Origin of the sequence: Porphyrobacter sp. GA68 (assembly GCF_022605525.1) — a bacterium.
In the GTDB taxonomy this organism is placed as follows: Bacteria; Pseudomonadota; Alphaproteobacteria; order Sphingomonadales; family Sphingomonadaceae; genus Qipengyuania_B.
Genome location: NZ_JAKQYJ010000001.1, coordinates 843,729 through 897,453, shown reverse-complemented (window position 1 = coordinate 897,453; position 53,725 = coordinate 843,729). Strand labels below are relative to the sequence as shown.

65 protein-coding genes (2 of these 65 only partly in view) are annotated in these 53,725 nt (G+C 66.3%); 44 read left to right on the top strand and 21 right to left on the bottom strand.

Annotation, left to right across the window (positions count from 1 at the left end):
• The 4 genes from LHJ54_RS04445 to hisS form a co-directional block, all read right to left on the bottom strand.
• Window positions 1-485, bottom strand: partial view of a DUF4167 domain-containing protein gene (locus LHJ54_RS04445; RefSeq protein WP_228242724.1) — the 5' portion only. The gene continues 220 nt to the left of window position 1, outside the view; 485 of the gene's 705 nt are visible here — the first part of the coding sequence; the start codon lies at window positions 483-485; its stop codon lies off the left edge, out of view.
• A 281-nt stretch (window positions 486-766) separates the two neighbouring features.
• Entirely contained in the window at window positions 767-1,639 is an 873-nt protein-coding gene (prmC, locus tag LHJ54_RS04440; RefSeq protein WP_228242723.1) for a peptide chain release factor N(5)-glutamine methyltransferase, read from the bottom strand.
• Window positions 1,632-2,699, bottom strand: coding sequence for a peptide chain release factor 1 (prfA, locus tag LHJ54_RS04435; protein WP_228242722.1), 1,068 nt, complete (start codon window positions 2,697-2,699; stop codon window positions 1,632-1,634). The genes prmC and prfA overlap by 8 nt, the downstream gene beginning before the upstream one ends.
• 86 nt (window positions 2,700-2,785) lie before the next feature.
• Window positions 2,786-4,060: a histidine--tRNA ligase gene (gene hisS, locus LHJ54_RS04430; RefSeq protein WP_228242721.1), complete on the bottom strand. Its 1,275-nt coding sequence runs from the start codon at window positions 4,058-4,060 to the stop codon at window positions 2,786-2,788.
• A 107-nt stretch (window positions 4,061-4,167) separates the two neighbouring features.
• On the opposite strand from hisS, the gene ppa reads away from it, so the two are divergent.
• Entirely contained in the window at window positions 4,168-4,734 is a 567-nt protein-coding gene (gene ppa, locus LHJ54_RS04425) for an inorganic diphosphatase (RefSeq protein WP_228242720.1), read from the top strand.
• Window positions 4,735-4,799: 65 nt separating this feature from the next.
• Here ppa and LHJ54_RS04420 read toward each other — a convergent pair whose 3' ends face one another.
• Window positions 4,800-5,186 carry a hypothetical protein gene (locus LHJ54_RS04420; RefSeq protein WP_228242719.1) on the bottom strand — a complete coding sequence of 129 codons (387 nt, stop codon included), beginning with the start codon at window positions 5,184-5,186 and terminating at the stop codon, window positions 4,800-4,802.
• 131 nt (window positions 5,187-5,317) lie between these two features.
• Between LHJ54_RS04420 and lptB the strand changes: the two genes are divergently transcribed.
• The 3 genes from lptB to ctrA all read left to right on the top strand — a co-directional run bounded on the left by lptB (window position 5,318) and on the right by ctrA (window position 8,427).
• The gene (lptB, locus tag LHJ54_RS04415) at window positions 5,318-6,106 is read left to right on the top strand and encodes an LPS export ABC transporter ATP-binding protein (RefSeq protein ID WP_228242718.1); all 789 of its coding nucleotides are present in this window, start codon (window positions 5,318-5,320) and stop codon (window positions 6,104-6,106) included.
• Between the two features lie 26 nt (window positions 6,107-6,132).
• Entirely contained in the window at window positions 6,133-7,596 is a 1,464-nt protein-coding gene (gene rpoN / locus LHJ54_RS04410; protein ID WP_228242717.1) for an RNA polymerase factor sigma-54, read from the top strand.
• Between the two features lie 135 nt (window positions 7,597-7,731).
• Window positions 7,732-8,427, top strand: coding sequence for a response regulator transcription factor CtrA (gene ctrA / locus LHJ54_RS04405; RefSeq protein ID WP_228242716.1), 696 nt, complete (start codon window positions 7,732-7,734; stop codon window positions 8,425-8,427).
• Between the two features lie 6 nt (window positions 8,428-8,433).
• Here the strand turns inward: ctrA and LHJ54_RS04400 are convergent, their stop codons facing one another.
• Window positions 8,434-8,790, bottom strand: a complete 357-nt coding sequence (locus LHJ54_RS04400) for a hypothetical protein (RefSeq protein WP_228242715.1) — start codon at window positions 8,788-8,790, stop codon at window positions 8,434-8,436.
• Window positions 8,791-8,904: 114 nt separating this feature from the next.
• Here LHJ54_RS04400 and LHJ54_RS04395 point away from each other — a divergent pair, with 114 nt between their 5' ends.
• The 8 genes from LHJ54_RS04395 (at window position 8,905) to kynU (ending at window position 15,882) form a co-directional block, all read left to right on the top strand.
• A complete protein-coding gene (locus LHJ54_RS04395; protein ID WP_228242714.1) occupies window positions 8,905-9,603 on the top strand; it encodes a tRNA (guanosine(46)-N(7))-methyltransferase TrmB in 699 nt (232 codons plus the stop codon).
• 14 nt (window positions 9,604-9,617) lie between these two features.
• Window positions 9,618-10,295, top strand: coding sequence for an SDR family NAD(P)-dependent oxidoreductase (locus tag LHJ54_RS04390; RefSeq protein WP_228242713.1), 678 nt, complete (start codon window positions 9,618-9,620; stop codon window positions 10,293-10,295).
• A 76-nt stretch (window positions 10,296-10,371) separates the two neighbouring features.
• Window positions 10,372-11,136: a sulfite exporter TauE/SafE family protein gene (locus LHJ54_RS04385; protein WP_228242712.1), complete on the top strand. Its 765-nt coding sequence runs from the start codon at window positions 10,372-10,374 to the stop codon at window positions 11,134-11,136.
• Between the two features lie 57 nt (window positions 11,137-11,193).
• Window positions 11,194-12,666: an ABC transporter substrate-binding protein gene (locus LHJ54_RS04380; RefSeq protein WP_228242711.1), complete on the top strand. Its 1,473-nt coding sequence runs from the start codon at window positions 11,194-11,196 to the stop codon at window positions 12,664-12,666.
• Between the two features lie 6 nt (window positions 12,667-12,672).
• A complete protein-coding gene (locus tag LHJ54_RS04375) occupies window positions 12,673-13,089 on the top strand; it encodes a DUF4112 domain-containing protein (protein WP_228242710.1) in 417 nt (138 codons plus the stop codon).
• 32 nt (window positions 13,090-13,121) lie between these two features.
• A complete protein-coding gene (locus tag LHJ54_RS04370; RefSeq protein WP_228242709.1) occupies window positions 13,122-13,910 on the top strand; it encodes a tryptophan 2,3-dioxygenase in 789 nt (262 codons plus the stop codon).
• On the top strand, window positions 13,907-14,536 hold the full coding sequence (gene kynB / locus LHJ54_RS04365; RefSeq protein ID WP_228242708.1) for an arylformamidase: 630 nt from the start codon (window positions 13,907-13,909) through the stop codon (window positions 14,534-14,536). Before LHJ54_RS04370 ends, kynB begins: the two co-directional genes overlap by 4 nt.
• On the top strand, window positions 14,533-15,882 hold the full coding sequence (gene kynU / locus LHJ54_RS04360) for a kynureninase (protein WP_228242707.1): 1,350 nt from the start codon (window positions 14,533-14,535) through the stop codon (window positions 15,880-15,882). Before kynB ends, kynU begins: the two co-directional genes overlap by 4 nt.
• A gap of 7 nt (window positions 15,883-15,889) precedes the next feature.
• On the opposite strand, the gene LHJ54_RS04355 is transcribed toward kynU, so the two are convergent.
• Together LHJ54_RS04355 and dksA are read right to left on the bottom strand one after the other, a co-directional pair.
• Window positions 15,890-16,273, bottom strand: coding sequence for a PilZ domain-containing protein (locus tag LHJ54_RS04355; RefSeq protein WP_228242706.1), 384 nt, complete (start codon window positions 16,271-16,273; stop codon window positions 15,890-15,892).
• A gap of 201 nt (window positions 16,274-16,474) precedes the next feature.
• Window positions 16,475-16,933, bottom strand: coding sequence for an RNA polymerase-binding protein DksA (gene dksA / locus LHJ54_RS04350; RefSeq protein ID WP_228242705.1), 459 nt, complete (start codon window positions 16,931-16,933; stop codon window positions 16,475-16,477).
• A gap of 251 nt (window positions 16,934-17,184) precedes the next feature.
• Here dksA and LHJ54_RS04345 point away from each other — a divergent pair, with 251 nt between their 5' ends.
• Complete coding sequence (locus LHJ54_RS04345; RefSeq protein ID WP_228242704.1) at window positions 17,185-17,517, top strand: hypothetical protein; 333 nt, start codon at window positions 17,185-17,187, stop codon at window positions 17,515-17,517.
• On the opposite strand, the gene LHJ54_RS04340 is transcribed toward LHJ54_RS04345, so the two are convergent.
• The 4 genes from LHJ54_RS04340 to LHJ54_RS04325 all read right to left on the bottom strand — a co-directional run bounded on the left by LHJ54_RS04340 (window position 17,514) and on the right by LHJ54_RS04325 (window position 20,125).
• Window positions 17,514-18,647, bottom strand: coding sequence for a GNAT family N-acetyltransferase (locus tag LHJ54_RS04340; RefSeq protein WP_228242703.1), 1,134 nt, complete (start codon window positions 18,645-18,647; stop codon window positions 17,514-17,516). The two genes, LHJ54_RS04345 and LHJ54_RS04340, sit on opposite strands and share 4 nt — an antisense overlap.
• A gap of 133 nt (window positions 18,648-18,780) precedes the next feature.
• Window positions 18,781-19,236, bottom strand: a complete 456-nt coding sequence (locus LHJ54_RS04335; RefSeq protein WP_228242702.1) for a RidA family protein — start codon at window positions 19,234-19,236, stop codon at window positions 18,781-18,783.
• Window positions 19,233-19,895, bottom strand: a complete 663-nt coding sequence (locus tag LHJ54_RS04330) for an HAD family hydrolase (protein WP_228242701.1) — start codon at window positions 19,893-19,895, stop codon at window positions 19,233-19,235. Before LHJ54_RS04330 ends, LHJ54_RS04335 begins: the two co-directional genes overlap by 4 nt.
• The gene (locus tag LHJ54_RS04325) at window positions 19,892-20,125 is read right to left on the bottom strand and encodes a DUF3572 family protein (RefSeq protein WP_277754107.1); all 234 of its coding nucleotides are present in this window, start codon (window positions 20,123-20,125) and stop codon (window positions 19,892-19,894) included. Before LHJ54_RS04325 ends, LHJ54_RS04330 begins: the two co-directional genes overlap by 4 nt.
• Window positions 20,126-20,218: 93 nt before the next feature.
• On the opposite strand from LHJ54_RS04325, the gene LHJ54_RS04320 reads away from it, so the two are divergent.
• The 7 genes from LHJ54_RS04320 to LHJ54_RS04290 all read left to right on the top strand — a co-directional run bounded on the left by LHJ54_RS04320 (window position 20,219) and on the right by LHJ54_RS04290 (window position 24,885).
• Window positions 20,219-20,587, top strand: a complete 369-nt coding sequence (locus tag LHJ54_RS04320) for a response regulator (RefSeq protein WP_228242700.1) — start codon at window positions 20,219-20,221, stop codon at window positions 20,585-20,587.
• Window positions 20,588-20,640: 53 nt separating this feature from the next.
• Window positions 20,641-20,886 (top strand): acyl carrier protein, encoded by a 246-nt coding sequence (locus LHJ54_RS04315; RefSeq protein ID WP_228242699.1) that lies wholly within the window; start codon window positions 20,641-20,643, stop codon window positions 20,884-20,886.
• Window positions 20,883-22,133, top strand: coding sequence for an aminotransferase class I/II-fold pyridoxal phosphate-dependent enzyme (locus LHJ54_RS04310; RefSeq protein ID WP_228242698.1), 1,251 nt, complete (start codon window positions 20,883-20,885; stop codon window positions 22,131-22,133). Before LHJ54_RS04315 ends, LHJ54_RS04310 begins: the two co-directional genes overlap by 4 nt.
• A gap of 309 nt (window positions 22,134-22,442) precedes the next feature.
• Entirely contained in the window at window positions 22,443-22,919 is a 477-nt protein-coding gene (locus LHJ54_RS04305; RefSeq protein WP_228242697.1) for a hypothetical protein, read from the top strand.
• Between the two features lie 35 nt (window positions 22,920-22,954).
• Window positions 22,955-23,620 (top strand): YsnF/AvaK domain-containing protein, encoded by a 666-nt coding sequence (locus tag LHJ54_RS04300; RefSeq protein WP_228242696.1) that lies wholly within the window; start codon window positions 22,955-22,957, stop codon window positions 23,618-23,620.
• Window positions 23,621-23,698: 78 nt separating this feature from the next.
• Window positions 23,699-24,106, top strand: a complete 408-nt coding sequence (locus tag LHJ54_RS04295) for a DUF2382 domain-containing protein (RefSeq protein WP_228242695.1) — start codon at window positions 23,699-23,701, stop codon at window positions 24,104-24,106.
• Window positions 24,107-24,243: 137 nt separating this feature from the next.
• Window positions 24,244-24,885, top strand: coding sequence for a DsbA family protein (locus tag LHJ54_RS04290; protein ID WP_228242694.1), 642 nt, complete (start codon window positions 24,244-24,246; stop codon window positions 24,883-24,885).
• Between the two features lie 69 nt (window positions 24,886-24,954).
• Here LHJ54_RS04290 and LHJ54_RS04285 read toward each other — a convergent pair whose 3' ends face one another.
• A complete protein-coding gene (locus LHJ54_RS04285; RefSeq protein ID WP_228244293.1) occupies window positions 24,955-25,590 on the bottom strand; it encodes a YqaA family protein in 636 nt (211 codons plus the stop codon).
• 293 nt (window positions 25,591-25,883) lie between these two features.
• On the opposite strand from LHJ54_RS04285, the gene LHJ54_RS04280 reads away from it, so the two are divergent.
• From LHJ54_RS04280 to LHJ54_RS04185, 20 genes are all read left to right on the top strand, one after another.
• Entirely contained in the window at window positions 25,884-26,384 is a 501-nt protein-coding gene (locus LHJ54_RS04280) for a hypothetical protein (protein ID WP_228242693.1), read from the top strand.
• Window positions 26,368-27,699, top strand: coding sequence for a DNA-packaging protein (locus LHJ54_RS04275; protein WP_228242692.1), 1,332 nt, complete (start codon window positions 26,368-26,370; stop codon window positions 27,697-27,699). The genes LHJ54_RS04280 and LHJ54_RS04275 overlap by 17 nt, the downstream gene beginning before the upstream one ends.
• Before the next feature lie 46 nt (window positions 27,700-27,745).
• Window positions 27,746-28,933: a phage portal protein gene (locus LHJ54_RS04270; protein WP_228242691.1), complete on the top strand. Its 1,188-nt coding sequence runs from the start codon at window positions 27,746-27,748 to the stop codon at window positions 28,931-28,933.
• A complete protein-coding gene (locus tag LHJ54_RS04265) occupies window positions 28,933-29,241 on the top strand; it encodes a DUF6127 family protein (protein WP_228242690.1) in 309 nt (102 codons plus the stop codon). The genes LHJ54_RS04270 and LHJ54_RS04265 overlap by 1 nt, the downstream gene beginning before the upstream one ends.
• Window positions 29,238-29,726: an HK97 family phage prohead protease gene (locus tag LHJ54_RS04260; protein WP_306437044.1), complete on the top strand. Its 489-nt coding sequence runs from the start codon at window positions 29,238-29,240 to the stop codon at window positions 29,724-29,726. The genes LHJ54_RS04265 and LHJ54_RS04260 overlap by 4 nt, the downstream gene beginning before the upstream one ends.
• A gap of 135 nt (window positions 29,727-29,861) precedes the next feature.
• Window positions 29,862-31,004, top strand: coding sequence for a phage major capsid protein (locus LHJ54_RS04255; protein ID WP_228242689.1), 1,143 nt, complete (start codon window positions 29,862-29,864; stop codon window positions 31,002-31,004).
• A gap of 96 nt (window positions 31,005-31,100) precedes the next feature.
• Window positions 31,101-31,643 (top strand): phage head-tail connector protein, encoded by a 543-nt coding sequence (locus LHJ54_RS04250; RefSeq protein WP_228242688.1) that lies wholly within the window; start codon window positions 31,101-31,103, stop codon window positions 31,641-31,643.
• Window positions 31,640-31,816, top strand: a complete 177-nt coding sequence (locus tag LHJ54_RS04245; RefSeq protein ID WP_228242687.1) for a hypothetical protein — start codon at window positions 31,640-31,642, stop codon at window positions 31,814-31,816. Before LHJ54_RS04250 ends, LHJ54_RS04245 begins: the two co-directional genes overlap by 4 nt.
• Window positions 31,816-32,274: a DUF3168 domain-containing protein gene (locus LHJ54_RS04240; protein WP_306437043.1), complete on the top strand. Its 459-nt coding sequence runs from the start codon at window positions 31,816-31,818 to the stop codon at window positions 32,272-32,274. Before LHJ54_RS04245 ends, LHJ54_RS04240 begins: the two co-directional genes overlap by 1 nt.
• Before the next feature lie 65 nt (window positions 32,275-32,339).
• Window positions 32,340-32,756, top strand: a complete 417-nt coding sequence (locus LHJ54_RS04235) for a phage major tail protein, TP901-1 family (protein WP_228242686.1) — start codon at window positions 32,340-32,342, stop codon at window positions 32,754-32,756.
• Complete coding sequence (locus LHJ54_RS04230; protein WP_228242685.1) at window positions 32,753-33,064, top strand: gene transfer agent family protein; 312 nt, start codon at window positions 32,753-32,755, stop codon at window positions 33,062-33,064. Before LHJ54_RS04235 ends, LHJ54_RS04230 begins: the two co-directional genes overlap by 4 nt.
• Complete coding sequence (locus LHJ54_RS04225; protein ID WP_228242684.1) at window positions 33,061-33,261, top strand: phage tail assembly chaperone; 201 nt, start codon at window positions 33,061-33,063, stop codon at window positions 33,259-33,261. The genes LHJ54_RS04230 and LHJ54_RS04225 overlap by 4 nt, the downstream gene beginning before the upstream one ends.
• Window positions 33,248-33,814 (top strand): tail tape measure protein, encoded by a 567-nt coding sequence (locus LHJ54_RS04220; protein WP_228242683.1) that lies wholly within the window; start codon window positions 33,248-33,250, stop codon window positions 33,812-33,814. Before LHJ54_RS04225 ends, LHJ54_RS04220 begins: the two co-directional genes overlap by 14 nt.
• A gap of 48 nt (window positions 33,815-33,862) precedes the next feature.
• On the top strand, window positions 33,863-36,172 hold the full coding sequence (locus tag LHJ54_RS04215; RefSeq protein WP_228242682.1) for a DUF2460 domain-containing protein: 2,310 nt from the start codon (window positions 33,863-33,865) through the stop codon (window positions 36,170-36,172).
• The gene (locus tag LHJ54_RS04210) at window positions 36,169-36,984 is read left to right on the top strand and encodes a DUF2163 domain-containing protein (protein ID WP_228242681.1); all 816 of its coding nucleotides are present in this window, start codon (window positions 36,169-36,171) and stop codon (window positions 36,982-36,984) included. The genes LHJ54_RS04215 and LHJ54_RS04210 overlap by 4 nt, the downstream gene beginning before the upstream one ends.
• On the top strand, window positions 36,981-37,394 hold the full coding sequence (locus LHJ54_RS04205; RefSeq protein ID WP_228242680.1) for an NlpC/P60 family protein: 414 nt from the start codon (window positions 36,981-36,983) through the stop codon (window positions 37,392-37,394). Before LHJ54_RS04210 ends, LHJ54_RS04205 begins: the two co-directional genes overlap by 4 nt.
• Before the next feature lie 17 nt (window positions 37,395-37,411).
• The gene (locus LHJ54_RS04200; RefSeq protein ID WP_228242679.1) at window positions 37,412-39,613 is read left to right on the top strand and encodes a phage tail protein; all 2,202 of its coding nucleotides are present in this window, start codon (window positions 37,412-37,414) and stop codon (window positions 39,611-39,613) included.
• Window positions 39,614-39,616: 3 nt separating this feature from the next.
• Entirely contained in the window at window positions 39,617-40,075 is a 459-nt protein-coding gene (locus LHJ54_RS04195; RefSeq protein ID WP_228242678.1) for a DUF2793 domain-containing protein, read from the top strand.
• Window positions 40,076-40,266: 191 nt separating this feature from the next.
• On the top strand, window positions 40,267-41,379 hold the full coding sequence (locus LHJ54_RS04190; protein WP_228242677.1) for an OmpA family protein: 1,113 nt from the start codon (window positions 40,267-40,269) through the stop codon (window positions 41,377-41,379).
• 90 nt (window positions 41,380-41,469) lie between these two features.
• Complete coding sequence (locus LHJ54_RS04185; protein ID WP_228242676.1) at window positions 41,470-41,994, top strand: superoxide dismutase family protein; 525 nt, start codon at window positions 41,470-41,472, stop codon at window positions 41,992-41,994.
• Between the two features lie 4 nt (window positions 41,995-41,998).
• On the opposite strand, the gene LHJ54_RS04180 is transcribed toward LHJ54_RS04185, so the two are convergent.
• From LHJ54_RS04180 to LHJ54_RS04155, 6 genes are all read right to left on the bottom strand, one after another.
• Entirely contained in the window at window positions 41,999-43,597 is a 1,599-nt protein-coding gene (locus LHJ54_RS04180; RefSeq protein ID WP_228242675.1) for an MFS transporter, read from the bottom strand.
• Window positions 43,598-43,619: 22 nt separating this feature from the next.
• Window positions 43,620-44,306 carry a 7-cyano-7-deazaguanine synthase QueC gene (gene queC / locus LHJ54_RS04175; RefSeq protein ID WP_228242674.1) on the bottom strand — a complete coding sequence of 229 codons (687 nt, stop codon included), beginning with the start codon at window positions 44,304-44,306 and terminating at the stop codon, window positions 43,620-43,622.
• Between the two features lie 9 nt (window positions 44,307-44,315).
• Window positions 44,316-45,227 (bottom strand): Hsp33 family molecular chaperone HslO, encoded by a 912-nt coding sequence (locus LHJ54_RS04170; RefSeq protein WP_228242673.1) that lies wholly within the window; start codon window positions 45,225-45,227, stop codon window positions 44,316-44,318.
• A 50-nt stretch (window positions 45,228-45,277) separates the two neighbouring features.
• On the bottom strand, window positions 45,278-46,222 hold the full coding sequence (gene argF, locus LHJ54_RS04165) for an ornithine carbamoyltransferase (RefSeq protein ID WP_228242672.1): 945 nt from the start codon (window positions 46,220-46,222) through the stop codon (window positions 45,278-45,280).
• On the bottom strand, window positions 46,219-47,409 hold the full coding sequence (locus LHJ54_RS04160; RefSeq protein ID WP_228242671.1) for an aspartate aminotransferase family protein: 1,191 nt from the start codon (window positions 47,407-47,409) through the stop codon (window positions 46,219-46,221). The genes argF and LHJ54_RS04160 overlap by 4 nt, the downstream gene beginning before the upstream one ends.
• Window positions 47,410-47,528: 119 nt before the next feature.
• Window positions 47,529-48,296, bottom strand: a complete 768-nt coding sequence (locus LHJ54_RS04155) for a cold-shock protein (RefSeq protein WP_277754022.1) — start codon at window positions 48,294-48,296, stop codon at window positions 47,529-47,531.
• 440 nt (window positions 48,297-48,736) lie between these two features.
• Between LHJ54_RS04155 and LHJ54_RS04150 the strand changes: the two genes are divergently transcribed.
• From LHJ54_RS04150 to LHJ54_RS04135, 4 genes are read left to right on the top strand one after another with little or no spacing between them, the layout of a single operon-like run.
• Window positions 48,737-49,144: a hypothetical protein gene (locus LHJ54_RS04150; RefSeq protein WP_228242670.1), complete on the top strand. Its 408-nt coding sequence runs from the start codon at window positions 48,737-48,739 to the stop codon at window positions 49,142-49,144.
• Window positions 49,137-50,066, top strand: a complete 930-nt coding sequence (locus tag LHJ54_RS04145) for a sterol desaturase family protein (protein ID WP_228242669.1) — start codon at window positions 49,137-49,139, stop codon at window positions 50,064-50,066. The genes LHJ54_RS04150 and LHJ54_RS04145 overlap by 8 nt, the downstream gene beginning before the upstream one ends.
• Window positions 50,067-50,095: 29 nt before the next feature.
• Window positions 50,096-51,685 carry a GMC family oxidoreductase gene (locus tag LHJ54_RS04140; RefSeq protein ID WP_228242668.1) on the top strand — a complete coding sequence of 530 codons (1,590 nt, stop codon included), beginning with the start codon at window positions 50,096-50,098 and terminating at the stop codon, window positions 51,683-51,685.
• A gap of 26 nt (window positions 51,686-51,711) precedes the next feature.
• Complete coding sequence (locus LHJ54_RS04135) at window positions 51,712-51,951, top strand: hypothetical protein (protein WP_228242667.1); 240 nt, start codon at window positions 51,712-51,714, stop codon at window positions 51,949-51,951.
• Between the two features lie 21 nt (window positions 51,952-51,972).
• On the opposite strand, the gene LHJ54_RS04130 is transcribed toward LHJ54_RS04135, so the two are convergent.
• Both LHJ54_RS04130 and LHJ54_RS04125 read right to left on the bottom strand, forming a co-directional pair.
• The gene (locus LHJ54_RS04130; protein ID WP_228242666.1) at window positions 51,973-52,743 is read right to left on the bottom strand and encodes an endonuclease/exonuclease/phosphatase family protein; all 771 of its coding nucleotides are present in this window, start codon (window positions 52,741-52,743) and stop codon (window positions 51,973-51,975) included.
• A gap of 38 nt (window positions 52,744-52,781) precedes the next feature.
• Window positions 52,782-53,725, bottom strand: the 3' portion of a protein-coding gene (locus tag LHJ54_RS04125; RefSeq protein ID WP_228242665.1) for a peptide chain release factor 3. The gene runs 592 nt beyond the window's last position; the window shows 944 of its 1,536 coding nt (coding positions 593-1,536); its start codon lies off the right edge, out of view; the stop codon is at window positions 52,782-52,784.

Genomic DNA, 53,725 nt, shown 5'->3' with positions numbered 1-53,725 from the left:
CGGGCTTCCGCCTCCTCGTCAGACCGTGCCTCGGCCTCCTCGGCATCGCTGGTGTCGTGATCTCGGAGATCGTCGCGGTCCTGCCGCTGCGAAGCCGCCTCGTTGCGTTCAGAGCGGTCGCGGCCGTTGCCGCGCCCCCGCTGCGGCTGCTGCTCCTGCCAGCCGTCGCGTTCGCCCATCTCGTCATCCGCATCCTCGTCCTGCCCGCGCTGCCGCTGTTCATGCGGGCGGCCGCGGCTTTCTTCCTGACGAAGGCGATTGTCGGCGATTACGCGGAAATAGTGGTCGGCGAACTGCAGATAGTATTCGGCCTGCACCCGGTCGCCATTGTGCTGCGCGTCCTGCGCCAGCTTCTTGTACTTGTCCAGCATCTGCGGCGCGTTTCCTCGCGCGCGGCTATCGATGCGATTGACCGGATTGCCCCCGCCCTGCTGGCGGTTGCCGCGGCCGCGCCGACGGTTGTTGTTGTTGCGGTTATTGTTCAAAGGAGGCTGTTCCTTGTTCGTGGACGATGCGCGGCCGCTTAACCATCGCCCGCAGCGTCCATCTGTCTCGCCCATCGTCGGCCCGCTTCAGTGACGCGCCGCACCCCTAAAGCTTGTCCAGTCCGCAGCCCGTTCAAGGCCATCAGATCCAGCGGTTTCGGAGCCTGTCCGGTAAAGTCAGTGTTCGAAAGCCTTTAGCGGACACTGTTCAAGGTAGCGGCGGGCATGCCGTTTGCCAACCCCCTTTCCCGCCGCCCGCGCCAGAATAGTGGCCGCCCGGTTCAGCGACGCAGGACCAGTGCCCTTGGCCGCCCGGCAAGATCGCGGCACAGGCGGGTGGTGAAGCCGACCCGTCCGGCAAGGGCAGCGACCGGCTCCGCCTGCGCCGCGCCAATCTCCAGAATGGCCGCAGCACTCGCGTCCATCAGCATGGCCAGTTCAGGGATGAGCAGGCGGTAGTCGTCAAGTCCGTCGGCGCCTGCGAACAGGGCGCTGGCGGGTTCGTAATCACCCACTTGGGGGTCCAGCCGCGCCCCCTCCTCGACGTAGGGGGGGTTGCACAGGATGAGGTCGAACGTGCCAAGGTCGTCGCGCCAGCCCGCCCGGGTCCAGTCACGCTGCAGGATAGCGGCGCGGGCAGACAGGCCGAGCCGGGCGGCGTTGTCGCTCGCCACGGCGCAGGCGCCCTCGCTCGCGTCGATGCCGACCCCCGTTGTCCGTGTTTCCGCAAGATAGGTCAGCAGCAGCGCGCCAGTGCCCGTGCCAAGGTCCAGCACGCGCTGTGCTTCGGGCGCGAGCGCCAGGGCGGCCCGGATCAGCGTCTCGCTGTCCGCCCTCGGGATGAGCGTGGCGGGCGTGACGCGGAACGGAAGTCCCCAGAATTCGGCCTCGCCGGTGATATAGGCGACTGGTTCGTGAGCGGCGCGGCGCTCTACCAGACGAGAGTACCCCTGGGGTGCAGGCTCACGCACCAGGCGCAGGAGCAGGTCCGACCGCGACACCCCCATGGCATGCGCCATCAGGAGTTCCGCATCGAGCCGCGGCGTATCCGAAGTTGCCGCGAGCGTGGCGGCGGCTGCACGGATGGCGTCGGCGACCATCAGTTGCTCCGCCGCCGGCTCCCGCTCCTCGGCGGCGGCGCGCCTGTCACCCATCCATCGCCGCCAGCCGCTTCGCCTCGTCTTCCGCGATCAGAGCATCGACCAATTCGGCGAGGCCGGGTCCCGCGAGGATTTCCGGCAGCTTGTGCAGGGTAAGGCCGATGCGGTGGTCGGTGACGCGTCCTTGCGGGAAGTTGTAGGTGCGGATGCGTTCCGACCGATCACCGCTGCCGACCATCGCCCGGCGTGCCTCCGCCTCGGCACCCTGCGTTGCCTCGCGCTGCTGTTCGAACAAACGCGCGCGCAGCACCTGCATCGCCTTTTCACGGTTCTTGTGCTGGCTGCGGCCGTCCTGACAGGTGACGACCACGCCGGTGGGCAGGTGCGTGATACGCACGGCAGAATCGGTCGTATTGACGTGCTGCCCGCCCGCCCCGCTGGCGCGGTACACGTCGATCTTCAGATCGCGGTCTTCGATCCGCACATCCACCTCGTCCGGTTCTGGCAGCACGGCCACGGTCGCGGCGGAGGTGTGGATGCGCCCGCCGCTCTCCGTTTCGGGCACACGCTGCACCCGGTGGACGCCGCTTTCGAACTTCAGCTTGGCAAAGACGCCCGTGCCGCTGACGCTGGCAACGATTTCCTTGAGGCCGCCGATGTCGGACGCGTTCATCGACACCGGCTCGACGCGCCAGCCCTGTTCCGCGGCAAAGCGTTCGTACATCCGGTAAAGATCGGCGGCGAACAGCGCGGCCTCCTCTCCGCCGGTGCCGGCGCGGATTTCCAGCATCGCGGGCCGCGCATCGGCGGCATCGCGCGGCAGCATGGCCAGGGCGAGAGCGTGTTCGCGTTCGGGCAGTTCGGCCCGCAGGCGCGCCAGATCTTCCTCTGCCATCCCGCGCATATCGGCGTCGGCGAGCAGTTCCTCCAGCTCCCCAATCTCGGCGCGCATCGCCTGCACCTCGCGCGCGGTGCGAGCGACGGGTTCGAGTTCGGCATAGTCGCGGGATGCCTGGCCGAAGGCGTCGCCTTCCAGCGTTCCACTCGCCAGCCGCGCCTCGATCTCGGCGAAACGGTGGATGATCTGTTCAAGGCGTTCGGGGGGGATGTGCACGTTGTTCCAACACTCCGTCGCCCCGGACCTGATCCGGGGCTAGCCTTCTTACTTAGTCGCCCCGCAAAAGGAAGCTGGACCCCGGATCAACTCCGTGATGCCGATGGCGCAAATGCAGAGGTGATCGCTGCAACTGCGCTCCCCACTTCGTCGTCGAACGCGGTCGCAGACAGCTTCGGTTCGCCAGCTTGCATGGAGAGGCTCAGAACCACATCCGGCTTCAGCTTCACCGCCTTGTCGTATCGCTTGCGCGCAGAGCCGGATGTGACCACCTCGGTTGCGAAACCGCCTTGGCGAAGCAGTTGCGAAAGCTTAAACGCATCATCGCTACGCAGATCATCTTCCACGGCGATGGCGACGAACTTCGTTTCGCTCTGCACTTCCCCCACCAGCATCGCCAGCCGCTCGATCCCCGCAGCCCAGCCCACGGCCGGCGTCGGCGGACCACCCAGCGACTCCATCAGCCCGTCATAGCGCCCGCCGCCCAGCACCGTGCTCTGCGCGCCCAGCGCGGCGGCGGCTGCGCTTCCTTCGTCGGGCACGAACTCGAAGGCGGTGTGGCGATAGTAGTCGAGGCCGCGCACCAGGCTGTCGGCGCGGGTCCAGGCGACACCCGCCGCGTCCAGCCCGCTTGTCACCTGTTCGAAGAAGCGCTGCGCCTCGTCAGACAGAAATTGGTCGATCTTGGGCGCCCCTGCCACGAACCGCTGGTCGCTGCGGTCCTTGCTGTCGAGGATGCGCAGGGGGTTTTTCTCCAGCCGCCCCTGCGACTCCTCTGACAACTCGCCCGCCACCTCGCGGAAATATGCCACCAACGCGCTGCGCCACGCCTCGCGGCTGTCCGCGTCGCCCAGGGTGTTGAGGTGCAGCGTCACGCCCGTGATACCCAACTCCTTCAGAAGCTGGTCGGCCATCGCCAGCAGCTCGACGTCGGCCTGCGGTTCGGCCGCGCCGACAACCTCGGCGTCGATCTGGTGGAACTGGCGGTAGCGGCCTTTTTGCGGGCGTTCGTAGCGGAACAGCGGACCATGCGTCGCCACCTTCAGCGGTGCGTGCTGCTGCCAGCCGTTGGTGAGGTAAGCGCGCGCGATGCCGGCGGTGAATTCGGGGCGCAGGGTCAGCGACTCTCCGCCCCGGTCGGCGAAGGAATACATTTCCTTGGAAACAATGTCCGTCGTCTCGCCGATCGAGCGGGCGAACACCTCCGTCCGCTCGAACACCGGCATTTCGACCCGGCGGAAACGGTACAGCTTGCGCACCCGTTCAAAGGTTTCCACAACAAAGGCGAACGCCTCGGCCTGTGGGCCAAAGACGTCCTGGGTGCCGCGGATTGACGGGGGTGCCTGCGTGTTCTTCGCCATGCTGGCGCCCTTATGCCACGGCTTGACGCGCCGCAATGCCGCCGGATGCTGCGTTGCGGCAAAAGGGAGGTTGTTCAATTCTCCGCGCCCCGCTAGGCGCCCTGGTTATGCGTATCGACAAGATCCCCACCGGGTTCAACCCGCCCGACGACCTCAACGTCATCATCGAAGTGCCCACCGGCGGCGAACCGGTGAAGTATGAATTCGACAAGGAAAGCGGCGCCCTGTTCGTGGACCGCATCCTGCATACACCGATGCGCTATCCGGCGAACTACGGCTTTGTCCCGCACACGCTCTCACCCGATGGCGACCCGCTGGACGCGCTGGTGATCGCCCGCAGTCCCTTTATCGCCGGCTGCGTCGTTCGCGCCCGCCCGATCGGCGTCCTCAACCTTGAAGACGAGCATGGCGGCGATGAAAAGCTGGTCTGCGTCCCGGTGGACACGACTTTTCCCTATTATTCGGACGTGGGGGAGACGAAGGATCTGCCGTCGATCATCTTCGAGCAGATCGAACACTTCTTTACCCACTACAAGGATCTGGAAAAGGACAAGTGGGTTCGTGTGGGCCATTGGGGAACCCGTGACGACGCGCGCAGGATCGTTATGGAATCGATCGAGCGGGCGAAGCACGAGCCGGCGAATCCAGGGCTGGAGCGCAAGGACGACGCCTGAACGACGTCGCATCCTGCGCATCGGGACGATGCGCCCGTGCCGCCGTTTACGGCTCCGCGTTGCCCTTACGCACCGGCTGGCAGCAGCTTGAACGCCCAGGTGAGAAGCAGCGGAATGCCGATCGCCATCAGCCACAGCCATGCGGCATCTTCGCGGAAACGCGGGCGCAGGGCCATGTCGCCCGCCAGATGGTCAGGCAGGCGCGCCCAGCGCTTCTCGAAGTGGCGGCACACCGGGATGAACGCCGCCACCAGAACGAGAAGCGCAAGATAGGGCACTAGCGAATATTCCATTGCCTTGGACAAGGCCTTTACCGCGAAGAAGATCTGCAGCGTGGTATAGACCAGAAGCGCAGTGGCCACGTTGTCGCTCATGGTGCGGCGCCAGTCGTGCGGCTTGGCCGGCTTGGAGTAGCCGCCATGGTCCGGGTGGCCGCCAGTAGCCTTGTTCATCACCTGATCTCCTCTGGCCCCACCCTTCCTCACCCCGCCTTGAAAAGCAAGCCAGTCGCCGCGCCGTGTCCGATCGCACCCGGCCCCCCGCCCTTTTCACGGCGGCCCGCAATCCCTAAGGCAGGGGGTGCATGGCCGATTTTGACACCTCCATCCTGACCGATCCCGCCCCGTCGTCGGCCGCCCCGCCCATCCCGCAGGGCGGCCTGGAAGTCGTGTCCATCGCCAAGAGTTACGACAGCCGCGCGGTGCTGACGGACATATCGCTGAACGTGGGCAAGGGCGAGGTGCTGGGTCTGCTCGGCCCCAACGGCGCAGGCAAGACGACCTGCTTCTATTCGATCATGGGCCTGGTGAAACCCGACTCGGGGCGCATCCTGATGGACGGGGAGGATGTGACCCACCTGCCAATGTATCGCCGCGCCATTCTGGGCCTTGGCTACCTGCCACAGGAAACCTCCATCTTTCGTGGCATGACCGTGGAACAGAACATCGGTTGCGTGCTGGAAATGGTGGAGCCGGACCGCGACACCCGCGCGGCCGAACTGGAACGGTTGCTCGACGAATTCGGTCTCACCCGGCTGCGCGCAAGCCCCGCCATGGCGCTGTCCGGCGGCGAGCGGCGCCGGTGCGAGATCGCCCGCGCCCTGGCGGCAAAACCGTCCATCATGCTGCTCGACGAACCGTTCGCGGGCATCGACCCTCTGTCGATCAGTGACATTCGTGATCTCGTCGCCGACCTGAAGACGCGCGGGATCGGCGTCCTCATTACCGATCATAATGTGCGGGAAACCTTGGAAATCGTGGATCGTGCGTGTATCATCTACGGCGGGCAGGTGCTGTTCGCCGGCACCCCGCAAGACCTGGTGGCGGACGAAAATGTTCGTCGCCTTTATCTGGGAGAAAGTTTCACCCTGTAGCGGGGCTGGAAGGAAGGAAGTTCTGCATGGCGCTTGGACCCGGGCTTCAACTGCGGCAAACGCAGTCGCTCGTCATGACGCCGCAGATGCAGCAGGCGGTGAAGCTGCTGGCCTTGTCCAATCTCGAGCTTGAGGCGTATATCGAAGGTGCGCTCGAGGCCAATCCGCTCCTGGACGTGGGCGATATCAGACGCGAGAGTGGCAGCGGCGCGCCGGCGCCGGCTTCTTCCGAACCGGCGGCTGACAGCCCTGCGGCCGGTGACGGTGCGCTAGACATCGAGCCTGCCGTGATCGACGAGGAAGCGGGGCGGGGTGATGCGGGCGACTGGAGCAGCGCGGCAGCAGGTGCTGCTTCCGGCGAAGACCACCCCATCGAAGATCGGGCCGATGCCTCTGGCCCCACCCTGGCGCAGCACCTCACCGACCAGCTGGCCGCCGCAACGCGCGACGGGCGTGAGGCGTTGATCGCGGCGCGCATCATCGGCGAACTGGACGAGGCCGGCTATCTCGCGGCACCGCTGGCCAGCATTGCCGCCGATCTCGGCGTCCCCGATGCCGAAGCGGAGCGTGCGCTTCATCTCGTCCAGTCGCTGGACCCGCCGGGCGTCGGGGCCCGCTCGCTCGCTGAATGCATCGTCCTGCAGGCGAAGGAGGCGGACCGTTACGATCCGTGCATGGCGCGCCTGATCGACAATCTGGACCTGGTTGCGCGGGGCGAGGTCGACCGGCTGAAGAAGCTGTGCGAGGTCGATGACGAGGATCTGGCGGAAATGCTGGCCGAACTGCGCAGCTACGATCCCAAGCCTGGCTGCCGCTTCGGGGGGTGCGATGACAGCGCGGTGGTGCCCGACATACTGATGACACGGGCGCCGGGCGGTTGGGACATCCGGCTGAACGATGCCACCCTGCCCCGGCTGGTGGTGAACCGGGACTACTACGTGTCCTTGCGCGAAGGCTGTTCCGACAAGGCGGCGCGCGGCTGGCTGGACAATCAGCTGGGCGAAGCGCACTGGCTCCTGCGGGCGCTCGACCAGCGGCAAAAGACGATCCTGAAGGCCGCGTCCGCCATCATCGAGCATCAGGCCGACTTCTTCCGGCGGGGCATTGCGGGGATGCGGTCCCTCACCTTGCGGGAAGTGGCAGAGCGCATCGGCATGCACGAATCGACCGTCAGCCGGGTGACGAACAACAAGTATCTTGGCTGCCCCTTCGGCACCTTTGAGCTGCGGTATTTCTTTTCCAGCGGCGTCGGCGGGGACGATGGCGAGGGCGACGCCTCTTCACAGGCTGTGAAGGCGCGAATCAGGGCGCTGATCGCGGACGAGGCACCGGGCGCCATCCTGTCAGACGATCGTCTGGTCGAACTGCTGAAACAGGACGGCTATGATCTTGCGCGTCGCACCGTCGCCAAATACCGCGAGGCGATGGGCATCGGCAGTTCTGTTCAAAGACGAAGGCAGGCGAAGCTTAACAATCTTAAAAGTGTTTGAAAAAGTGTTCTCAAGGACCGCTGGCGCAACACAAAATTAACCTTTCCCCTTCATCTGTTGTGTGGTTAATTCTCCGGCAGGGCCGCGGCTGACGGCCCATGTCAGGAAGATGGAATAACAAGGGGGTCCAAGCGCATGCGCGTTCTGCTTATCGAAGACGAGCCGACAACCGCCAAGGCAATCGAGCTGATGCTTTCTGCCGAAGGGTTCAACGTTTACACCACCGACCTTGGCGAAGAAGGGTTGGATCTGGGCAAGCTGTACGATTACGACATCATCCTGCTCGATCTCAACCTGCCCGACATGCACGGCTACGACGTCCTCAAGAAGCTGCGCGTCGCGAAGGTGCAGACCCCCGTTCTAATTCTGTCAGGCGTTGCCGAGATGGACTCCAAGGTCCGTTCGTTCGGCTTTGGCGCCGATGATTATGTCACCAAGCCGTTCCACCGCGACGAACTGGTCGCCCGCATCCACGCGGTCGTGCGCCGGTCCAAGGGCCACAGCCAGTCGGTGATCCGAACCGGCAAGATGTGCGTCAACCTCGATGCCAAGACGGTTGAGGTGGACGGCGCGCGCGTACACCTGACGGGCAAGGAATACGCGATGCTGGAACTGCTTTCCCTGCGCAAGGGCACCACCCTGACGAAGGAAATGTTTCTCAACCACCTGTACGGCGGCATGGACGAACCGGAACTCAAGATCATCGACGTGTTCATCTGCAAGCTGCGCAAGAAACTGAGCCAGGCCTGCGGCGGGGAAAACTACATCGAGACGGTCTGGGGCCGTGGCTACGTGCTGCGTGACGAGACGACGGAGGCGGTGGCGGCCTGAACGCCGTTACCCGGCGCTGCTCGCGCACCGCGCGGTCAGCGCCGCAAGTTCTTCGAACAGGTCTTCATCGACATCCTTGAAGTTGAAGCAAGTCTTTCCCTGACGCCGTCTGGCGAGCTCAGGACTGAGCCCGTCCGCCAACGCCGGCTGCTCGTAAAGCGGCATCAGGTGATAGGCGACGTAGCTTTTCTTCACCGTCACCGTGCCGAACCAGCCAGGTTGCCCCTTGGCATCGAGAGCGCGGGTTCGCAGGATCAGTGACCCGGGCGCATCTTCCGTAACAATCTGCTCGCCGGCATTGCGCAGCATCACGGTGCGTAGCGCGGCATAGGTCGCGGCAAAGTCATGCCCGCTCAATGTCATGCCCACTCAATGTACGGCCTCCTGAACAGCCAGGCATCGAGATTACCACGGCTGCGCGCGGAACGAAATGGCGGCGCTGGCGCATCGCAGCCGGGCGCGGTAAGGCGCGCGTCCATGACCGCGCACAAACCCGGCGACCCCCTCACCCTCAACCGCCTGTACGGCCGCTCCGTCGGCAAACCGCTGCGCGCGCGGCAGCAGGGGCTGGTTGACCGGTTGCTGCCGCAGATTGCCGTGCCCGCCGATGGGCCGGTGACGGCGGAGCGCCTCTTCGGGGAGGATTGTCCCCTGCACTTCGAAATCGGCTTTGGTGGAGGCGAGCATCTCGCCTACCGCGCCGACCTGTTGCCCAATCACGGCTTCATCGGCGCGGAACCGTTCCTCAACGGAGTGGCGGCGGCGCTGGTCCATGTGGAAGAAGGGCGACTCGCCAACGTCCGGCTGCACCATGGCGATGCGCTGGAGGTGCTGGCGCGGGTGCCGGACGGAGCCCTGACGATGATCTACCTGCTTCACCCGGATCCCTGGCCCAAGGCGCGTCATGCCAAGCGGCGGATGATGAACGACGGGCCGGTGGACCTGTTTGCCGCCAAGCTGAAACCGGGCGGAGAGCTGCGCTTTGGCACCGATCATCCGGTGTATCTGCGCCACGCCCTGATGGTCATGCGCCGGCATGAAGCGCAGTTCGAATGGCTGGTCGACGGCCCGCAGAGCTGGAGCCAACGCCCCTCCGGCTGGCCGGAAACGCGCTACGAAGCCAAGGCGCGGGACCAGGGGCATGAAGTGTGGTACTTCCGCTACCGCAGGCGGTGATGGAGAGGCGGCTAATGGCGCAAACAGCGATGATCATCGGTGCCTCTCGCGGGATCGGCCTGGGGCTGGTCCGCGAACTGGCGGCACGCGGATGGCGGGTGATCGCCAGCGAGCGGTCGCACAGCGCAGGCTTGCACGACGTGGCCCGTGAACGGCCGGGGCAGGTCGAGATCGTCACCGCGGATGTAACCGACCGCGTGCAGATCGACGCGCTTCGCGCAGCCGGAACGCCAAAGTCCCTGGACGTCCTGCTGGTGAACGCCGGCATCTGGGACGCGCAACCCGTGGACGAGGCGAGCGATGCCGACCTCCTGCGCATCATGCGGGTCAATGCGGCAGGCCCGATCGGCACCGCGCGCATCCTGCTGCCCCTTGTCAGGGACGGCGGCATTCTTGCCTTCACCACGTCCCGGATGGGGTCGATCGCCGACAGCTCAGGAGGGTCCGAACTGTACCGGATGAGCAAGGCGGCGCAGAACATGCTGGCGCGCGGCGTCTTCGTGCAGACGGCCAAGCCGCGCGGTATCCCGGTACTGTCGCTGCACCCCGGGTGGGTCCGAACGGAAATGGGCGGCGATAACGCACCTGTCGGTGTCGCTGAAAGCGCGCATGGACTGGCCGACGTGCTGTCCAAGGCGCACCCGCTCGATCACCACTTCCTTGATTACACAGGGGCTGAGCTGCCCTGGTAGCCAACACTTCATTTTCCCACTCGTCAATAAATAGCGGCCGCTATATGAAATCGGGGGCAACAGAAGGTGGGCGCAGGTGGAACTATTCGGGATCGCATGGACCGACCTGCTCCCGTTTATCCTGATCGGATTCGCGGCGCAGCTGGTGGACGGTGCGCTGGGAATGGCGTTTGGGGTCATCACCAACACCTTGCTCGTCGGCTTTCTCGGCGTGCCGCCCGCGCAGGCATCCAAGCAGGTGCATGTGACAGAGGTGTTCACCACCGCTGTTTCGGGCATCAGCCACCTGCTCCACGGGAACGTTGACCCTCGGCTGTTCGCGCGGCTGGTGATCCCCGGCGTGATCGGCGGCGTCGCGGGCGCCTACGTCCTCACTTCGCTCAATGCAGAACTGATGCGCCCCGTCGTGCTGCTCTACCTGTCGGGCATCGGGGTTTATCTGCTGGTGCGCGGCCTGCTTTACCCACCGCGTCCGCGAGAAGCGAAGGTGGTCGCACCGCTCGGTCTGGTTGGCGGATTTCTGGACGCGGCGGGCGGCGGCGGATGGGGTCCGATCGTCACGTCCAACCTGCTGGTGCAGGGGGCGGAGCCGCGCCGGGTCGTGGGCACTGTCAGCGCCACGGAATTCTTCCTGACAGTGGCCATATCCGTGACCTTCATCCTGCAGCTTGGCATCGCTGACCTGATCGGGGCAACGCTGGGCCTGTTGATCGGCGGCATCGCGGCCGCCCCGCTGGGCGCGGTCGTCGCCCGGCATGTGCCGGCAAAGCCGCTGCTGATCATGGTGGGCATCATCCTGACCCTTACCAGCGGATACGGGGTGTGGAGCGCGCTGGGTTGACGGCGCCAGCGCAGGCGACCCCTTTCTCCTGCGCGCCGGATGGGTAAAACCGGCAGGATGCTCCACCGTTTTGCCCTCTGCCTTGCCGCCGCGCTGGCCGCCTGCGCGCCGGCGTCCGCGCCTGACGCGGCGCTGCCGGTGGCAATCGTTGGCGCCCCGGAAGATCTGGCACAGGACGGGCTGCGTCTGTCCCCCGCCGCGCAGCAGCTGCGGGCCGCCACCGCGCAGGGATTGGTGCGGCTGGACGAAACGGGCGAAGTGGTCGCCGGCGTGGCGCAAAGCTGGATCGTGACGAACGATGGCCTCAGCTACATTTTCCGGCTGCGCAACACCTCCTGGCCAGATGGCGAGGAGCTGACCGCGCAGCAGGTCCGCCGCCAGCTGCTGAGCACGATCCGCGAACTGCGCGGCACGTCGCTTGGCCGCGATCTTGCCAAGGTGGCGGAAGTGCGGGCGCTGACCAGCCGGGTGGTAGAAATCGAGCTTTCCAGCCCCCAGGCTCAATTCCTGCGGGTGTTGGCACAGCCGGAACTTGGTCTGGTCCGTGACGGCCAGGGGCTGGGTCCGCTGCGGCGAGCCGAACATGCTGCCGGCCAAGCGGGTACGACCCTGCTGCCTGTCCCGCCGCGCAGCCGCGGTCTGCCCGAAGAGCCGCGCTGGGATGAACTGGCGCGGCCGCTCCGCCTCCGGACGCTGCCGGCGCGCGACGCCGTTGCCGCCTTCAACGCCGGCCAGGTGGCGGTTGTGCTGGGCGGCGACCTTGCCAGCCTGCCCCTGCTGGACACCGGCCCGCTTGCCCGCGGCACCGTGCGGATCGATCAGGCTCTTGGCTTGTTCGGTTTCGATGTGGTGCGAACCGAAGGTTTTCTGGCGGAGCCGGAGAACCGCGAGGCGCTGGCGATGGCGATCGACCGCACCGTGTTGCTGGAGCCGTTCAATCTTGCCGGATGGATCCCGGCCACGCGCATCGTGCCACCCAACCTGCCCGGCAACCCGAGACAGAATGCGGAGCGATGGGGCGATCTGGACCTCGCCGCCCGGCGCGCGATCGCCGCCGGACGCGTCGCGCGCTGGCAAGCGGCACAGGGCGAGATCGACCCCATTGCAGTCCGCCTGCCCCCCGGGCCGGGCAGCGACCTGGTGTTCCGGCAAGTGGCAGCGGACTTGGCGGCCGTCGGGTTGCCCGTCAGGCGGGCAGGGGACGCGGAGGCGGCCAATCTTGTGCTGCGCGACCGCATCGCCCGCTATGGCCAGGCGCGCTGGTTCATGAACCAGTTCCACTGCTCCGTCGAACCGGCCTTGTGCTCGGCCGAGGCCGATGAAATGGTGGACCGCGCAGTCAGCACGCTCAATCCGCAGGAACGTGCCGCCCTGCTGTCTCGGGCCGAAGATGTGCTCACCACAACAAACCTGTTCATCCCGCTGGGTGCGCCGGTGCGGTGGTCGCTGGTGCGCGGCGGAGTGACCGGATTTGCCGAAAACATCTGGGCCGCGCATCCCTTGTTCCCGCTGTCGGGTGCGCCCATCTGATCTGCCATGGATGCGACCAGCAAGCCGCGGCGGCTGAAAATCGACTTTCCTCTGGGCAACGATCCGGCGTCCATCCGCCGGCGGGTGGAGGTGATGGAGGGGCTGCTGGAGCGGAGCCTAACGGTGCCGGGGACACGCTTTCCCGTCGGCCTTGATGCTGCGATCGGACTGATGCCGGTGGTGGGCGACTTTGTCGCGGCGGCGCTGGGCGCGTATATCGTGTGGGAGGGGCGCAATCTGGGGATGACGAAGTGGCAGTTGTACCGGATGGGCGGCAATCTTGCCGTGGACACGGTGATCGGTGCCATTCCCCTGGTCGGCGACGCATTCGATGTGGCATTCCGGTCCAACCGCAAGAACCTGCGGATCATCAGAAAGCATCTGGACCGGCACCATCCCGAGACGCGGGTGGTGGAGGGCTAGTGTCCGGCCGCGCGGCGCGCTAGGCCGCCGCGATGGCCGATGTGACTTACAGCTCCTATCTCGACCTCGACCGCATCCTGGCCGCCCAGCATCCGGCATCCGGCGCCCACGACGAGATGCTGTTCATTATCATCCATCAGGCCAGCGAGCTGTGGCTGAAGCTGTGCCTGCATGAACTGGCGGAGGCGCGCGAGCGGGTCGCCGCCGACGATCTGCGGCCCGCGTTCAAGATGCTCGCCCGCATTGCCCGCGCGCAGGGACAGCTGATCGGCAGCTGGGACGTGCTGTCCACCATGACACCCAGCGATTATTCCACGGTCCGGCCGCATCTGGGCAGCTCCAGCGGATTTCAGTCCGCCCAATACCGCCTTTTCGAATTCATGCTGGGGGGCCGCAATCCGAGCATGGTGACGCTACACGAAGCGGTTCCCGAGGTCGCGCAGCGCCTGCGCGCCGAACTGGACCGGCCGAGCCTGTATGACGAAGCCATCCGCCTGCTGGCCCGCCGCGAATTTGCACTCCCTTCCGCCGTGCTGGAACGCGACCACGCCGGCGCCTGGGTCCGCAGCGATGCGGTCGAAGCGGCCTGGGCGCAGATCTACCGCGCCCCCGAAGAGCATTGGGATCTCTACGAGCTGGCGGAAAAGCTGGTTGATCTTGAATATCATTTCCAGCGTTGGCGGTTCGCGCACCTCAAGACGGTGGAGCGGATCATCGGTTTCAAGCGCGGCACGGGCGGGACGCCGGGCGTGCCCTATCTTGGCAAGGTTCTGGAACAGGCGTTCTTCCCCGAACTGCTGAGCGTGAGGACCGCGTTGTGAGCCGCCGCGTCTGGGACATCTCGCAGACGCTGCGGCCCGACCTGCCGGTCTGGCCGGGCGACACCCCGTTCGCCTTTGAGCGGGTCTGGCAGATGGAGCACGGCGTGCCGGTGAATGTCGGCCGGATGACCATGAGCACCCACTCCGGCACCCATGCCGATGCGCCCCTGCATTATGCACAGGGCGGGATGGATGCGGCGGCGCTGGACCTTACCCCGTATCTTGGCGAATGTCTGCTGGTGGATGCGCGCGGCGCGGCGGGCCGGACGGTGGAGATCGATGACCTGCCGCCGCTGAATGGCGCCGTGCGCGTTTTGCTGCGCACCTTTGCTCAGTTCCCGCAAGATGAATGGCAATCCGCCTTCATCCCGATCGCGCCCGCTACGATCGGCTGGCTGGCCGAACAGGGGGTCGTGCTGATCGGCACCGATGCGCCCTCGCTCGACCCGCAGGACAGCAAGGACATGGCCGCGCACAAGGCAGTGCTGGCGGCTGACATGCGCATCCTGGAAGGGCTGGTGCTCGACGCGGTGCCGCCTGGCCGGTACGAGCTGATTGCCCTGCCGCTGAAGGTTCAGGGCGGCGATGCCGGCCTGTGCCGCGCCGTGCTGAGGGAGCTGGCATGAACCCGGCGGAAGAAGCGCGGCGGCTGGATGCGGCCGACCCGCTGGCGGCGTTCCGCGACCGCTTTCTTCTGCCCGGCGGAGTCATCTATCTAGACGGCAATTCGCTGGGCGCGCTGCCGAGGGACACGGCCGCGAGGCTGGAGGCTGTGGTTCGCCGTGAATGGGGTGAAGGGCTGATCCGCAGCTGGAACGGCGCCCCTGACCTGAACGGAGAGCGCGCGCCGGGCTGGGTTGATCTGCCCCAGCGGGTGGGCACGAAGATCGCTCCGCTGATCGGCGCGCAGCCGCACGAGGTGATCGCCTGCGACAGCACATCGGTGAACATCTTCAAGCTGATTTCGGCGGCGCTGGCGATGCAGTCTGGCGCGCAGGGACATCGTCGCAAGGTTATCCTGTCCGAGCCAGGGAACTTTCCCACCGATCTTTACATGATCGCTGGTCTGGAGGCGCAGGGGCTGGCGCAGCGGCGGCTTGCCCCGGCCGATCAGCTGGCCGACGCGCTGGACGAAGATGTCGCGCTGCTCCTGCTGACACATGTGCATTACCGCACCGGCGCCATGCACGACATGGCCGAACTCACCCGCATGGCTCACCGTGCGGGCGCGTTCGTGTTATGGGATCTGTCGCACAGCACCGGGGCGGTGGAGGTCGATCTGGGCCACTGCGGGGCAGATTTCGCGGTGGGGTGCGGCTACAAGTATCTGAACGGTGGTCCAGGCGCACCGGCCTTCGCGTTCGTGGCGGAGCGGCACCATGCGCGCCTTGCACAGCCGCTGACCGGATGGTTCGGACACGCCCGGCCGTTCGCTTTCGAGGACGATTACAGTCCGGCCGCCGGCGTTGCCCGCTTGCTGGCCGGCACCCCGCCCATCCTTGGCCTTGCCGCGCTTGAGGTGGGGGTGGACCTGGTGGCGGAAATCGGGGTGACGCGGCTGGCTGCAAAGTCGCGTGCCCTGTCGGAGTTTTTTCTGCGCTGTCTGCAGGCGTCAGGCGATCTGCCGGAGGCGACGCCGGCCCCAGCATCCTGCCCGTCCGGCACAGCTGAAGGCGCGCCGGCCGGGTGCTCCGCAGCTCGCCACGAACTTCACTGCGTCAGCCTGGCCGATCCGGCAAGGCGCGGCAGCCAGCTGTCGTTCCGGCACGAGAACGCGTATGCCGTGACCCAGGCGCTGATTGCCCGCGGGGTGATCGGCGACTTTCGCGAACCCGATGTGCTGCGCCTTGGCTTTTCGCCCGCCTATTTGCGGTTCCGCGATGTCGCGGATGCAGCGCGGCACCTGGCCGAGGTGCTGCGTTCAGGTGAATGGCGCCAGCCGCGGTTTGCTACCCGCGCTCAGGTCACGTGATGCGCGGTCAGATCTTGCGCAGCTTGGCAGGGTCGGCCCGGTAGGTGGTGACAGCGCTCAACCGGGCGGCATAGGGCATCGGTTTGGGCGCTTCCACGCGGGGTGACACCAGCGCCTCGCGCACCTTGTTGGGGTCGATTTCCGCCTCGAACGCGATGCCGAAGCGGCTCCCTTCCCGCCACGCGACCGTGCCGGAAAGAACCCCGGCCGCCCGCGCGTCCACATGAACCCGGCTGCCCCGCATGACCGGAACATCGCCTTCCGCCATGAGGCCGAGCGCCGAAAGGTTGCGAATTTTCACCCGGTGCCGGGTTTCCGCCGTTCCCACCATCAGGTCGGCAAGCAGAAACAGGCTGTCGCGGCCTGTGCTTCTGGTTTCAACGCCGGCCATTTGCTACTCCTCGCACTAGTCTGTGCCGTCAAACTCTGGCGCGCCGATCATGCGGGCGGCTACGGCCAGGTTCGCTAGGCCCAATGCGGCTAACAAGATATTAGCATCCGGCTCGGTTTGCGACCTGTCCCGCCAGCTTTTCTGGCCCTTCGTCTATTATGGGACAGTTTGCCTGCGAGAGTAAACCCTTCCGCCAGCATTCTAGTCGTCTCGCGACACCTTTTCCCGCCGTTCATGGGCTTCCTGCGCTTCCACGGTCATGGTCGCCACCGGCCGGGCGATCAGGCGCTTCAGCCCGATCGGGTCGCCGGTCACTTCGCAGTACCCGTACTCCCCGTCGTCCAGCAGGCGCAGGGCTGCCTCGATCTTGGCAATGAGCTTGCGCTGGCGGTCGCGCGTCCTCAGTTCGATGCCCCAGTCCGCCTCGCTGGAGGCGCGGTCGTTCAGATCGGGTTCGCGGATCGGCCCATCCTGCAAGGATTCCCGCGTCTGGCGGGCGGCGTCCCTGATGGACGCTTTCCATTCCAGCAGCAGGACACGGAAGTACTCCTGCTGCTGCGGGTTCATGTATTCTTCGTCCTCGGACGGCACATAGCCTGGGGGCACGGCCTTCCTGGCCCTTTCGAGGACCTCGGTTTCTCTTTGCGAAGCTGCGCCCATCAAACCTCTCGACCTGCCTTCCGGGGCCACCGAGCCGAACGTACCGGTTGTGTCCCAACCCCGCATCGCCGCCGCTTGTTGGCGCGGCCTATAGGCAAGGGGTTCTGCCGGCACAAGGCGAAATGCCTGATTTCCCGCAGGATGCGGGCCCGCGCAGGGGCAGCGAGCCGGCGTTAACGATTTAGTGACCATGCCCTGCCAACTTCCCCTGCAAGCTTCTTCTACACAGGAGCACGGCAGGGGGAAACAAAATGCCTGAACTGACATCGATCGCAGGGGGCTGCGGAATTATTCACCAGACCGCGACGGCCAATACAATCATCGCCGATCATCTGGCACAGCATTGCGGAGGCGACGAGGACGCGCTTTACAGCCTGGGGGTCGCCTACTCCACCGGCAGCAACGGGCTGGCCTGCGACCTGGTGGAAGCGCACCGCTGGCTCAACATCGCCGCCTCGCTCGGTCACGTGGATGCGGCGATCTGCCGGGCCGAAGTGGCCGACGAGATGACCGCCCGTGAAATCGCCGAAGCACAGCGGCGCGCACGGGCCTGGCTGCAAGTGGGCCGCCGCCGGGCGGCCTAATCCTTGCGGTACGGGGTGCGCTCGGCCAGCGCCAGTTGCTCGAGCGCGATGCCGCGCCGCTCCTGGTCGAGGTAATCGGCGACCGCCCGCCGGAAACCCTTGTCGGCAATCCAGTGGGCCGACACGGTTGCCACCGGCTCGTAACCCCTCGCCAGCTTGTGGCCGCCCTGTGCGCCCGCTTCGACCCGGGACAGTCTCAGCGCGATCGCGGCTTCGATGGCCTGGTAGTAACACAGTTCGAAATGGAGGAAGGGCTTGTCGAGGACACAGCCCCAGTACCGGCCGTACAGCGCGTCCGGGCCAACAAAGTTGAGCGCACCGGCCACCGGCACACCGTCCGCCAGCGCGAGGATGAGCAGCACGCTGTCGCCCATCCGCTCCGCGAAAAGGTCGAACGCCGCGCGGGTAAGATAGGGCCGGCCCCATTTGCGCGCGCCGGTGTCCTGATAGAAAGTCCAGAACGCGTCCCAGTGCCACGGCTCGATCTCGCCGCCGCGCAGGTGGACGATCGTGACGCCCTGCTGCGCGGCGGCGCGCTCCTTGCGCACATCCTTGCGCTTGCGCGAGGCAAGTGTCACCAGAAAGTCGTCAAAGCTGGCATAGCCCCCGTTGTGCCAATGGAACTGGATATCCGTTCGCAGCAGCCAGCCCGCGCTGGCGAACAGCGGCACCTGTTCGGGCGCGATGAAAGTGGCATGCGCACTGGAGAAGCCGTTCTGCCGGCACAGCTCTTCCGCCGCGCTCAGCAGCAGGAGCGAATGCTGCCTGTCCTGGCACAGGATCCGCGGTCCGGTCGCCGGAGTGAACGGCACGGCGATCTGCAACTTGGGATAGTAGCGCCCGCCTGCCCGCTCGAACGCGTCGGCGAAGGCATGGTCGAACACGTATTCGCCCTGGCTGTGCCCCTTCACATAGGCGGGCAGCGCGCCCAGCAGATTGCCGCCGTCATCCTCCAGCAGGACGGGCGCTGGTTGCCAGCCCGTGCCCGGCCCGACGCTGCCGGAATCCTCTAGGGCGGTGAGGAATGCATGGCTGGTGAACGGATTGGCGCCGGCGAGACGGTCCCAGTCGCCCTGCCCGACAGCGCCCACCGCGCCTTCCACCCGCGCCCGCAGTTCCTGGTCAGCCATTGAACCGGAGATATAGGCTCTGTCGACCGGTACAAGGTGCCCCAACCCGCAAGCGGCATTGTTGAGCTCGCCAGAAGGCAGGTCCCCCGCCGCCGTGACGGCAGGGGCTCGCTTGGCAGCGCAGTCGCCGCGCTCAATCCCGCAGCGCGATAATGGCGTCCACTTCCACCGCGGCATTGAGCGGCAGAACCGCTACGCCGACGGCACTGCGGGCGTGCCGGCCCCTATCGCCGAACACCTCTGCCATCAGGTCCGATGCGCCATTTGCGACCTTCGGCTGGTCGTGGAAATCGGGGGCGGAGGAAACGAACACCCCCAGCTTCACCACCTGCCGGACCCGTTCGAGCAGACCGTGCGCCTCCAGTTGTGCCAGGATCATCAGGCCGCAGGCGCGCGCCGCGTCCTGCCCCTGTTCAAGCGCAACGTCCGCTCCCAGCCGGCCGGTGACCAGCGCACCATTCACAAACGGTAGCTGGCCGGACAGGTGGACGACCCCGCTCTCCACCACCAGCGGCTGGTAACTGGCGACCGGCGCGGCTGCCTTGGGCAGAGTGATTCCCAGTTCCTTGAGCCGATCGGCAACCGTCATGCTGTTTTCTCCTGTTGGTGTTCGACGCCCAGCTGTTCCAGCAGCCAGGGCAATGCTTCGTCCCATGTGTCGATGCGGGCATCGGCGTGGCCGGCGCTGTGGGCACATGGGATGTGCGGGGCAAGCAGCGCCTCGCCGCACAGGTGCAGGGTGACGACGCCGGGCACCGTTTCCCTGGCGGAACGGTGGTGCTGCGCCAGGTCGTCGATGAAAAAAGTGCGGCTGGGCCGGTATTCCTCGACGATCCGTGCCAGCGCCGGGCCTTTCGGCCCCTGATTCGTGTAAACCCTGGCGTCGATGCCATGGGTGGCGAGCTGCTGCGCACGGTGTTCGCGCCGTGCATCAACGAGGTTGGTGAGGATCACGACATCCGCATGGTGCGCCAGCGTGTTGAGCGCATGAACAGCCCCTTCGATCGGATGTTGCCGGTCCATCTCCGTGTCGAAGAAGCTGCCGAGCAGGCGCCAGATCTCATCGGGCGCTACCGGTTCGCCGCTGCCCTCATACCGCATCGCCTCGGCGAAATTGTGGCTGCCAAGGTTGAAGGTGACGCCCTGCGTTTCCGCCAGCCAATCGCGGAAGTGCGTCACCATGTGCAGCAGCACCTCGTCGCAGTCGCACACGATCAGCGGGCGGGGATCGGCCGGACCCGCGTTCATCGGGCAAGCTCGCGGCCAGCCGCGGCGAGCGCCTCGGGTGGCACCTGCAACCCTTCGGCGGCGGCCAGAAGGTCCGCCTCGTGCCCGGCGAGAAACTCCAGCACCGCAGCCTGCACCGCGCGCTCGGTCACGCCGGCGCGCAGGTCCTGCACCGTCAATCCGGTCATGGCCAGCAGCCGGTCCGCGCGCCGTTCGTCCTGGAGGATCCAGACCAGCGCGTTGAGCGCCAGAGTATCGGCTGCCGGGGGTTGTTCGGAAATCCTTATCGGAATTGCGCTTTTCCTTTTTCAGACGTAGTTAGTTAATCAGGGGGTAACGTTCACTTGCCGAAGCGCGTGCTCGTTGTCGAGGACAATGACCTTAATCGGAAACTGTTCTGCGACATCTTAAAAGCCAACGGTTTCACGGTCGAGCCTGTGGCCGATGGAGGCGACGTGCTGGGGGTGGCCAGATCGTTCAGCCCCGACCTCATCATCATGGACATCCATCTGCCGCACGTCTCGGGGCTGGACCTGATCACCGCGCTGAAGAAGGATCAGGCGCTGTCCCATGTTCCCGTGCTGGCGGTGACAGCCTATGCAGGCAAGGGAGACGAGGAGCGGATTCGCGACGCCGGGGCGGCGGAATACCTGTCCAAGCCCGTTTCGATCCGTCCCTTCATCGCCTCGGTTGAGCGGTTGTTCGCCGCCTGAGCCTGCCGCCACAAACTTGACAGACGCGGCGCGGCCCGCTTTGCCCACCGGTCATGGACCGCGCAGAGATCGACACCCGCATCCGCTCTATCATCGAGCCGTTCAACAAGGCGCAGACCGCCATCGCCGAGGATACGACCTTCGCCGGCGATCTGGAGTTCGACAGCCTGACCGTGATGGATTTCGTCGCCGCGATCGAGGATGAGTTCGATATCATCATCTCGATGAACCAGCAGGCAGAGATCGAGACCTACGGCCAGCTCGTCGATGCGGTTACGCGCCTGAAGGACAGGACATGACCCGCACCGGCCTTGCACCGGACCAGCCGGTTGTCCGCGAAGGCGACGGCCCCGACCTGTTCAGCAAGTTCGATCCGCTGATCGCCATGCGCGAAAACCTGCTTTCAGAAGGACAGGAAGACCCCTTCAACCTCGTCATGGAACGGGTTCTGTCGCCCACCCGCGCGATCTGCAACGGGCGCGAGACGATCCTGCTCGGCACTTACAACTACATGGGCATGACTTTCGACCCGGAGGTGATCCAGGCGGGCGAGCAGGCGTTGCGCGATTACGGCACCGGGACCACGGGCAGCCGGGTGCTGAACGGCACCTATACTCCGCACAAGGATTGCGAAAACGCGCTGCGCGAGTTCTACGACATGTCCGGCGCCATGGTCTTTTCGACCGGCTATCAGGCGAACCTGGGCATCATCAGTACAATCGCCGGCAAGGGCGATTACGTCATCCTCGACATCGACAGCCATGCCAGCATCTGGGACGGCTGCAAGATGGGTGACGCCGAAGTCGTGCCGTTCAAGCACAATGACGTCGACGCCTTGGAAAAACGCCTGCGCCGGGTGCCGGAAGGCGCGGGCAAGCTGGTCGTGCTGGAAGGCGTCTATTCGATGCTCGGCGATGTCGCGCCCTTGAAGGAGATGGTCGCGATCGCCAAGCGGCACGGTGCGATGGTGCTGGTCGACGAAGCGCACTCCATGGGCTTCATTGGCGAACACGGGCGCGGCGTGGCCGAAGCGCAGGGAGTGCTGGAGCAAGTCGACTTCGTCATCGGCACCTTTTCCAAATCGGTCGGAACGGTCGGCGGCTTCTGCGTCTCCAACCATCCCAAGTTCGAGATTCTGCGGCTGGTCTGCCGCCCCTACACCTTTACCGCGTCGCTGCCGCCATCGGTGATGGCGACGGCGGCGACTTCCATTCGCAAGCTGATGCGCGGCTCGGACAGGCGGGCGCATCTGTGGGAGAATTCGCGCCGTTTGCATGCCGGCCTGCGCGAGCTTGGCTTCAGCCTGGGCACTGACGAGGCGCAGAGCGCCATCATCGCCGTGGTCATGCCCGACCTTGAACGCGGCGCACAGATGTGGGGCGCGTTGCTGGAAGAAGGTTTGTACGTGAACCTCGCCCGCCCGCCTGCCACGCCGGCCAACATGACCCTGCTGCGCTGTTCGCTGTGCGCGGAACATTCGGAAGAGGATGTCCAGACTATCCTCGACATGTTTGCGCAGGCCGGGCGAAAGACCGGAATCATCTGAACCCGCCCCGTCGGAGCACGTGGTCGAATAGAACCTTGCAGAAAAGAAGAAGCTGGCACTGAACGCTTCAAGCAAGCAATTCCGCTCGGGCGGTAAGAACAAACTGCAGCCGACCCGATAGTATTTCATCGCCTGTAGTGCACAATTCGTCTCGCACCGCCAGCTGGAATGCTGACTTAGATCGGGTTCTTCATCTTCTCGCCTGATCTCCACTTCGATAACTCTCACCGTTTTCGGAACAACGCGCTGCCCCACCCGTAAGGAACTGGGAAGGCGCGCGTCTGCGCGTCCAGAAAAGGGAACATCTAAATGGCAGAAATTCCACTGGAAAAGAAGGGCGGCATGCCCGGATGGGTTTGGCTGCTTCTGGCGGTGCTGCTGGCGGGTCTGCTGCTGTGGTGGCTGATGGCGGGCAACGATCGCAACAATACTACGGAAGTAACGCGGGCAGACCCGGCGGTCATGGGCGCTCCGATCGAAGGTGCCGGCGCGTATGCGGTTGGTGACGCGGTAAACCTGGACAATGCCATCATCAATTCGGTTTCCGGAAACCGGTCGTTCACCGTTGATGCAAGCGGTCAGAACATGCCGGTTCTGTTCGACGCCGGACAGGCTCCGGGCACCACCGGCAACGACCCCGGCTTTGTCGAAGGCATGGTCGTGAACCTCGATGGCACAGTGCGTTCGGCCAGCGAACAGCTGCCCGAAGGCGTCACCGCCAATCAGCTGGGCGGTGCAGACCGGTATATCTACGCCAGCAACATCGAAGTGGTCAGCCGCCCGTAACCGGCAGGCACACTGACAGACAAGGATACCAAGACATGAGACATGATACACGCTACGAAACGCTCGACAGCCTCGACAAGTACGAGCTCGAGCATAAGTCGCAGGATATTCGCGGTCGCCCGCTGGTCAGCCCCAGCGGCGAAAAGTACGGCGTCATCAAGGATTTGCTGGTCGATAACGACCGCAGCAGGGTTGCCGCGGTGCGCCTCGACAACGGCAAGGTATGCGCCATCGAACCGCTGGAAATCCACGAAAACGCCGTCGTTTATGGTGGCACTGCCGAAGCCCATGCTCGTGACGGCGGCGCGGCCGTCGACGAAGAGCGCGTGCCGCTGGTGGAAGAGAAGCTGGTTATCGGCAAGCGTGCCGCCGATACGGACCGGACCTTCAACGTCCGAACGCGAGTGGCTGGCGAGACAGTCAACGAAGACGTAACTCTGCGCGACGAAAATGTCTCGATCGACCGCCGCCCGGTCGACCGCCGCGTGACCGGCGCTGACGCTGAAGCACTGCTGAACCAGGGTGACCGGACCATTTCCATGACCGAACGGCACGAAGAACTCGTCGTCGGCAAGGAAGCCCGCGTGGCGGAGGAATTGGTGGTGCGCAAAACAGCGGACGACCGGGTCGAGCATGTCAGCGAAACGGTTCGCAAGACCGAGGTTGACGTCGATACCGACACGACTCGCGACCGCCGATAGGGCGCCAAGACCAGACAGGCAGGCGGGGTCGATCGCAGGTGCGTTCGGCCCCGTCTGTGTTCGCAAAGGAAGCAGATCATGACTGGCAAGAACGACGCCCCGCCCGGCGAACACCTGATTGAAGAAGAACGCATTCCGCTGGTGGAGGAACGGCTGGTCGCGGACAGGGTTTTGCGGGAAGGGCGCACCGTCACGGTCTCAACCCGTCCGGTGGCGAGAGACACCATCATCCGGGAACCGGTGCTGCGCGAGACCGTGTCGGTGGAACGGGTGCCGGTCGGCGCTGTCGTCGCCGACCTGCCGCCGATCCGCGAAGATGGCGACCTGACCGTGATCCCGGTCGTGGAAGAACGGGTCAGGGTCGTTCGCGAACTCGTGCTGGTGGAGGAGGTGCACCTGCACCGAACCCGCCACGAGGAACTCCACGAGGAAACCGTAACCACCCTGCGAACCGAGGTGGAGGTCAGCGAGGACACTGCGCGATAGCGCCATCCGCGCTGGCAGGTGCATCCAGCCAATGCCCGGCCAGCCTGTATTTGCCGCAAGGCAGCGCCATGCTAGCTCTGCGGCGGCAGGCGGACAACAGGCGGAGTGCAAGGCGGTGCCGGACGATGGCGGGTTGAATGAATAGGACAACAGGCCGGCACTGGCTCGCCCTGGCGGTGATGTGCATAGCCGCGTTCGGCGGTGGAGTGCTGCTACGGCAGGCGGGGCCGGTTGGCACGAATCTGACCGGCCGGCTCGACCTTGCCTCCTTTGTGCCGGATCCCGCCGCTGCTGCTGAGGGGCCGGTTGACGCGGCTGTCATCCTGCAGGTCTTCACCGATTACCAGTGCGGCCCGTGCCGTGCCGGACATCCGGCGATGCTGGCCGCGGCCGCGCGGGCGGGCGATGTGCGGATCGTCTATCGCGATCTGCCGCGTCTTGGCCCGCTGTCGGAACGCGCGGCGCGGGTCGCACTGGCGGCGCATGCGCAGGGGCTTTACACGCCGGTCCACAATGCCCTGATGCGCGAGCGGCGGCAGCTGGACGCACCGGTCCTGCGCGAGATCGTGGAGCGCGCGGGCGGTGACTGGCAGCGGGTGGAGCGGGACATCGCGGGCGACCGCCGGATCGACCAGCGCCTGGCCGCGAACGCGACCGACGCCATGCGGCTAGGCGTGCCGGGAACCCCGGCCTACCTTGCCGGACCGTACCGGGTGGTCGGCATGTTGAGCGAGCGGGAATTCGCCCGATTGTTCCAGCAGGCGCGCGAGGCGAACTGACGCGGCGAAGCGCTGGCTACGTTTCAGGCCGCGCGAGGGATCATCAACCGCCTGCGTCAGCAGCACGCTTCAGGCGCGCGCCGCCTCCGCCGCGACGCAGGCATCGACCTCTTCACCCCGCCCGCCGCCGACGAGCGCCAGCGCCAGCACCCCGCCGATCACCAGCACCACGAATGCGGTCGTCACCAGCCCCAGATACCGGTCGATGAAGGTCTTGATCGGGCGACCGAACAGCTGAAACAGCACCCCCACCGAAACAAAGATCAGCGCCCGGCCCGCCAGGCTCGCCCACAGGAAGGTCCACAGGTTCATCGAGATGAACCCGGCGGTGATGGTCAGCAGCTTGAACGGCACCGGCGTGGCCCCGGCGATCACGATGGCTTCCCAGTCATACTGGCGCAGATGGCAGGCGGCGACGGGGAACCCTTCGGTCAGGCCCAGAGCGGCAATCAGCTGGCGCCCCACGGCGTCATACAGGCCGTAGCCGATGAGATAACCGAACAGGCCGCCCGCAACCGAGGCGAGGGTCGCGACGATCGAGAAGCGCAAGGCCTTGCGCGGCTCGGCCAGACACATGAGGCCCAGCAGCGGATGCGGCGGGATGGGAAAAAAGCTTGCTTCGATGAAGCAAAAGAACGCCAGCCAGGCCACCGCATGCCGGTGCGCGGCCTTGTCCATGGTCCAGTTGTACAACCCTCGCAGCAGCTTGCTCATCACTTCGTGCCCTCTCACCTGCCCATTCGCCCGATCGGCAGCCGCCACGTTCCGGCGCGCGTTCGAACGGCAAAAATCTGGGTTCCGGATCGGGTCCGGGATGATGACCGTGGGTGCCGATAGACGAGCGGCCGACGGGTTACAATCGGCAGCTTATAACCTATTTGGCACTTTTATCTTGACATTGTAACGCTGTTTGGTTAGAGAAGATGAACATCGGAGAAAAGCGAGTCGGGATCACCCGCTTCTCTCCGACCATTTGCAGACAGCGACGGGAGGGTTTGATGGCCGCGATCAGGGCAGGCAGCCGTGCGCGCAAGACGAAGCGGGCAGGTGCGAAGAAGCGGGCCAGCGGAAGCTGGAAAAGCGTGTTTCTGGCCGCGCTGGCGGAAACCTCCAACGTCACTCAGTCGGCGGACCGGGCGCACATTTCGCCGGGTCATGTTTACAAGACCCGCCGCGCCGATCCCCAGTTCCGGCAGCAATGGCGGGCGGCCCTGTGCGAAGGATACGACCATCTGGAGATGGAAGTGCTGCGACGGTTGCGGGCCGGCGACTGCAACACCGCCGATGGCGGCAAGTTCGACTTCGCCAGCAGCCTGCGCATCCTGTCCGCGCATCAGGCGGCGGTCGGCGCGGAACGGGCGCGGCAGAACAATTACGACGAAGCGACAGTGCTCGCCGCGATAAATGCCAAGATCGCGGCGTTCCGGCGCTGCAAGGAAGCGGGCGCGAAACCGGCCGCGGCCATCCTGATCGAGCAGTCCGATGCCGCCTGCCGATGACCAGCTGGTCTGGCTGAGGAAGCAGGAGCCCGAGGATTTCGCCACGTTGGTCGCCAGGCTGACGCAGGTGGAACGGGCCTGTCTCAGCCAGCAGTGGCGCCTGTTCGGCCGGGCCGAACAGTTGCCGCCGCCGGGTGACTGGCGCACCTGGCTGATCTGCGCGGGTCGGGGCTTTGGCAAGACGCGCGCGGGTGCCGAATGGGTGCGGGCGGTCACCCGCGAACAGCCGGCGGCGCGCGTGGCGCTGGTCGCCGCGTCCATTGGCGAGGCGCGGTCGGTGATGGTGGAAGGCGAAAGCGGTGTCCTCGCCATATCGCCGCCGGATCACCGGCCGCATTTCGAACCGTCGCTCAAACGGCTCACCTGGCCCAACGGGGCGCAGGCCTTTCTCTACTCGGCGGCCGAGCCGGAGGCGCTGCGCGGGCCGCAGCACAGCCACGCATGGTGCGACGAGATCGCCAAGTGGGAGCTTGCCGGGGATCGCGCTATGCGGGCGTGGGACAATCTGCTGCTGGGGCTGCGGCTGGGGCGGGACATGCGGGTGCTGGCAACCACCACGCCGCGCGCCGTGCCCCTGCTGCGACGCCTGCTGGCGGAAGAGACGGCTGGCGCCGCCGTAGTCACCCGCGGTTCGACCCGCGACAATGCCGATAACCTTCCGGCCAGCTTTCTGCGCGAAATGGCGCGTGCGTTCGGTGACACGGCGCTGGGGCGGCAGGAACTGGACGGTGTCCTGCTGGAGGATCTGGAGGGCGCATTGTGGAGCCGCGCACTGCTGGAACGGTGCCGGGGCACCGTTGACGCGCCGCCCGTGCGGGTGGTGGTGGGCGTCGATCCGCCCGCCAGCGCTGCGGGCGACGCCTGCGGAATCGTGGTCTGCGCCCTGCTGGCCGATGGCAGCGGCCGGGTGCTGGCCGATGCATCGGTGGAGCGGGCAAATCCGGAGCGCTGGGCACGCGGCGTCGCCGATGCCGCGGCGGCTTGGGGAGCGGACCGGGTCGTGGCGGAAGCGAACCAGGGCGGCGCGATGGTGGCATCGGTCCTGCGCGCCGCGGACATCGCGCTGCCTGTTCGGCTGGTCCATGCCTCGCGCGGGAAGGTTGCCCGGGCCGAACCTGTCGCCGCCTTGTACGAGGCCGGCCGCGTCACTCACGCCGGATTGTTCCCCAGGCTGGAGGACGAGCTGTGCGGCCTCCTCGCAGGCGGCAGCTACGCTGGACCGGGTCGCAGCCCGGACCGGGCGGACGCACTGGTGTGGGCGCTGAGCGAGCTGATGCTGAGGAGCGCGCGCGAGCCGCGGGTGCGGGTGTTCTGATCCTCTGACGGACACATCCGCCGACGATTTCACGAGGAGTTGCTGCATGCCATTGTTCGACAAACTGACCGCCGCCTTCAAGAGCGGCGCGACCGCCCAGCGCGTCCCGATCAGCGCCGCCCAGGCGCCGCCCTGGGCGATGCCGCTGGGGACGACCGGGCCGGAAACCTACGATTACCGCCACGCGCTGAGCCAGGCTTTCGAGCGCAACGCGGTGGCGCAGCGCGCGGTGCGCATCGTGACCGAAGGGGTGGCCAGCGCGCCGCTCCTGATCGAGGAACCACACATCGCCCGTCTGCTGGGCAAGGGCGACAGCGGCGGCGCGCTGCTGGAAATGCTGGGCGCGCACCTGCTGCTGCATGGCAATGCCTATGCCCGGATCGCGCGGGACGGGTCGCACCGGCCGGTGGCGCTGTATCCTCTGCGGCCCGAACGGGTGGAGGTGGTGCCGGGCGATGACGGGTGGCCAGTGGCGCTGCGCTATCGCGCCGGCGCGCATGCCGAGCTGCTGCCGCTGGAGGATGCGGACGGGTGGCCGGCGCTGATCCACTGGCGCGCGCTGCATCCGGCGGATGACCACTACGGCGGCGGATGCCTGACCGCGGCGGCAGAGGCGGTGGCGATCCACAACGCCGCGAGCCGCTGGAACCGCACGTTGCTGGAAAACGCCGCGCGCCCGTCCGGAGCCCTGGTGTACAAGGCGGACGGAGCCGACGGCGCGGGCGGGCTGACGCGCGAGCAGCACCAGCGTCTGAGCGATGAGCTGACCAGCGCCTTCAGCGGCGCGGCCAATGCCGGGCGTCCGATGCTGCTGGAAGGGGGGCTGACCTGGCAATCGCTGTCGCTGAGCCCGGCGGACATGGACTTTGCGACGCTGAAGGCCGCGGCGGCGCGGGACATTGCCCTCGCATTCGGGGTGCCGCCCATGCTGCTGGGGCTGCCCGGCGACAACACCTATTCCAATTATCGGGAGGCCAATCGGGCGCTGTGGCGGCTCACGCTGCTGCCGCTGCTCGACAAGCTGCTGTGCGGCCTCGCCAACGGACTGGCGCCGTGGTTTCCGGACGCGAGCATCCGGGTCGATCTCGACCGGATCGCGGCGCTGAGCGAGGATCGCGAGCGGTTGTGGTCGCAGGTCACGGGCGCGGATTTCCTTTCGGAGGCGGAGAAACGGGCGATGCTCGGCCTTGCCCCGCGCGCTGAGAACCACACAGGTACAAAGGAGGATGCGTGATGAACCGTCAAGACATGCTCGCACAGTTGATCGGACAGGCTGCGGCGGCCGGCACCGACGTCCTGACCCTGCGCGCTATCGTCGAGGAAGCGAGCGAAGTCGGTGCGCAGCGCGTGCTGACGCGGCTTGGGCTGGCCGACGACGGGGCGCAGGACGATCTCGACGAACTGCGCGAACTCCTCGGCGCGTGGCGCGATGCCAAGGCATCGGCGTGGAAGGCAGTCGTGGAGTGGCTGGTGCGCGGGATACTGGCCCTGCTCCTGATCGGCATCGCCGTCCGCCTGGGCGTGCCCGAGATGCTGCGATGATCGCCCCTACGCAAGGCATGGCCGCCCTGCGGCCGCGCAGCTGCCTGCCGGTGGGAGAGAGCGCACACGACTTTCACGGACAGCGCGCGGCACACCTGCGCCTCGCAGGCTATGCTGCGCTGTTTCACCGCCGCGACGCGGGCGGGGACGTGATCCTTCCGGGCGCCTTTGCCGCGACCCTTGCCCGCCGGCGCGAGCCGCTGCCGCTGTTATGGCAGCATCGGCCGCACAGCCGTATCGGCACGGTCGAGCACCTTGGCGAAGACGCGCGCGGTCTGCGGGTGGTTGCCCGGCTGGGCAGCGCATCGGGCCGTTATGCCGCGCTGCTACGCCGGGGCGAGGTGCGCGGTCTCAGCTTCGGCTATCGCGCCAGCGGCTACCGCGTGGCCGGAGCAGATCGCATCCTTCATGCCATCGACCTGTTCGAAATCAGCCTCGTGACCGATCCGCTGCAACACGCCGCGCGGGTCCATCTCATCACCTGAACGCCATTCCGCCGGCCCGGCGGAACCGACCCGCGCCCGCCGCTCCTGTTGTCCGCGCAACCGGCGACGGGATGCCTGCGCACGCCGCACGCGGCGCCGGCGGCAGATTTTTACCACCCGAAAGGAACTGAACGAATGGATATCAGCACCACTCCTGCCGCCGAACAGCTCGAAGCGAGCTTCGATATCGTCGCCCGGCAGGATCAGGCCGACGCCGCGATCGCCGCGCTGCGCACCGACGTCGACGAGGTCAAGGGACGGCTCGACCGCGTCTCGCTTGCCGCGTCGCGCCCCGCCCTGTCCGCCGCGCCCGGCGAGACGGTCGACGCCGCCCGCTTCGTGGACGGCTACCTGCGCCACGGCCGGGAAACGGAAGTCAAGTCGATCAGCGGTTCGGCGAACCGCGACGGCGGCTATGCCGTCCCGCGCCACATCGACGCCCTGATCGCCCGCGAAATGACCGGAATCAGCCCGATCCGCGCCATCGCCCAGGTGGTGCAGACCGGAACCGCCGGTTACCGCAAGCTGGTGGCGACCGGCGGCACCGCGTCCGGCTGGGTCAGCGAGACGGCCGGCCGGCCGGAAACCGCCACGCCGCAGTTCGAGGAGATCGTCCCGCCGACGGGCGAACTCTATGCCAATCCTGCGGCCAGCCAGGCGATGCTGGATGATGCGGGCTTCGATCTTGAAGCATGGCTAGCGGGCGAGATCGCGCAGGAGTTCGCCCGCGCCGAAGGTGCCGCGTTCATCCACGGGTCCGGCATTGAACAGCCCGAAGGGTTCCTCAACAATCCGGCCACCCCGGCGCGCGACGGCAGCCGGCCGTTCAGGACGCTGCAGTACATCGGTTCGGGCAGCAGCGACGGGCTGGGCAGCGCGCCTGCCGACCGCTTGCTTGACCTGGTGCACACGCTGAAGGGCGGACACCGGCAGGGCGCGGCCTTCGTGATGAACTCGGCCACGCTGGCAGAGGTCCGCAAGCTCAAGACCGTCGATGGCGCGTTCCTGTGGCAGCCGGGACTGGTCGAAGGACAACCGGACCGCCTGCTGGGTTATCCGGTGGTCGAGGCGGAAGACATGCCGGACATCGCCGCCGGCGCTTTTCCGGTTGCGTTCGGCAATTTCCGCAACGGCTATCTGATCGCGGAACGCACCGCGACCCAGATCCTGCGCGATCCCTACACCAACAAGCCTTTCGTCCACTTCTACGCCACCAAGCGGGTGGGCGGCGCGGTGCTCGATTCGGCGGCGATCAAGCTGCTGAAGATCGAGGCCTGACGAAACTCCTCCGGCCAGTTCGGAGGAAACCTGTAGCGCCCCGCCCCACCCTGCGGGCGGGGCGCAACCTTTGCAACTTCTGACACGGAGAAGCTCATGACGCGGGTCATTGTGACGCCTGCCGATCACGGCGCGGCCCTGCCCGAACTCAAAAGCTGGCTCGCCATCAGCACCGACCGCGACGACGCGCTGCTGACCGGGCAGATCCAGGCGGCACTCGCCCTGTTCGAGCAGTTTGCCGGCGTGGTTCCGCTGCGCCAGACCTGCCAGGAAGTGCTCGGCGCCCACCGCCGCTGGCAACGGCTGGCAGCCGCGCCGGTGATTGAAGTGGACGACGTGCGCGCGTTGGGACCGGACGGCGATCGCCCGCTGCTGCCGCAGCAGGATTACGCCTGCACCTTTGCGCCTGATGGCGCGGCGCAGGTGCTGCTCCGCCGCGGCCTGGCGCAGGACCGGCTGCTGGTGCGCTATACGGCCGGGCTGGCGCCCGACTGGCCCGCCCTCGATCCGGCGATCAGGCAGGGCGTGATCCGGCTGGCCGCGCACTACTATGTGGAACGCGCGTCGACACAGGACGCAAGCCCGCCGGCTGCCGTGGTGGCGCTGTGGCGGCCGTGGCGCAGGGTTCAGCTGCGATGATCCGCGCGGTCTTGGACAGGGCGGCCACCGGCCTGCCCGACCGTCTCGCCGCCAGAGCCGCGACCCTCGTGCATGGCGTGGCCGAAAACCGCGCGCGCGAACGGCGGCACGATGGTGCCCGCTGGCGCCAGGCGCGGCTCCTGTGGCCCTCGTTCACGAAAGGACAACGCTGATGGAAAGCGCGCTCAGAACCGCGTTGATCGGCTGGCTCAGGGACGATCCGTTCCTCGCCGCCCGCATCAACACAATCGAGGAGGAAAGCCCCGTGCAGGCCAGTGCGCCCTGGCTCGGCATAGCCGCCAGCGCGGCCGCGGACTGGAGCTGCAAGGACCGCCGCGGACGCGAAGTGCGGGTGGCCCTGGAACTGCTCGACCGGGGCGACGATCCAGCGGCGACAGGCGACCTTGCCTGGGCGGTGGAGCAGCGGATCGCCGCCCTAATGCCCGAACAGCCCGGCTTCCTGCTGGTCAGCGTCAACTTTCTGCGATCGCGTACCGAACGGCGGCCACGCGGCGGGCGGGCGGTGCTGCTGGAGTACCGGTTCCTGCTTCTGGAGCGGCAAGTCCCCGCCGATCCGCACAACGTCCCGGATCATTCGGCGGCCACGCAGGGCCCTGCGCCCGGACCCTGACGCCGCCCGATCTTCACCCCACGTGTCCGCCCCCCGCGGGGAGCATCAAATCGAAAGGAACACCCATGCCTGCCCAGAAAGGCTCCGCCTTCCTCCTCAAGATCGCCGACGGCGCGACGCCGCCCGGCTTTACCGTCGTTGCGGGCCTGCGCACCACGCAGATGTCCATCAATGGCGACACGGTGGTCGTGACCCACAAGGAGTCGGGCGGCTGGCGCGACCTGCTGTCGGGCGCGGGCACCCGCTCCGTTTCGGTCAGCGCTTCGGGCATCTTTCTCGGCAGCGAGGCGGAAGCCGCGATCCGCGCCCACGCACTCGCCGGGACGATCACCGAATATGAACTGTCGTTCGAGGATGGCGAGCGGCTTCATGGCCGGTTCTTGGTGCAGCGGCTGGACTATGCGGGCGATTTCAACGGCGAGCGCAACTATGCCGTGCAGCTCGAATCCTCCGGGCCGGTCTATCCGGACCTGCCGGCATGAGCGTGGCCAATCCCCTGCGGGGCGAGGCGGAGCTGGTCATCGGCGGGCGGCGCCATGTCCTTCGACCGACCTTCGAGGCGCTGGTCCGGGCGGAGGAAGAGCTTGGCTCGCTGTTCGCCCTGGCCGAGCGGGCTGGCGCAGGCGACTTGCGCCTGGCGGAGATTGCGGCGCTTTTTGCCCACTGCCTTACGGGCACCCCGGAACCGGACCGGCAGAGCGTCGGCGAGGCAGTGCTCAGGATGGGTGTTGCCCAGGCGGTCAAGCCGCTGCGCATCCTCCTCAGCCAGATCTTCGCCGGTGACGGATGAGCGGACAGTTCGCGGATCAGGCCGCCGCGCTGTGCCGGCTTGCCGCCGTTCACCTCGGCTGGCGACCGGACGAGTTCTGGCGGGCGACTCCTGCCGACCTTCTGTCCGTGCTGCCGCGCGCCGATCCGGCCACCCAGCCACCAACCCGCGCCCACATCGCGCGCCTGATGGAACTAGACGCCCATGGACGACCTTGAAGAAATCCTCGTGCGGGTGCGCGCCGACACCAGCGCCTTTGCCACCGACATGGACCGGCTGAAAACCAGCGTTGATCGCAATCTCCTGTCCGGGTTCGCCGCGGCGGGCAAGGTGCTGGAAGACGGGCTGCTGAGCGCGATCCGGCGCGGCAGCCTGGGCTTCGACGATCTGAAAAACACGGCCTCGCGGGCATTGAGCGCGATTGCCGCACAGGCGGTGCAGGTCGGGCTGGACCGCCTGCTGGGCGGCAATGGCGCAGGGGCGGGCGGAGCGCTGCGAAGCTCGCTGGGCGCGCTGCTCGGCCTGCCGGGGCGTGCCACCGGCGGGCTGGTGTCGCCGCAGCGGCCGTTCGTGGTGGGAGAGCGCGGACCCGAACTGTTCGTGCCGACCAGCGCCGGGCGGGTGGAGCCAGGTTTCGGGTCCGCGCAGCGTGGCCGCGACGTGCGGGTCGCCATCAATCTTGCCGCCCCGCGCGGCACGGATGCGCCGGCCGCGCTGCAACGCTCGTCGCGCCAGATCGCCAGTGCGATCAGGCGGGCTGTGGAAGGCTGACCGGCGCCGGGCAGGCGCCATCGCGAACGATTTACAGGAGAACAGCGAATGCCATTCTGGCTTGCCCGATCGCGCACCGGACAGCACAGCGACCACGTCGCCCGGTTCGATCCGCGGTTCTGGACTGTCAACTTCCCGCGCCCGATGATGGCGAGCGTTGTCAGCACGGCCCCCGATGCGCTGCGGGTCGATGTCGAGTTCTTCCATCGGGGGGAGCTGGCGGGGTTGATCTGGGACAGCGCCGACACGCTCGACCACCCCCTGCTCGCCTACGACACGGTGCGCGATTACGCGCATTGCGTCCTCAGCTTCCGCTGGCGGTCGCGCGGCCTGATTCCGCTGGATCAGGCGAACGGTCCCACCCTGACCATCGAGGGGAAGGACGCCGCCGGGCACAGGCGCGCCTGGTACGTGCGTCTGTGGAACTATGCGAGGGGCACGCCGGAAGATGCCGTCATCACCCTGCGCTTCTCCGATTTGGAGGCCGGGTGGAGCCTGCCGGGCGAAAGGGTGGAGCCGCGTTTCATCGACCGGCTGTTCATCTCGCTGGCGCCGCCGGGGTTCGCACCCGGCGACACGGCGCCGCTGCCGGCCCGCGCCAGCGGGTGGGTGGAGGTGACAAAGATCCGCTGCGAAGGCGACAATGCGCTGCTGGCGATCGGCGACGTCCTGCTGCCCCCGCATGGCGAAGGGATCGCCACCGCTTATGACGATGCTTTCAACCAGACGCCGGCGCGCCTCGTGCGCTCTATTCGCGGCCTGGGATACAACGACAGGATCATCCACTACGTCGGAATGAGCCACTTCTTCCGGCTCGGACAGGTCGGACAAAGGCTGGTGGTCGACCCGGCCGGCAGCCTGTGCGACCCGGCGCTGGCGTGGCACCGCGCCTTTTTCGCCGAATGCCGGGCGAAAGGCTTCGCGGTGATCGTCTCCCTGTCATACGAACTGTTCGCCGCGCACTGCCCCGATGAATGGCAGCAGCGGGCATGGGACGGCGCTCCGGGCAGGACCGGATGGGAACCGCCCTCTGCCCTGCTGTCGCCGGCAAACTCTGAAGCAATGGGGTGGCTCCACCGGGTCGCCGGCCGCTTCGTCGCGTTGCTGGAGGAGGCGGGCCTGCCCGTGCTGTTCCAGATCGGGGAGCCGTGGTGGTGGATCATGCCCGATGGCCGGCCGTGCATCTATGACGCTGCGGCGCGCTCGGCCTTGGGAGGCGATCCGGTGGAGGTGCCGACGGTTCATGGTACCCGGCCCACGGACCAGGCTGCACTGCTGAAGGCGGCGGGCGACCTGCTGGCCGCGTCCACCGCCGGGCTGACCCACGCCGTGCGCACCGCGGCGAGCGGCCCGGCGGAGGTGCTGCTGCTCGCCTTCACGCCGACCGTTCTGGACGGGGCGACGCCCGATCTTCACCTGCTGAACCTGCCGCAAGGCTGGGCTCATCCAGCGTTCGACCGATTGCAGCTGGAAGATTACGACTGGCTCACCGCCGGGGCCGAAGGGCAGCGACGGCGGGCTTACCGCTTCGTGCAGGACAAGCTCGGCTATCCGCTGGACCACCAGGATTACCTGGCGGGTTTCGTGCTCCGTCCGGAAGATGCGGACGTTTACTGGCGGCGCATCGATGCCGGGCTGGACGAGGCGGCGCGGCGCGGAGTGCCCCGCCGCTACATCTGGGCGCTGCCGCAGATTGCGCGCGACGGTTTTGTCCGTCTCCCCACTTCAAAGGATCATTCCATGCAGGCGTTCGACGACCTATCCTATCCGCTGGCGCTGGGCCGCGAAACCGCGGTCAGCCCGGAATTTTCCACCACCGTTGCCGTGACAGCCTCCGGGCATGAACGACGCAACGCCGTGTGGGCCGACGCCCGGCTGCGCTACGATGTGGGGCCTGGTGTTCGTTCGGACGAAGAGCTGGGCGTATTGCTCGCCTTCTTTCGCGCCCGGCACGGGCCGGCGCGCGCCTTCCGCCTGCGGGATCCGTTCGACCACAGTTCCCACGGCATGACCGGAACGCCCGAGCCGACCGACCAGCTGCTGGGCATAGGCGACGGACACCGCGTTCGCTTCGCCTTGCGCAAGCTTTATGGCGAGCAGGAGCGGCGCATTACCCGCCCCCGCCCCGGCTCCATCCGCGCCAGCGTGGCCGGTGCTGAAACCACCGAGTGGCAGCTTGAGGAAGGCGGCGTCATCATTTTCGCGCAGGCACCGCCCACCGCGGCGGAGGTGCGGGCGGGATTCCTGTTCGATGTGCCGGTGCGGTTCGCGGAAGATCGCCTCGACATCAGCGGCATAGCCTTTGCCGCGGGCGAAGCACCGTCGGTGCCGCTGGTTGAAGTACGGGAGGAGACATGAGCCGCGTCTTTTTCGCCCAACCGCTGGACACGGTTGCAACGTACTGGCGCATCTGCCGCGCGGACGGGGTGGCGCTGGGCTTCACCACCCATGACCGTGACCTGTGGTTCGACGGCCTGCTCCACCGCTGCGCACCGGGGCTGACCCCCTCCTCCATCCGGCGCACGGCCGACCTTGCCGACGATGCGGTCGACATCAAGGGAGCGCTGGCGCACGACACTCTCGCGGCCGAGGACCTTGCCGCCGGCCGCTTCGACGGGGCGCAGGTCGTGGTCGGCGTGGTGGATTGGCAGACGCTGGAGCACACCGCCCTGTACGGCGGTACGATCGGCGCAATCGCCGGTGATGGCGACAGCTTCACCGCGGAACTGCATTCCGCAAAGACGGTGCTGGATACGGATCCGGTGCCGCGAACCAGCCCAACCTGCCGCGCGCGGTTCTGCGGACCGGGCTGCAACCTGCCGCCCGCCATGCACGAGTGTGAGGCAGTGGTGGAGCGGGTCGACCGTGATGGCAACGCAGTGGCGTTTGCTGGTGTTGATCCGGCGATTTACGAATACGGCGAGGTGCGCTGGATCGACGGGCCACATCGCGGTCAGATCATGGCCTTGCGGCCCGCGGGCGGTAATCTGCTCGCCTGCGGGACGCCGCTCAGCCCGCAAATTGCGTCCGGGCAACGCGCCCTGATCCGGCAAGGGTGCGACCACAGGCTGGAAACATGTGCCGCCCGCTTCGGCAATGCCGTCAACTTCCAGGGAGAGCCGTTCCTGCCGGGCAACGATCTTCTGGCGCAATATCCGGTGCCGCGGTGAACGCGGACGGTGCCGCGCTGGCGCGTGCGGCCGCGGCCCATCTTGGCGCTCCCTTCCGCCTGCATGGTCGCAGCGGAGAGGACGGCGTTGACTGCGTCGGCCTTCTTGCCCTGGCGCTGCGCGACTGCGGCCGGGTGCCGGTGCTGCCGCGCGGATATGGTCTGCGCAACACGGCCATCGACGCTCATCTCGCCTGCCTGCCCGCATCCGGCTTTGCGCCCATCGCAGAAACAGTGGCGCTGCACGCGGGTGACGTCGTGCTGGTCACGCCCGGCCCCGCACAGCAGCACCTGCTTATCGCGCTGGATCAGGACACCTGTATTCACGCTCATGCCGGCCTGCGCCGTGTCAGCACCATGCCAGTGCCGCTGCCCTGGCCGATAAGGCACCGCTGGCGCCTTGTCGCCTGAACCAGAAAGGACCCGTTATGGCCACACTCGTCCTCAGTGCCGTGGGGAACGCCATTGGCGGACCCGTTGGCGGTACGATCGGCGCCCTCATCGGTCAGCAGGTCGACCAGAAGATCTTCGGTCCCGACCCGCGGGAAGGACCCCGGTTGAAGGAGGTGGCAGTCACCACCTCCACCTATGGCCAGCCGATCCCGCGGCATTACGGCCGCATGCGGGTGGGCGGCGTGGTCCTGTGGGCCACCGATCTTAGGGAAGACAGAGACGTGTCGGGCGGCAAGGGCCGACCCAGAACCACCACCTACAGCTACAGCGCGTCCTTTGCGGTGTTGCTGGCCAGCTCTCCGCTGGAGCGCGTGGGGCGTATCTGGGCGGACGGCAATCTGCTGCGCGGCAGCGCCGGCGACCTCAAGGTTGCCGGAACCATGCGCTTTCACCCGGGGCATTGCGATGCGCGGCCCGATCCCCTGATGCTCGCTGCGCTGGGTGCGAAATGCCCGGCCTATCGCGGACGCGCGTACGTGGTATTCGAAGATCTGCAGCTCGCCGAGTTCGGCAACCGGCTGCCGATGCTGACCTTTGAAGTGTTCGCCGGCGAGGCGAGCGGAACGATCCCGCGGCTGACGGCGGATGCCCCGCAGGCCGTTGATGCTCCGGTGACAATCCCGCAGCTTGAGGGATTCAGTCACGAGGGCGGCACATATCGCCAAGTTCTGTCCGCCTTTGCCGAGGTCAGGCCGATCTATCCGGTCTGCACCGGCCCGACCCTGCGCCTGCACGGCGGGAATGACGAAGCGGCTCCGATCGCGCTGAGCGCGGCGGCAGCCTGGAGCGAGGGCGGCTTCGGGAAACGCAGCGGCCTTGCCGCGAGGCGCAAGGGCACCGGCCGCGAGCAGGTCGAAGCAATGCGGTATTACGACGTCGGGCGCGATTATCAGCCCGGGCTGCAGCGCACTGCGGGCCGGTTCGCCGCTGGCAGCAGTCGCCAGATCGACCTGCCCGCCAGTCTGACCGCGGCAGGCGCGCGGGAACTGGTCGACGCTGCAGCGCAGCGGTCGCTGGCGGCGCTGGACACGATCACCTGGCGCACGGCAGAGCTTGACCCCGCCGTGATGCCGGGGAACCTTGTGCAAGTGCCGGGCCGGTACGGTGTGTGGCGGGTGCTGACATGGGAGTGGCGCGCCGGCGGCGTTGAGCTGGAATTGTTGCGCGCCGCCCCTGTCCGGCCGGCCGGCAGCGGGTCGGACGCTGGGTCAGCATGGGTGCCGCCCGACGCGATCGCCGGGCCGACCCTTATCCATTTCTTCGAACTGCCGGCCTCATCAATGGAGGAGGTCAATCGCCCCGCCCTGTTCGCCGCGGTACGCTCCAGCGGACAGTTGTGGAAAGGAGCGGCCCTGTATCGCCAACGCATGGGCGAACTGGTGCCGCTCGCATCGGGGGCGGCACGACAGGCAGGGATGGGCGCGCTCTGCTCGCCCCTGCCGCCGTCGGCCGCCATGCGGTTCGAGCCGAACGCCTCGTGCGAGGTCGACTTCGGCAATTCACCCTTGGCTTTCGCCAGCGCCTCGCTGGCTGGCCTTGCAGAAGGGGCCAACCGCATCCTGATCGGATCCGAAATACTGCAGTTTGCAGAAGCGGAGCATGTGACGGGCAGTGTCTGGCGGCTTGCCGGCCTGCTGCGCGGCCGCGGCGGGACAGAGGATGCCGCAGGCGCGGGGCATGGCGCGGGAACAGCCGCCATTCTGCTGGATGCCGGCCTGACCCCGATCGACCCGGCAGAGTTCGCCGGCACGGCCGAGCCGGGCCTGCTGGCCATTGGCCTCGCCGATCAGGAGCCGGTCGCAACTCCGCTTCTCAATGCGGGTGGGACCCGGCGTCCGCTGGCCCCGGTGCATGGGCGGTGGCGGGCCTTGCCCGATGGCGGCGTTGACCTGCGCTGGACCCGCCGGGCGCGCGGCGCATGGCTGTGGCCCGAGGGAACGGAGGTGCCGCTGGTCGAGGAGGCAGAGCGGTATCTGGTGGGCATCGGCGACCCTGCTGCGCCACTGGCGGCATGGGAAGCCAGGGAACCCCGTCTCGTGCTCAGCGCGGCTGAACTTGCCGCTGCCTCTGGCTGGTCCGGCTCTGCCGGCGCGTGGGTTCGCCAGATCGGCAGCTTCGCCCTGTCTCCACCCTGCTTCATTGGGCCGGCCGCGTCGGCGTTTTCGCAAGGACTATAGACCATGAACACCCCACTTTCCCTTTCCGGAACCACCGCCAAGTTCGACCTGCCCTTGCTGTATCCGGGGCAGGCTCAAAAGGAGTTCTTCCTCAACGAGGCGCTGGCCAGGCTGGACATCGTCACGCAACCTGCCGTGCTGGGCCAAAGGTCCGAACCGCCCGCCACCCCTGCAAGGGGTGACTGCTGGCTCGTCGCCACGGGTGGTGTGGGACTGTTCAGCGGCCAGGATGACAACATCGCATCGCATGACGGAAACCAGTGGACCTTCGTGCGGCCGCACGACGGCATGGTCCTGTACGACAGCGCCGCCGGGGCGCTTCGGAGGTACAAGGACGGGTGGAGCACGCCAGTAGCGATCGCCGCCCCTTCCGGCGGCGATGTTGTCGATGTGCAGGCAAGGACGGCGATTGTTGCATTATTGCAAGCATTGGCAGGTTTGTCCGTCATTAACCTCGATTAGCCGGAACAACGCTTCCCAAGGGCAGTTGCGCGGTAGTAGCAGATTGAGAACTGGAAGGCGGGCGGGCGGCTTGCTCATGTATTGGCATGCACGCTTCCCCTCCAGTGTTAGTCCGCTTGCCACTGGAAGGTTGACCCGATAAGTCGCACCTTTCGAGTGGTTCAGTGTTTGGAAAAAAGGGGAAACCTATAATGCGGAAATTAGCTTTGGGACTTGCATTGGCCTCTACGGCCCTTGCGTCGCCCGCCCTGGCCCGTGACGGTCAGTGGTATGTCGAACTCGGCGGCGGCCCGATGATCGTCGAAGATATCGACTTCGACATCGGCAGCCAGAACGATGCGATCTCGGCCGACTTCAACCGTGGCTGGGATGCCGGCGGCGTGGTCGGTTACGATTTCGGCCCGTTCCGTCTGGAAGCAGAGGCCAGCTACCGGCAGGCCAGCCTGGATGCCCTGACATCCGGCACGGCCGGCATTCCGCGCCGCAACGGTCTCAGCAACGGTCGCTTTGACGCAAACGGCGAAGTCAATGCGCTGAGCTTCATGCTCAACGGCTTGCTTGACTTCGGCGCTGACGATGGCCTGCAGGGCTTTGTCGGCGGCGGCGTGGGCGTGGCTCGCACCGCGATCGACGGCACCATCCAGGCAAGCAGCGCCGGGGCGTTTGACGACTCCGACACCGGCTTCGCGTGGCAGGCTCTGGCCGGCGTTCGTGCTCCGCTGACGGACACGATTGACGTTGGTCTGCGCTATCGCTTCTTCAATGCCGAGAACATCGGCCTGGTCGACGTGAGCGGCCGTCAGCTTGATACCCGTCTGAGGACGCATTCGATCCTCGGTACGCTGGCGTTCAACTTCGGTGGTGGGGTGGTAGCACCTCCGCCGCCCCCGCCGCCCCCGCCGCCCCCGCCGCCTCCGCCTCCGCCCCCGCCGCCGCCTCCGCCGGCGCAGGTTTGCGAGACCGGGCCGTACATCGTGTTCTTCAACTGGGACAGCGCAGAGATCACGCCGGATGCGGCGCAGATCCTCAACACCGCCGTTTCGAACTACGCGAACTGCGGCAATACCTCCATCATGCTGGCAGGTCACACCGACCGCTCCGGTACGGTGCAGTACAACCTGGGCCTCGCGGCGCGGCGTAACGCGTCGGTGCAGCAGTACCTGACCTCGCGTGGCGTCCCCGCAGCGCGGATCAACAGCCAGGCATTCGGCGAAGCGAACCCGCGGGTTCCGACCGCCGACGGCGTGCGTGAACTTCAGAACCGCCGGGTGGAAATCACCTTCGGTCCGGGTTCGGGCATGTAATACCACCTTCAAGGTGCAACAAAGTGAAAGGGGTCGGAGCAATCCGGCCCCTTTTTCGTTCCGGCATTGGATCATCCAGAGGAGAGACCGATGCTTAGAACCGCCGCAGCCCTCGTCAGCGCGATGGCGCTTGGCGCCTGCACCACCGCAGGCATGAACAATCAAACACCGCTTGGCACCGCAGATTTGCGCTTTGCCGACGGGCGTTCAGCCGGGACAGCGACCCTGATGCGTTCGGGCGAGACGCTGTTGATGCAGGTCAGCGTTTCAGGGGTGCCGAGTGGTTCGCGCGCAATCCATCTGCACACCACCGGCCAATGCACCGCGCCGGATTTCGAGAGTGCCGGCCCGCATCTCAATCCGTTCGGGCGTCAACACGGTCTCGCCGATCCCGCAGGGCCGCACTTGGGCGACCTGCCCAACCTGAATGTGCGCGCGAGCGGAGTGACCACCGCCCGCATGGAGATTGCCGACAATGCTGCTCGGGCGCTCCCGAACATCTTCGACGCGGATGGCACCGCCGTCATCATCCATGCGCAGGCGGATGACAACGTTACGGACCCGGCCGGCAATGCCGGCAGCAGGATTGTGTGCGGGGTATTGCGGCGGAGTTGACGCCCTAGACCTGTTCCCCGGCGGCTCGGGCGCGTTCACGGACCGTCCGGCCTGCTGCGGGCACAAGGACGATCGCCGCGATCAGCGCGGCGAGCCCGACGGGCGCGATGCTGAGCGTGGACAACAGGCCGCGCGAGAGATTTCCACCGGCCTGTGAAGAGATATAGCCTGCCAGGTACGGTCCCAAGGCGAGCCCGATCAGCGTCGTGCCGATGAAAAAGGTTGCCGTGGCGATGCCGCGCATCCGTGGCAACACCAGCGCCTGGCTGGTCGCGGCAGCCGCGCCCAGGGCCGAAGCGGCGAGAGCGCCGACCACGACATTGAGGACCAGAAACAGCGGCAGGCTCTCGGTGGTAAACTGCACGATGATGAACGGGATGGGGCTGACCAGGCCGAACAGGATCACGAAGACCCGTCCGGCTTCGAAACGCTGATGCAGCGCATCCGCCATCCGGCCGCCAAGGATGACGCCCAGAAACCCGCCCAGCGCTCCCCCGCCGCCGAGCCAGAAGCCGAGTTCGGCCTTGGAGATGCCGAAGCGCAGCTCTGCATACGGGGCCGCCCAGAACGAGGCAGCGTAAGCTATGAAGGCGACGGAACCATAGCCCAGAACCACGCTGAGGAAGGCCGGCGAACCCCAGATCAGCTTGAACGCCGGCGGATCGGCGAGGCGCAGGGAACTGGCCCAGCAGAACACCGCATACCAGCCGACGGCGATAAAGAGCCACTGGTCCGTGATGGCCGTGACAAACCGACCTGGTCCGCTCCCCAGCGCGACGGTCAACGCATAGGCGGCCAGAACAGCGATTCCGGCAACGGCTACGTTGGTGATCAGAGCGACGGGGCCGCGCCGCGCGGCACCGATCAGGGTAAACGGTGGAATGATGTTCAGGAGTTCGCGCACAAACACGCCGAACGGGTTGGGGTGCGGAGGTGTCGGAAGGCCGTCTATAGCGCCGCGGACAGGTTCGCGCAGCGTGAACACCAGAATGGCCAGCAGCAGGCCGGGCAGGCCGACGGCGACAAACGCCGCCTGCCATCCGACCAGACCCAGCGGACCACCGGCGGGATAGGTTCTGTTCCAGTTTTCGACGATCAGCCCGCCGATGAACAGCGAAACCCCGCCGCCGATGTATATTCCCGATGAGTAGATCGCCAGCGCCGTGGCGCGCAGCCGCGCCGGAAAGTAGTCGGAGATGAGCGAATATGCCGCCGGACTGGCGGACGCCTCACCCACTCCCACGCCGATGCGCGCCAAAGTAATCTGCGTTCCGTTGCGGGCAAACCCGGACACGGCGGTCATGAACGACCAAAGCGCCAGCCCGGCGGTCATCAGCCGGACACGGTGCCATGTATCCGCCAGGCGCCCCAGCGGTATGCCGAACAGCGCATAGAACACGGCGAAGGCGGTTCCATACAGAAAACCGAGGTCGGCGTCTGTAAGGTTCAGGTCCGCCTTGATGTCGTTGGCGAGGATCGACAGGATCTGGCGGTCCACAAAGTTCAGGACGTAGACCACGACCAGAACGCTGAGTGCGTACCAGCTATAGCCCGGCACCGCGTCTTCTTCGCGCAGGCTCGCCTGGCCGTCACCTTCCCGCATCAATCCCCCCTCCGTCTGGCAGCTAGCCTGCGTAGCGGGTTGTATCCTTTATGCCGCTGGCGGCAAATCCTTTCTTCCGCAAGCGACAGGAGTCGCACAGGCCGCAGGCCAGCCCGCCGGACTGCGGATCGTAGCAAGACCAGCTCCACGCGGGGTCGAGACCAAGGCGCGCGCACTCTGCCGCGATATCGGCCTTGCTCATATGCTGCAGCGGCGTGTGGACGGCGAACGGCGCGCCTTCGACCCCCTGCTTCGTGCCGAGCCGCGCCGTCTCGGCAAAGCTCTTGATGAACTCGGGCCGGCAATCCGGATAACCGGAATAATCCACCGCATTCACTCCGATGAAGATGGCCCGCGCCTCCAGCGTTTCCGCGAAAGCCGTGGTCAGGCTCAGGAAGACGAGATTGCGGGCGGGCACATAGGTGGCGGGAATATCCGCGCCCAGCCCGCCCTTGGGTACGGCGATTTCCGCCGTCAACGCCGAACCGCCGAAACTTCGAAGATCCAGCGCCAGCACCGTGTGCCGCATGATACCGAGCTGCTGCGCGATCAATCGGGCTGCCGCCACTTCGCGGACATGGCGTTGGCCATAATCAATGGTCAGCGCGGCCACATCAAAGCCCTGTTCCTGCGCAAGCCTGGCCGTCACCATAGAGTCCAGCCCGCCCGACAGCAGAACCACCGCCTTGCGTTTAGAGTTTCCGGTCACGCGCCGCACCTACGCCGCGATGGCGAACTTGGTCGAACAGAATGCGCAGTCCACCACGATCTCTCCCGCGTCGTTGCGCATCTCCTGCCTGTCCGCTTCGCTAAATCCGCTGAGCACTGCCTGGTAATGTTCAACCGAACAGCGGCAGCCGCGCACCATGCGTTCGCCGGGGAAGATGCGCACCTCCCGCTCCTCGTGAAACAGCCGCTGCAATATGGCTTCCAATGTGAGGGCCGGATCCAACAATTCGCCATGCCTGACGGAGCCAGCCATTATTGCGACATGTTCCCACGCCGGATGGCTGAGCTTGACGTGCAGCCGCTCACGCCCTTCCTCGCCTTCGGGCAGGTGCTGCACCAGCATTCCGGCGGCGTGGTAGCGGCGCCCTTCCCCGCTCACCGCGACGCGGATCAGGGTCGGCACCTGCTCCGACTGGAAGAAATAGCTCTCAACCGCTCGGCTGATGCTTTCTCCTTCCAGCGGCACTATTCCCTGATGGCGGCGGGTTTCGGTGCGTTCCTCCAGCGGCAGTACGATATCGAAGGTGAGTGCCAGGTAGCCCTTGCCGAACAGCGTCTCCAGATCGCTGGCTGCACCGGATGACGCAACCGCCTCGGCATCAAAGTCCACATAGCCTCGCAACTCCCCGCCGCGATAATCGCACACCAGCAGGTTGACCGCACCGCCTTCGCCCTTGGCCTGCATCGTCAGCTGCGATCCCGGCTCCTTGATGAGCGAGCCTGCCAAAGTCACAACGATCAGCGCCTCTGCCAACAGATGGGCGATTGGAGCGGGATAGTCATGGGCTGAGAGAATCGCATCAAGCAGGCCGTCCAGCCTCACCAGCCGGCCCCGCGCGTCGTGCTCCGGAACGGTAAAGCCGAGAACCTGCTCGGACAATGTGCTGTGTTGTGTCTGCATCGCGCGAATATGGGAGAGCGGCGTCCGAAGTTAAGAGACGGCGCTCAAGCCTAAGAAGTCGCTGCAAGTTTGCCGAGACACCAAAGCAGAACGGATTTCTGCGCGTGGATACGGTTTTCGGCCTCGTCGAAAACGCAGGATTGGGCTCCTTCGAACACGTCTTCGGTGACTTCTTCGCCGACATGCGCGGGCAGGCAGTGAAGGAACATCGCGTCCGGCCTCGCCAGCCGCATGAGGTTGGCGGTCACCTGAAAGGGTGCGAGCGCGCGCAGCTTCTGCTCCTCGTGAGATTGCCCCATGGAAGTCCAGGTGTCGGTAATGACCACATCGGCACCCTTGGCGGCGATTTGCGGGTCGGCCGTTACGGTGACATTCCCGCCTGCTCGGTTGGCCAGCGCGACGACGGCCTCATCCGGTCCATACCCGGCGGGCGACGCGACCCGCACCGTGAACTGCATCAGCCCCGCCGCTTCTATGACGGAGTACAGCACGTTGTTGCCATCGCCGAGCCAAGCGACCTGCAACCCCGGCAGCGGCTTTCCCCGCTCCACGACAGTCAGCAAATCGGCGACAATCTGGCAGGGATGAGAAAGATCGGTCAGACTGTTGATGACCGGCACGTCGGCGTAGTGCGCCAGCTCCTCCACCTTGGCGTGATCATCGGTGCGCAGCGCGATGACGTCCACCATCCGGCTAAGCACGCGGGCGGTATCCTTGATGCTCTCCCCCCGGCCGAGCTGCGTGGTGGCGCTATCCAGTACCAGCGCAGTGCCGCCAAGCTGCCGCATGGCGATGTCGAAGCTGACGCGGGTGCGGGTCGAGCTTTTTTCAAACACCAGGCCGAGCACATGGCCCGCCAGCGGCGCGTCGTTGTCGGCGGCGCCACGCGGCAAGCCGCGCCGCGCCGTCTTGCGGTCCAGCGCATCGGCCAACATCGCGGTGATCGCATCCCCGCCAGCATCCGACAGACTGAGGAAGTGGCGCGCTGCCGTCATGCCGCGGCGGACTGGTAGCTTGCCGCACCTGCCGAAAGCTTGTCGAAGAACTCCTCGAACTCTGCCTCGCCGGCGACCAGCGGCGGGAAGATCCGCACCGTTTGATCGCCCGCCGCAACTGTGAGCAGCTGGTGATTGTCGCGCAGGTGCTGAAAGAACGCCCGGCTGTCCTCCTTCATCCGCAGGCCGAGCATCAGTCCCTTGCCCCGCACGCGATCGAACAACTCGGGATAGTTGCCGATGAATTGCTCCAGCTGGGCCCGCAGGCGTTCGCCCTTGGCCGTGACTTCCGCCAGGAAGTCGTCGTTCGCGACCGCGTCCAGAACCGCCATGCCCGCCGCCATGGCAAGGGGATTTCCGCCATAGGTCGACCCGTGCGAGCCCAGACCCATGCCGCGTGCGGCCCGCTCCGTCGCCAGACATGCGCCCAGAGGAAAACCGCCACCGATCCCTTTTGCGACTGCCATGATGTCGGGTTCGACGCCGTAGTGTTCATAAGCGAACAGCTTGCCGGTCCGCGCCATGCCGCACTGCACTTCGTCGAAGATCAGCATCAGGCCATGTTCGTCGGCCAGCTGGCGCAAACCTGACAGGAACTCCTGGCTGGCCGGGCGCACGCCGCCTTCCCCCTGGATCGGCTCCACCAGAAATCCGGCAGTCTGCGGCCCCACCAGCGCCTTGGCCTGCGCCAGATCGTCGAACTCGCAATAGCGGAAGCCTTGCAGGAGGGGCGCGAAACCCTTGTGCATCTTCTCCTGATTGGACGCGCTGATCGTGGCCATGGTGCGGCCGTGGAACGCGTTGGTGAAGGTGATGATCTCGGTGCGGGTGCTGTCACCTTCGGGATGCTGATGGTAGGCGCGCGCCGTCTTGATGGCGCATTCCACCGCCTCGGCCCCGGAATTGCCGAAGAACACCGTATCGGCGAAGGTCAGCCCGACCAGCCTGGCCGCGAGCGCTTCGCCCTGCGGGCTGCCGTAGAGGTTGGACACGTGCATCAGTGTCGCGGCCTGCCGCTGAATCGCTCCGATCAACCCCTCGTGGCTGTGGCCGAGCAGATTGACCGCGATCCCGCTGGCGAAATCAAGGTAGCGGGCACCGCTCTCGTCGATGAGGTGGCAATGCTCCCCCCGGACCGGACGCACGCCGCAGCGCGGGTAAACGGGCATGAGGGGCGTGATCGACATGGAATTGCTGTCCTTGCAGGTTTGAGTCGGGCCAAACGACAGATGGCGACCCGCAGGGCCGCCATCCATTGCGCTAGAATGTTTGCCGCAGCCGGTCAAACCGGCTGATCGGCATCAGGTCAGCTCTGGGCCGGAACCAGATTGACCGCCGAATGCTTGCCCCGGCGATCCACTTCGAGATCGAAGTCATACCGCTCGCCTTCGTTGAGCTGGGCAAGACCGGACCGTTCCACTGCGCTGATGTGAACAAAGGCATCAGGCTGTCCATCATCGCGGACGATGAAGCCAAACCCCTTCTGACCGTTGAAGAACTTGACTGTTCCGGTTGCCCGTTCGCCGGTCAATTCGCGCGCCTGCTGCGCGCTACCGCCGCGGTCATCGCCGCCGCCGCGCTGCTGCGGCTTGATCACATCACCCACGATCTGCAGATCCTGGGCCGACACCTTGCCGCCACGGTCGACGAGGTTGAATTGCAGCTCCTGTCCTTCGGCAAGACCTTCAAGGCCCGCACGCTCCACGGCGCTGATGTGGACGAAAACGTCCTCGCCGCCACCGTCCTGCGCAATGAAGCCGAAACCTTTCTGCCCGTTGAAGAACTTGACCGTTCCCTTGCCGGTGCCGACAACCTGCGCGGGCATGCGGTTGAATCCGCCGCCGCCGCCGGGTCCGCGGCTACCGCCGCCGGGCCCACCGCGGAAGCCGCCACCGCCACCGCCGAAGCGGTCGCCGCCGCCGCCGAAACGATCACCGCCGCCGAAACGGTCGCCGCCGCCAAAGTCGCGCCGTGCGCCGAAATCCTGCGGCTGGCCGCCAAACGGATCGAAGTTGTCCTCGCCGAAGCCGTCGCGCTTGTCCCTGCCCCGCCGGCGCCCCTTGTCGTAACCCATAACTATTCAATTACCTTGCACTAGCCGCCATCTGAACAGACCCATGGTGCCGACGGCAGGCACATACGAGCAGCCTGGCATTACGCACACGAGCGTCAGCCTGGCATCCACCACCCATGTATAAGCGCAATTTGCAAGTTTCGTGAAACATTTTTTTGCCGTATTCACGTGGCTGAAGCATACCGGTTAAGAAACGAGGAGGCGGTCACGCCTTGGTGCTCCAAAAAACGCGCAAAATGGGATGTTTTCCGCTGGCGGTGCCAAGTTTGATCAGGGCCGTACCCGCCCGGCGCACCCCCGATGAACAGGCGAACCGGCATGGGATTGTGGCTGATGCACGACCACTGACCCGTCGTTCTGGCGCGCAACCACGCTTCCGCTGCGACTCGCGCAGTGCAGCGGCGCAAGCGCCGCTTTCCGGCCATCCGGAATAGTCGCAGATGGCGCAACTCTGGCAGTTTCTGCTCTCTCTCGTCGCGATTGCGGCCCTCGTGCTGCTGGTGCACCGCCTCCGGCTGGGGGACGGTGCCGCGCTGAACGACGAAGAGGACGCGCGCCGGGCGGCGATGATGGCGATCGACGACTTCGCCGCCACCCACGTCAGCGTGGGAGCGGATGGAGGAGCGGCCATCCTGTGCGATGCGGACGGTCGCGTCCTGCTGCTCCGCAGGCATGGTTCCCATATCGCGGGCCGGCTACTGGACGCGCGGGCTGCGGCGTCGATCATTGACACAACTCTCGCAATAACCACGTCCGATCCGCGCTTCGGCTGGGTCAACCTGGCCATCGCCGATGCACCAACTTGGAAGGCACGGATCGATCGGCTAAAACAGCCGGGCAATGCCTGATTTCAGCCCTACCAATCTGGCGGTGCCGTTGTTCGTGGCACTGGTCGCCGTGGAAATCGCATGGGCCCACCGGCGGGCGCGCCACAGCTATGAATGGCGCGATACGGCGGTCAGCCTCGGGTTCGGGTTGGGCAGCTCGGTGGCGGGGCTGTTGTTCGGGGGCGCGGTCCTGGCACTGTCCCCGTGGGTTCACGAATTTCGGCTGTTCGACATCGGCTGGGTCTGGTGGGCGTGGCCGCTGTGCTTCGTGCTGGACGATCTGGCCTATTACTGGGTTCACCGCGCCGGGCACCGCATCCGCTGGCTTTGGGCCAGCCACGTCAACCACCATTCGAGCCAGCACTACAACCTTTCCACCGCGCTCAGGCAAAGCTGGACAGGCTTTTTCGCCGGCACGTTCCTGTTCAAGCTGCCGCTGGTTCTTGTGGGCTTTCATCCGGCAATGGTGGCGATCTGCGCCGGGTTCAATCTCATCTATCAGTTCTGGATCCACACCGAAGCCATCAGGCGCATGCCACGGTGGTTCGAGGCGGTGATGAACACGCCAAGTCACCACCGGGTCCATCATGCCACCAACCCGCGTTATCTCGACCGCAACTATGCCGGCGTGTTCATCGTGTGGGACAAGCTCTTCGGCACCTTCGAGGCAGAGCGGGACGATGAGACGATCCGTTACGGTATCGTGCGGCAACTGGGCAGCTTCAACCTGTTGTGGGCCGTGTTTCACGAATGGCATGCAATGGCGGGCGATGTCTGGCGCGCGCCCTGGCGGCACAAGCTCGCCTATCTCGTCCGCGAACCGGGCTGGAGCCATGATGGCAGCCGCGAGACCAGCGACGCCATCCGCGCACGCTGGCAGCAACGCACCGCGACAAAGGAAACTGCTGACGAAGCGATTGCGGAGACGAAGGCCGCCGCCTAGTCTCGCCGCAAAAGAAAGGCGGGAGAGGCATGGAGGAATTCGACGTCATCGTGATCGGCGGCGGCAGCGCGGGCAGCGCGGTTGCAGCACGGCTGGCAGAGGACGGACGACGATCCGTCTGCCTGCTGGAGGCGGGCGGGCGTAACGCCAACCTGCTGGTCAGAACGCCCGGCTTCATGCCGTTCCTGCGCAATTCGTCCAATTACCGCTACGAAACTGTTCCGCAAAAGGGGCTGAACGGGCGAACCGGATATCAGCCGCGTGGACGCGGGCTGGGCGGATCGTCGGCGATCAATGCAATGATCTATATTCGCGGGCACCGCTGGGATTACGACAACTGGGCCGCAATGGGATGCACTGGCTGGTCGTATGGCGATGTGCTGCCGTTCTTCAAACGCGCAGAGCATAATGTGCGCGGCGCCGACGAATACCACGGGGCGGATGGACCCCTGTGGGTATCGGACCAACTGTGGCCAAATCCGGCCAGCATCGCTTTCGTCGAAGCCGCCGCCGCGCTGCAGCTGGGGCGCAACCGCGATTTCAACGGAGCGCGCCAGGAGGGTTTCGGCCTGTACCAGGTGACGCAGAAGGATGGCGAGCGCTGGTCGGCCGCCCGCGCCTATCTCGATCCCCTGCGCCGCCAGCGCAATCTGGACGTGCGGATCGGCGTCACCGTGCAGCGGATTGAAATGGACGAAGGGCGCGCCTCGGGCGTGACATACACCGTCGCCGGCAAGGAACGGGTGCTGAAGGCGCGCGGCGGCGTTGTGCTGAGCGGCGGCGCGTTCAACTCGCCGCAGGTTCTCATGCTGTCGGGCATTGGTCCGGCCGAGCACCTGCGGGAGCACGGTATAGCGGTCAAGCTGGACCGGCCGGCGGTGGGCGGCAACCTGCAGGACCACATCGACTACGTGTCCTCGTGGCAAACCCGGTCAGACATCCCCATCGGCGACACGCCAAAGGGTTCGCTGCGGATGGTCAAGGCGATGTGGGAACACCGGCGCGCGCGGACCGGCATCATGACGACGCCTTACGCCGAAAGCGGCGGCTTCGCCAAAGTGATGCCCGATGCGCCCGCGCCCGATGTGCAGTGGCACTTCGTTCCCGCGATGCTGGAAGACCACGGCCGCACCAAGGTGAAGGGGCACGGCGTGTCGCTGCACGCCTGTGTGCTGAGACCCGAAAGCCGGGGCACCGTGCGGCTGCAATCCCGGCGGGCGGAGGACGGCCCTCTGATCGACCCCAACTTCCTCCATGACGAGCGTGACATGGCGACACTGCGCGCCGGCGTGCGCCTGTCCCACCGCATCGCCTCGGCCGCGCCGCTGGCCGATCTCGGTCTGAGCGATCGCTATCCGGTGGACCTCAACGACGACGACGCGCTCGACAACCTCATCCGCAGCCGCGCCGACACCGTGTACCATCCGGTCGGCACCTGCCGCATGGGCGCCGACGCAGACGCGGTGGTCGACCCGAAGCTGCGGCTGCGCGGGGTGGAGCGCCTGTGGGTCGCCGACGCGTCGATCATGCCCAAGCTGGTAAGCGGCAATACCAACGCGCCGGCGATCATGATCGGCGAACGGTGCGCCGATTTCGTGAAAGAGGAACTGCGGAGCTAGCGGGATTTGCTGCTCGGAAGGGGGATATGGCAGGGGCCGGGAAAAAGCCGTGGTTCGCGGTGAAGCGATACGGGTATGGTGCAGGCCTTCCGATATCCTGGGAAGGCTGGCTTGTCCTGTCGGCTTATATGCTGGCAATGATCGGGTCGGCGCTGTTCATGTCCGCGAAGGCGACCTTTGTTGTCCTTGCGGTGACTACGCCGCTTTTTGTCTATGTCGCGTACGTCCGGTCCGACGCAGAATGGCGCTGGTGCCACGGCGAGTGATCGGCAACAGCAAGTTGCAGCCTATCGGCCCGGTTCCACGTCAAGATCGGCAGCAGAATTCTGGTCCGCAGTTTGCCCTGTGTCCCGCGCGCCCGCCAACCGCGCCCACACGGGCAGGTGATCGCTTGCGACCGTGGCCATCGCGCTGTGATGCACCTTGGCCTCGGCCACCTGCCATCCTTCGTTGACGATGATCCGGTCGAGTTGCGCGATCGGGCGCCGGCTGGGATAGCTGGGTCCGGTGGGCGCCATGTGCCAGCCGCCGTCGCCGGGCAGGTCGAACTCCTGCATGGCGCCTGATTGCCGGCCCCACTGGTTGAAGTCGCCCAGAACGACGCACGGCAGCCCTTCGTCCAGTTCGTTCACCCGCCGCAGCAGCGCCTTTATCTGATCGCGGCGCCGCAAACCGGACAGGTCCAGATGCACCCCCATGACGCAGAATGTCCGCCCCTCGCTTTCCAGCACCGCCATCGCCGCTCCGCGCGGTTCCAATGTTGGCAGGTCGAGCGCATGGGATTCGATGATTTTCACATCGCGCCGCACCAGCAGCGCGTTGCCGTGCCAACCGATTGACCGCGGGCGCTTGGCCACCGGCACCACTTTCCAGTGCGTATCGTCCAGCGCCGCGCGCGACAGGACGCTGGCGCGGTCGCCAAACCGCAAATCCGCCTCCTGCAGGGCAAACACATCCGCGTTCACTTCCCGCAGAACGGAGATGATGCGGTCGGGATCGCGTCGCCTGTCCAGCCCGACGCCCTTGTGGATGTTGTAGCTGGCAAAGGTCAGGGGCACGCAGGGGACAACGCGGACGGCAGAGCTTGGTGCCTGCCTTACCGCTCCTTGACCGCGCTGAATGTCAGATCCGGATTCTTTTCCGCCTGATAGTTCACGTCCCACGGACTCCGGGCCAGGAACACCGGATCACCGTCCCGGTCGCGGGCGACATTGGCGCGGTTGAAGCCGGCGAACTCGTCCAGCTTGGCCGCCGGCCCCTTGATCCAGCGCGCAGTGGCGAACGGGGCCGGTTCCAGCCCCGCCTCGACCTTGTACTCCGCTTCCAACCGGCTCACGAGGACTTCCAGCTGCAGTTGCCCCACCACGCCCACGACGTGCTGCGCGCCGATTTCGGGATAGAAAACCTGGATCACGCCTTCTTCGCTGAGATCGTCCAGTGCCTTGCGCAACTGCTTGGTCTTGGTCGGATCCTTGAGCTGGACGCGGCGCAGGATTTCCGGTGCGAAGTTCGGCAGGCCGGTGAAGCGCACCTCGTTCTTCTCGCTCAGCGTGTCGCCGACCCGCAAGGTGCCGTGATTGGGGATGCCGATGATGTCACCCGCCTCTGCGGTGTCGGCAAGTTCGCGATCCTGCGCGAAGAACAGGATCGGCGAATGGACCGCGATGGGCTTGCCAAGTCCGCTCGGGATCAGTTTCATGCCTCGCCGGAATGTCCCCGACACCTGCCGCATGAACGCGATGCGGTCGCGGTGGTTGGGGTCCATGTTGGCCTGCACCTTGAAGATGAAGCCAGTGACCTCTCCGCGCGCCGGCTCGACTTCGCCGCCATCCGCAGGCTGCGGGCGCGGCGGCGGGGCGTAACGCGCAATCGCCTCGATCAGTTCGGTGATGCCGAAATCCTTCAGCGCGCTGCCGAAGTAAACGGGCGTCAGATCGCCGCTGCGATAGGCATCGAGGTCGAACTCGGGATAGCCGATCTGCGCCAGCTCGACATTCTCCGCCACCCCTTCCGGCAGCACCGGATCGGCATCCCGCCGGC

Bases quoted from the DNA above. Each gene is read 5' to 3' on its own strand.
- prmC (WP_228242723.1), bottom strand. From the start codon at position 1,639: ATGGGTGACAGGCGCGCCGCCGCCGAGGAGCGGGAGCCGGCGGCGGAG.
- hisS (WP_228242721.1), bottom strand. From the start codon at position 4,060: ATGGCGAAGAACACGCAGGCACCCCCGTCAATCCGCGGCACCCAGGAC.
- ppa (WP_228242720.1), top strand. From the start codon at position 4,168: ATGCGTATCGACAAGATCCCCACCGGGTTCAACCCGCCCGACGACCTC.
- LHJ54_RS04420 (WP_228242719.1), bottom strand. From the start codon at position 5,186: ATGAACAAGGCTACTGGCGGCCACCCGGACCATGGCGGCTACTCCAAG.
- lptB (WP_228242718.1), top strand. From the start codon at position 5,318: ATGGCCGATTTTGACACCTCCATCCTGACCGATCCCGCCCCGTCGTCG.
- rpoN (WP_228242717.1), top strand. From the start codon at position 6,133: ATGGCGCTTGGACCCGGGCTTCAACTGCGGCAAACGCAGTCGCTCGTC.
- ctrA (WP_228242716.1), top strand. From the start codon at position 7,732: ATGCGCGTTCTGCTTATCGAAGACGAGCCGACAACCGCCAAGGCAATC.
- LHJ54_RS04400 (WP_228242715.1), bottom strand. From the start codon at position 8,790: ATGACATTGAGCGGGCATGACTTTGCCGCGACCTATGCCGCGCTACGC.
- LHJ54_RS04395 (WP_228242714.1), top strand. From the start codon at position 8,905: ATGACCGCGCACAAACCCGGCGACCCCCTCACCCTCAACCGCCTGTAC.
- LHJ54_RS04390 (WP_228242713.1), top strand. From the start codon at position 9,618: ATGGCGCAAACAGCGATGATCATCGGTGCCTCTCGCGGGATCGGCCTG.
- LHJ54_RS04380 (WP_228242711.1), top strand. From the start codon at position 11,194: ATGCTCCACCGTTTTGCCCTCTGCCTTGCCGCCGCGCTGGCCGCCTGC.
- LHJ54_RS04375 (WP_228242710.1), top strand. From the start codon at position 12,673: ATGGATGCGACCAGCAAGCCGCGGCGGCTGAAAATCGACTTTCCTCTG.
- LHJ54_RS04370 (WP_228242709.1), top strand. From the start codon at position 13,122: ATGGCCGATGTGACTTACAGCTCCTATCTCGACCTCGACCGCATCCTG.
- kynU (WP_228242707.1), top strand. From the start codon at position 14,533: ATGAACCCGGCGGAAGAAGCGCGGCGGCTGGATGCGGCCGACCCGCTG.
- LHJ54_RS04355 (WP_228242706.1), bottom strand. From the start codon at position 16,273: ATGGCCGGCGTTGAAACCAGAAGCACAGGCCGCGACAGCCTGTTTCTG.
- dksA (WP_228242705.1), bottom strand. From the start codon at position 16,933: ATGGGCGCAGCTTCGCAAAGAGAAACCGAGGTCCTCGAAAGGGCCAGG.
- LHJ54_RS04345 (WP_228242704.1), top strand. From the start codon at position 17,185: ATGCCTGAACTGACATCGATCGCAGGGGGCTGCGGAATTATTCACCAG.
- LHJ54_RS04340 (WP_228242703.1), bottom strand. From the start codon at position 18,647: ATGGCTGACCAGGAACTGCGGGCGCGGGTGGAAGGCGCGGTGGGCGCT.
- LHJ54_RS04335 (WP_228242702.1), bottom strand. From the start codon at position 19,236: ATGACGGTTGCCGATCGGCTCAAGGAACTGGGAATCACTCTGCCCAAG.
- LHJ54_RS04330 (WP_228242701.1), bottom strand. From the start codon at position 19,895: ATGAACGCGGGTCCGGCCGATCCCCGCCCGCTGATCGTGTGCGACTGC.
- LHJ54_RS04315 (WP_228242699.1), top strand. From the start codon at position 20,641: ATGGACCGCGCAGAGATCGACACCCGCATCCGCTCTATCATCGAGCCG.
- LHJ54_RS04310 (WP_228242698.1), top strand. From the start codon at position 20,883: ATGACCCGCACCGGCCTTGCACCGGACCAGCCGGTTGTCCGCGAAGGC.
- LHJ54_RS04305 (WP_228242697.1), top strand. From the start codon at position 22,443: ATGGCAGAAATTCCACTGGAAAAGAAGGGCGGCATGCCCGGATGGGTT.
- LHJ54_RS04300 (WP_228242696.1), top strand. From the start codon at position 22,955: ATGAGACATGATACACGCTACGAAACGCTCGACAGCCTCGACAAGTAC.
- LHJ54_RS04295 (WP_228242695.1), top strand. From the start codon at position 23,699: ATGACTGGCAAGAACGACGCCCCGCCCGGCGAACACCTGATTGAAGAA.
- LHJ54_RS04290 (WP_228242694.1), top strand. From the start codon at position 24,244: ATGAATAGGACAACAGGCCGGCACTGGCTCGCCCTGGCGGTGATGTGC.
- LHJ54_RS04280 (WP_228242693.1), top strand. From the start codon at position 25,884: ATGGCCGCGATCAGGGCAGGCAGCCGTGCGCGCAAGACGAAGCGGGCA.
- LHJ54_RS04275 (WP_228242692.1), top strand. From the start codon at position 26,368: ATGCCGCCTGCCGATGACCAGCTGGTCTGGCTGAGGAAGCAGGAGCCC.
- LHJ54_RS04270 (WP_228242691.1), top strand. From the start codon at position 27,746: ATGCCATTGTTCGACAAACTGACCGCCGCCTTCAAGAGCGGCGCGACC.
- LHJ54_RS04265 (WP_228242690.1), top strand. From the start codon at position 28,933: ATGAACCGTCAAGACATGCTCGCACAGTTGATCGGACAGGCTGCGGCG.
- LHJ54_RS04260 (WP_306437044.1), top strand. From the start codon at position 29,238: ATGATCGCCCCTACGCAAGGCATGGCCGCCCTGCGGCCGCGCAGCTGC.
- LHJ54_RS04255 (WP_228242689.1), top strand. From the start codon at position 29,862: ATGGATATCAGCACCACTCCTGCCGCCGAACAGCTCGAAGCGAGCTTC.
- LHJ54_RS04250 (WP_228242688.1), top strand. From the start codon at position 31,101: ATGACGCGGGTCATTGTGACGCCTGCCGATCACGGCGCGGCCCTGCCC.
- LHJ54_RS04245 (WP_228242687.1), top strand. From the start codon at position 31,640: ATGATCCGCGCGGTCTTGGACAGGGCGGCCACCGGCCTGCCCGACCGT.
- LHJ54_RS04240 (WP_306437043.1), top strand. From the start codon at position 31,816: ATGGAAAGCGCGCTCAGAACCGCGTTGATCGGCTGGCTCAGGGACGAT.
- LHJ54_RS04235 (WP_228242686.1), top strand. From the start codon at position 32,340: ATGCCTGCCCAGAAAGGCTCCGCCTTCCTCCTCAAGATCGCCGACGGC.
- LHJ54_RS04230 (WP_228242685.1), top strand. From the start codon at position 32,753: ATGAGCGTGGCCAATCCCCTGCGGGGCGAGGCGGAGCTGGTCATCGGC.
- LHJ54_RS04225 (WP_228242684.1), top strand. From the start codon at position 33,061: ATGAGCGGACAGTTCGCGGATCAGGCCGCCGCGCTGTGCCGGCTTGCC.
- LHJ54_RS04220 (WP_228242683.1), top strand. From the start codon at position 33,248: ATGGACGACCTTGAAGAAATCCTCGTGCGGGTGCGCGCCGACACCAGC.
- LHJ54_RS04215 (WP_228242682.1), top strand. From the start codon at position 33,863: ATGCCATTCTGGCTTGCCCGATCGCGCACCGGACAGCACAGCGACCAC.
- LHJ54_RS04210 (WP_228242681.1), top strand. From the start codon at position 36,169: ATGAGCCGCGTCTTTTTCGCCCAACCGCTGGACACGGTTGCAACGTAC.
- LHJ54_RS04200 (WP_228242679.1), top strand. From the start codon at position 37,412: ATGGCCACACTCGTCCTCAGTGCCGTGGGGAACGCCATTGGCGGACCC.
- LHJ54_RS04195 (WP_228242678.1), top strand. From the start codon at position 39,617: ATGAACACCCCACTTTCCCTTTCCGGAACCACCGCCAAGTTCGACCTG.
- LHJ54_RS04190 (WP_228242677.1), top strand. From the start codon at position 40,267: ATGCGGAAATTAGCTTTGGGACTTGCATTGGCCTCTACGGCCCTTGCG.
- LHJ54_RS04185 (WP_228242676.1), top strand. From the start codon at position 41,470: ATGCTTAGAACCGCCGCAGCCCTCGTCAGCGCGATGGCGCTTGGCGCC.
- LHJ54_RS04180 (WP_228242675.1), bottom strand. From the start codon at position 43,597: ATGCGGGAAGGTGACGGCCAGGCGAGCCTGCGCGAAGAAGACGCGGTG.
- LHJ54_RS04170 (WP_228242673.1), bottom strand. From the start codon at position 45,227: ATGCAGACACAACACAGCACATTGTCCGAGCAGGTTCTCGGCTTTACC.
- argF (WP_228242672.1), bottom strand. From the start codon at position 46,222: ATGACGGCAGCGCGCCACTTCCTCAGTCTGTCGGATGCTGGCGGGGAT.
- LHJ54_RS04160 (WP_228242671.1), bottom strand. From the start codon at position 47,409: ATGTCGATCACGCCCCTCATGCCCGTTTACCCGCGCTGCGGCGTGCGT.
- LHJ54_RS04155 (WP_277754022.1), bottom strand. From the start codon at position 48,296: ATGGGTTACGACAAGGGGCGCCGGCGGGGCAGGGACAAGCGCGACGGC.
- LHJ54_RS04150 (WP_228242670.1), top strand. From the start codon at position 48,737: ATGGCGCAACTCTGGCAGTTTCTGCTCTCTCTCGTCGCGATTGCGGCC.
- LHJ54_RS04145 (WP_228242669.1), top strand. From the start codon at position 49,137: ATGCCTGATTTCAGCCCTACCAATCTGGCGGTGCCGTTGTTCGTGGCA.
- LHJ54_RS04140 (WP_228242668.1), top strand. From the start codon at position 50,096: ATGGAGGAATTCGACGTCATCGTGATCGGCGGCGGCAGCGCGGGCAGC.
- LHJ54_RS04135 (WP_228242667.1), top strand. From the start codon at position 51,712: ATGGCAGGGGCCGGGAAAAAGCCGTGGTTCGCGGTGAAGCGATACGGG.